The organism is Mycobacterium kiyosense, from assembly GCA_021654635.1.
Classification (GTDB): Bacteria; Actinomycetota; Actinomycetes; order Mycobacteriales; family Mycobacteriaceae; genus Mycobacterium; species Mycobacterium kiyosense.
Genome location: AP025179.1, coordinates 5,237,100 through 5,294,770 on the forward strand (window position 1 = coordinate 5,237,100; position 57,671 = coordinate 5,294,770).

The 57,671-nt window shown below is 68.0% G+C and carries 47 protein-coding genes and 7 pseudogenes (2 of these 54 cut by a window edge); 33 read left to right on the plus strand and 21 right to left on the minus strand.

Annotated elements, in window-relative coordinates:
• Positions 1-771: pseudogene (locus L6444_RS24555) on the minus strand (LuxR C-terminal-related transcriptional regulator) (it extends 2,527 nt beyond the left edge of the window).
• A gap of 116 nt (positions 772-887) precedes the next feature.
• Here L6444_RS24555 and L6444_RS24560 point away from each other — a divergent pair.
• The 4 genes and pseudogenes from L6444_RS24560 (at position 888) to pth (ending at position 4,412) form a co-directional block, all read left to right on the plus strand.
• Positions 888-2,124: pseudogene (locus tag L6444_RS24560) on the plus strand (cytochrome P450).
• Positions 2,105-2,971 carry an oxidoreductase gene (locus L6444_RS24565; protein WP_236977761.1) on the plus strand — a complete coding sequence of 289 codons (867 nt, stop codon included), beginning with the start codon at positions 2,105-2,107 and terminating at the stop codon, positions 2,969-2,971. Before L6444_RS24560 ends, L6444_RS24565 begins: the two are co-directional and overlap by 20 nt.
• A 191-nt stretch (positions 2,972-3,162) precedes the next feature.
• Positions 3,163-3,828 carry a 50S ribosomal protein L25/general stress protein Ctc gene (locus L6444_RS24570; protein ID WP_236977763.1) on the plus strand — a complete coding sequence of 222 codons (666 nt, stop codon included), beginning with the start codon at positions 3,163-3,165 and terminating at the stop codon, positions 3,826-3,828.
• A 6-nt stretch (positions 3,829-3,834) separates the two neighbouring features.
• Positions 3,835-4,412: pseudogene (gene pth, locus L6444_RS24575) on the plus strand (aminoacyl-tRNA hydrolase).
• Positions 4,413-4,530: 118 nt separating this feature from the next.
• Here the strand turns inward: pth and L6444_RS24580 are convergent.
• The 5 genes from L6444_RS24580 to L6444_RS24600 all read right to left on the minus strand — a co-directional run bounded on the left by L6444_RS24580 (position 4,531) and on the right by L6444_RS24600 (position 10,520).
• Positions 4,531-6,165, minus strand: a complete 1,635-nt coding sequence (locus tag L6444_RS24580) for a fatty acyl-AMP ligase (RefSeq protein WP_236977765.1) — start codon at positions 6,163-6,165, stop codon at positions 4,531-4,533.
• A gap of 229 nt (positions 6,166-6,394) precedes the next feature.
• Entirely contained in the window at positions 6,395-7,354 is a 960-nt protein-coding gene (locus tag L6444_RS24585) for a 4-(cytidine 5'-diphospho)-2-C-methyl-D-erythritol kinase (protein ID WP_236977766.1), read from the minus strand.
• Between the two features lie 81 nt (positions 7,355-7,435).
• Positions 7,436-8,392, minus strand: a complete 957-nt coding sequence (gene rsmA, locus L6444_RS24590) for a 16S rRNA (adenine(1518)-N(6)/adenine(1519)-N(6))-dimethyltransferase RsmA (RefSeq protein WP_370653200.1) — start codon at positions 8,390-8,392, stop codon at positions 7,436-7,438.
• Complete coding sequence (locus L6444_RS24595) at positions 8,356-9,483, minus strand: transglycosylase family protein (RefSeq protein WP_236977768.1); 1,128 nt, start codon at positions 9,481-9,483, stop codon at positions 8,356-8,358. The genes rsmA and L6444_RS24595 overlap by 37 nt, the downstream gene beginning before the upstream one ends.
• 197 nt (positions 9,484-9,680) lie before the next feature.
• Positions 9,681-10,520 (minus strand): TatD family hydrolase, encoded by an 840-nt coding sequence (locus tag L6444_RS24600; RefSeq protein WP_236984409.1) that lies wholly within the window; start codon positions 10,518-10,520, stop codon positions 9,681-9,683.
• 40 nt (positions 10,521-10,560) lie between these two features.
• On the opposite strand from L6444_RS24600, the gene metG reads away from it, so the two are divergent.
• The 3 genes from metG (at position 10,561) to L6444_RS24615 (ending at position 13,212) form a co-directional block, all read left to right on the plus strand.
• Complete coding sequence (gene metG, locus L6444_RS24605; protein WP_236977769.1) at positions 10,561-12,108, plus strand: methionine--tRNA ligase; 1,548 nt, start codon at positions 10,561-10,563, stop codon at positions 12,106-12,108.
• A 107-nt stretch (positions 12,109-12,215) separates the two neighbouring features.
• Positions 12,216-12,581 carry a PAS domain S-box protein gene (locus L6444_RS24610; RefSeq protein WP_236984410.1) on the plus strand — a complete coding sequence of 122 codons (366 nt, stop codon included), beginning with the start codon at positions 12,216-12,218 and terminating at the stop codon, positions 12,579-12,581.
• Between the two features lie 76 nt (positions 12,582-12,657).
• Entirely contained in the window at positions 12,658-13,212 is a 555-nt protein-coding gene (locus tag L6444_RS24615; protein WP_236977770.1) for an LbetaH domain-containing protein, read from the plus strand.
• Here the strand turns inward: L6444_RS24615 and L6444_RS24620 are convergent.
• The gene (locus L6444_RS24620) at positions 13,209-13,925 is read right to left on the minus strand and encodes a TetR/AcrR family transcriptional regulator (RefSeq protein WP_236977771.1); all 717 of its coding nucleotides are present in this window, start codon (positions 13,923-13,925) and stop codon (positions 13,209-13,211) included. The two genes, L6444_RS24615 and L6444_RS24620, sit on opposite strands and share 4 nt — an antisense overlap.
• Positions 13,926-14,060: 135 nt before the next feature.
• Positions 14,061-14,738 carry a TetR/AcrR family transcriptional regulator gene (locus L6444_RS24625; protein WP_236977772.1) on the minus strand — a complete coding sequence of 226 codons (678 nt, stop codon included), beginning with the start codon at positions 14,736-14,738 and terminating at the stop codon, positions 14,061-14,063.
• 381 nt (positions 14,739-15,119) lie between these two features.
• On the opposite strand from L6444_RS24625, the pseudogene L6444_RS24630 reads away from it, so the two are divergent.
• From L6444_RS24630 to L6444_RS24685, 12 genes and pseudogenes are all read left to right on the plus strand, one after another.
• Positions 15,120-15,420 (plus strand): annotated as a pseudogene (locus L6444_RS24630) (PE family protein).
• Positions 15,421-15,440: 20 nt separating this feature from the next.
• Positions 15,441-16,614: pseudogene (locus L6444_RS24635) on the plus strand (PPE family protein).
• A 260-nt stretch (positions 16,615-16,874) separates the two neighbouring features.
• Positions 16,875-17,666 carry a glycosyltransferase family protein gene (locus L6444_RS24640; protein WP_236977776.1) on the plus strand — a complete coding sequence of 264 codons (792 nt, stop codon included), beginning with the start codon at positions 16,875-16,877 and terminating at the stop codon, positions 17,664-17,666.
• Positions 17,663-18,328, plus strand: a complete 666-nt coding sequence (locus tag L6444_RS24645) for a PIG-L deacetylase family protein (protein WP_236977778.1) — start codon at positions 17,663-17,665, stop codon at positions 18,326-18,328. Before L6444_RS24640 ends, L6444_RS24645 begins: the two co-directional genes overlap by 4 nt.
• Positions 18,329-18,367: 39 nt before the next feature.
• Complete coding sequence (locus L6444_RS24650) at positions 18,368-18,928, plus strand: dTDP-4-dehydrorhamnose 3,5-epimerase family protein (RefSeq protein WP_236977780.1); 561 nt, start codon at positions 18,368-18,370, stop codon at positions 18,926-18,928.
• A gap of 36 nt (positions 18,929-18,964) precedes the next feature.
• Positions 18,965-19,816 carry a WecB/TagA/CpsF family glycosyltransferase gene (locus L6444_RS24655; RefSeq protein WP_236977781.1) on the plus strand — a complete coding sequence of 284 codons (852 nt, stop codon included), beginning with the start codon at positions 18,965-18,967 and terminating at the stop codon, positions 19,814-19,816.
• Positions 19,817-19,833: 17 nt separating this feature from the next.
• Positions 19,834-21,339 (plus strand): sugar transferase, encoded by a 1,506-nt coding sequence (locus L6444_RS24660; RefSeq protein WP_264915956.1) that lies wholly within the window; start codon positions 19,834-19,836, stop codon positions 21,337-21,339.
• 93 nt (positions 21,340-21,432) lie between these two features.
• Positions 21,433-22,843, plus strand: a pseudogene (locus tag L6444_RS24665) (oligosaccharide flippase family protein).
• Positions 22,840-24,864, plus strand: a complete 2,025-nt coding sequence (locus tag L6444_RS24670; protein WP_236977783.1) for a glycosyltransferase — start codon at positions 22,840-22,842, stop codon at positions 24,862-24,864. Before L6444_RS24665 ends, L6444_RS24670 begins: the two are co-directional and overlap by 4 nt.
• Positions 24,865-24,915: 51 nt before the next feature.
• A complete protein-coding gene (locus tag L6444_RS24675) occupies positions 24,916-26,169 on the plus strand; it encodes a class I SAM-dependent methyltransferase (protein WP_236977784.1) in 1,254 nt (417 codons plus the stop codon).
• A complete protein-coding gene (locus L6444_RS24680; RefSeq protein ID WP_236977785.1) occupies positions 26,166-27,263 on the plus strand; it encodes a class I SAM-dependent methyltransferase in 1,098 nt (365 codons plus the stop codon). The genes L6444_RS24675 and L6444_RS24680 overlap by 4 nt, the downstream gene beginning before the upstream one ends.
• An 11-nt stretch (positions 27,264-27,274) precedes the next feature.
• Entirely contained in the window at positions 27,275-28,333 is a 1,059-nt protein-coding gene (locus tag L6444_RS24685) for a glycosyltransferase (RefSeq protein WP_236984411.1), read from the plus strand.
• A 34-nt stretch (positions 28,334-28,367) separates the two neighbouring features.
• Here the strand turns inward: L6444_RS24685 and L6444_RS24690 are convergent.
• The 6 genes and pseudogenes from L6444_RS24690 to L6444_RS24715 form a co-directional block, all read right to left on the minus strand.
• A pseudogene (locus L6444_RS24690) lies at positions 28,368-29,730 on the minus strand (HNH endonuclease signature motif containing protein).
• 221 nt (positions 29,731-29,951) lie between these two features.
• Positions 29,952-31,904 carry an FkbM family methyltransferase gene (locus L6444_RS24695; RefSeq protein WP_236977786.1) on the minus strand — a complete coding sequence of 651 codons (1,953 nt, stop codon included), beginning with the start codon at positions 31,902-31,904 and terminating at the stop codon, positions 29,952-29,954.
• Positions 31,901-33,382, minus strand: coding sequence for an O-antigen ligase family protein (locus L6444_RS24700; RefSeq protein WP_370653016.1), 1,482 nt, complete (start codon positions 33,380-33,382; stop codon positions 31,901-31,903). Before L6444_RS24700 ends, L6444_RS24695 begins: the two co-directional genes overlap by 4 nt.
• On the minus strand, positions 33,379-34,929 hold the full coding sequence (locus L6444_RS24705) for a tyrosine-protein kinase domain-containing protein (protein ID WP_236977790.1): 1,551 nt from the start codon (positions 34,927-34,929) through the stop codon (positions 33,379-33,381). Before L6444_RS24705 ends, L6444_RS24700 begins: the two co-directional genes overlap by 4 nt.
• A gap of 194 nt (positions 34,930-35,123) precedes the next feature.
• Positions 35,124-36,842 carry a hypothetical protein gene (locus L6444_RS24710; RefSeq protein ID WP_370653018.1) on the minus strand — a complete coding sequence of 573 codons (1,719 nt, stop codon included), beginning with the start codon at positions 36,840-36,842 and terminating at the stop codon, positions 35,124-35,126.
• Between the two features lie 12 nt (positions 36,843-36,854).
• On the minus strand, positions 36,855-38,720 hold the full coding sequence (locus L6444_RS24715; RefSeq protein ID WP_236977791.1) for a putative bifunctional diguanylate cyclase/phosphodiesterase: 1,866 nt from the start codon (positions 38,718-38,720) through the stop codon (positions 36,855-36,857).
• 284 nt (positions 38,721-39,004) lie between these two features.
• Between L6444_RS24715 and L6444_RS24720 the strand changes: the two genes are divergently transcribed.
• From L6444_RS24720 to L6444_RS24740, 5 genes are all read left to right on the plus strand, one after another.
• The gene (locus tag L6444_RS24720; protein WP_236977792.1) at positions 39,005-39,796 is read left to right on the plus strand and encodes an FkbM family methyltransferase; all 792 of its coding nucleotides are present in this window, start codon (positions 39,005-39,007) and stop codon (positions 39,794-39,796) included.
• An 87-nt stretch (positions 39,797-39,883) separates the two neighbouring features.
• Positions 39,884-41,098, plus strand: a complete 1,215-nt coding sequence (locus tag L6444_RS24725) for an NAD(P)/FAD-dependent oxidoreductase (protein ID WP_236977793.1) — start codon at positions 39,884-39,886, stop codon at positions 41,096-41,098.
• A 14-nt stretch (positions 41,099-41,112) separates the two neighbouring features.
• The gene (locus L6444_RS24730; RefSeq protein WP_236977794.1) at positions 41,113-42,027 is read left to right on the plus strand and encodes an RNA polymerase sigma-70 factor; all 915 of its coding nucleotides are present in this window, start codon (positions 41,113-41,115) and stop codon (positions 42,025-42,027) included.
• Positions 42,028-42,049: 22 nt separating this feature from the next.
• Positions 42,050-43,321, plus strand: a complete 1,272-nt coding sequence (locus L6444_RS24735; RefSeq protein ID WP_236977795.1) for an aminodeoxychorismate synthase component I — start codon at positions 42,050-42,052, stop codon at positions 43,319-43,321.
• Between the two features lie 140 nt (positions 43,322-43,461).
• Entirely contained in the window at positions 43,462-44,955 is a 1,494-nt protein-coding gene (locus L6444_RS24740) for a hypothetical protein (RefSeq protein WP_236977796.1), read from the plus strand.
• A gap of 24 nt (positions 44,956-44,979) precedes the next feature.
• Here the strand turns inward: L6444_RS24740 and rsmI are convergent, their stop codons facing one another.
• Positions 44,980-45,837 (minus strand): 16S rRNA (cytidine(1402)-2'-O)-methyltransferase, encoded by an 858-nt coding sequence (gene rsmI / locus L6444_RS24745; RefSeq protein ID WP_236977798.1) that lies wholly within the window; start codon positions 45,835-45,837, stop codon positions 44,980-44,982.
• 25 nt (positions 45,838-45,862) lie between these two features.
• Here rsmI and L6444_RS24750 point away from each other — a divergent pair, with 25 nt between their 5' ends.
• Positions 45,863-47,455 (plus strand): dolichyl-phosphate-mannose--protein mannosyltransferase, encoded by a 1,593-nt coding sequence (locus L6444_RS24750; protein ID WP_236977799.1) that lies wholly within the window; start codon positions 45,863-45,865, stop codon positions 47,453-47,455.
• A gap of 102 nt (positions 47,456-47,557) precedes the next feature.
• Here L6444_RS24750 and arcA read toward each other — a convergent pair whose 3' ends face one another.
• Positions 47,558-48,766 carry an arginine deiminase gene (gene arcA, locus L6444_RS24755; protein WP_236977800.1) on the minus strand — a complete coding sequence of 403 codons (1,209 nt, stop codon included), beginning with the start codon at positions 48,764-48,766 and terminating at the stop codon, positions 47,558-47,560.
• Between the two features lie 80 nt (positions 48,767-48,846).
• Between arcA and L6444_RS24760 the strand changes: the two genes are divergently transcribed.
• A complete protein-coding gene (locus L6444_RS24760) occupies positions 48,847-49,443 on the plus strand; it encodes an alpha-ketoglutarate-dependent dioxygenase AlkB (protein WP_236977801.1) in 597 nt (198 codons plus the stop codon).
• Positions 49,444-49,456: 13 nt separating this feature from the next.
• Here L6444_RS24760 and L6444_RS24765 read toward each other — a convergent pair whose 3' ends face one another.
• The 3 genes from L6444_RS24765 to L6444_RS24775 are packed head-to-tail and all read right to left on the minus strand — an operon-like array spanning position 49,457 to position 51,854.
• On the minus strand, positions 49,457-50,119 hold the full coding sequence (locus tag L6444_RS24765) for a DUF5642 family protein (RefSeq protein WP_236977802.1): 663 nt from the start codon (positions 50,117-50,119) through the stop codon (positions 49,457-49,459).
• Between the two features lie 28 nt (positions 50,120-50,147).
• Positions 50,148-50,828 (minus strand): DUF5642 family protein, encoded by a 681-nt coding sequence (locus tag L6444_RS24770; RefSeq protein WP_236977803.1) that lies wholly within the window; start codon positions 50,826-50,828, stop codon positions 50,148-50,150.
• 39 nt (positions 50,829-50,867) lie between these two features.
• Entirely contained in the window at positions 50,868-51,854 is a 987-nt protein-coding gene (locus L6444_RS24775) for a GNAT family N-acetyltransferase (RefSeq protein ID WP_236977804.1), read from the minus strand.
• Positions 51,855-51,947: 93 nt separating this feature from the next.
• Here L6444_RS24775 and L6444_RS24780 point away from each other — a divergent pair, with 93 nt between their 5' ends.
• On the plus strand, positions 51,948-52,694 hold the full coding sequence (locus tag L6444_RS24780) for a class I SAM-dependent methyltransferase (RefSeq protein WP_236977805.1): 747 nt from the start codon (positions 51,948-51,950) through the stop codon (positions 52,692-52,694).
• Between the two features lie 19 nt (positions 52,695-52,713).
• Here L6444_RS24780 and L6444_RS24785 read toward each other — a convergent pair whose 3' ends face one another.
• Positions 52,714-52,968 carry a hypothetical protein gene (locus L6444_RS24785; protein ID WP_236977807.1) on the minus strand — a complete coding sequence of 85 codons (255 nt, stop codon included), beginning with the start codon at positions 52,966-52,968 and terminating at the stop codon, positions 52,714-52,716.
• Between the two features lie 177 nt (positions 52,969-53,145).
• Between L6444_RS24785 and L6444_RS24790 the strand changes: the two genes are divergently transcribed.
• A complete protein-coding gene (locus L6444_RS24790) occupies positions 53,146-53,661 on the plus strand; it encodes a hypothetical protein (protein WP_236977809.1) in 516 nt (171 codons plus the stop codon).
• Here L6444_RS24790 and L6444_RS24795 read toward each other — a convergent pair.
• Positions 53,650-54,624, minus strand: a complete 975-nt coding sequence (locus tag L6444_RS24795; protein ID WP_236977810.1) for a helix-turn-helix transcriptional regulator — start codon at positions 54,622-54,624, stop codon at positions 53,650-53,652. The genes L6444_RS24790 and L6444_RS24795 overlap by 12 nt on opposite strands.
• Before the next feature lie 181 nt (positions 54,625-54,805).
• Here L6444_RS24795 and L6444_RS24800 point away from each other — a divergent pair, with 181 nt between their 5' ends.
• The 5 genes from L6444_RS24800 to L6444_RS24820 form a co-directional block, all read left to right on the plus strand.
• Entirely contained in the window at positions 54,806-55,390 is a 585-nt protein-coding gene (locus L6444_RS24800) for a TetR/AcrR family transcriptional regulator (RefSeq protein ID WP_236977811.1), read from the plus strand.
• Positions 55,387-56,211 (plus strand): hypothetical protein, encoded by an 825-nt coding sequence (locus L6444_RS24805; protein ID WP_236977812.1) that lies wholly within the window; start codon positions 55,387-55,389, stop codon positions 56,209-56,211. The genes L6444_RS24800 and L6444_RS24805 overlap by 4 nt, the downstream gene beginning before the upstream one ends.
• Before the next feature lie 360 nt (positions 56,212-56,571).
• Positions 56,572-57,075, plus strand: coding sequence for a hypothetical protein (locus L6444_RS24810; RefSeq protein WP_236977813.1), 504 nt, complete (start codon positions 56,572-56,574; stop codon positions 57,073-57,075).
• Positions 57,072-57,518: a hypothetical protein gene (locus L6444_RS24815; protein ID WP_236977814.1), complete on the plus strand. Its 447-nt coding sequence runs from the start codon at positions 57,072-57,074 to the stop codon at positions 57,516-57,518. Before L6444_RS24810 ends, L6444_RS24815 begins: the two co-directional genes overlap by 4 nt.
• On the plus strand, positions 57,505-57,671 hold the 5' end (the start) of the coding sequence (locus L6444_RS24820) for a hypothetical protein (RefSeq protein ID WP_236984413.1). 478 nt of this gene lie beyond the right edge of the window; the window shows 167 of its 645 coding nt (coding positions 1-167); the start codon lies at positions 57,505-57,507; its stop codon lies off the right edge, out of view. The genes L6444_RS24815 and L6444_RS24820 overlap by 14 nt, the downstream gene beginning before the upstream one ends.

Below are 57,671 nucleotides of genomic sequence, written 5' to 3' on the forward strand. Positions count from 1 at the left end.
GCGGTCAGTTGGGCACTGACCTCGACCGCCAACCGCGTCTTGCCCACTCCGCCGGCACCGGTCAACGTCACCAACCGATTGCCGGTGATGATCGAGCCCAGCTCGGCGATCTGTGCCTGGCGACCAACGAAACTCGTAAGTTGCGCCGGAAGGTTGTGTGACGCTGTAGCGCTACGCACCCGCAGCAGCGGGAACTCGTTACGCAAAGCCGGATGACACAACTGCACCACCCGCTCCGGACGCGGCACACCTTTCAGCGGATAGCTACCCAGATCGGTCAGCCACACCCCGTCGGGCAGACGGTCGGCCACCAACTCCGCGGTAACCCCCGACAACACCGTCTGCCCACCATGCGCCAGATCCCTTACCCGCGCCGCCCGGTTGATCGTCGGCCCAGCGTAGTTGCCCTCGTCACGCAACTGAATCTCACCGGCGTGCAACCCAATCCGGATCCGGATCGGCGCCAGCGGGGCACGCTGCAACGCCAGCGCGCAGGCTACGGCGTCAGATGCGCAGGCAAAAGCAGCCACGAAACTGTCGCCCTCGCCCTGCTCCACCGGTCGCACCCCCGCCATGCCCGGCGACGGCCTCGTCGACGGCGCGATTCAGCAAGCCCAACGCGGCCGTCATCTGCTCGGGCTGGGTCTCCCACAGCCGCGTCGAGCCCTCGACGTCGGCCAGCAGCAACGTCACCGTCCCGGTCGGCAGCAACTCACTCAAGCTCCAGCTCAGCGTTGGTATCTCCGTGTGTTGGCTCATGGTAGCCAGCATCACGCCCGCAACGCGGGCAATACATCCGCCTAAGCGCGCATATACGCGCACCGGCGCCGGCAAACTACGCGCTGCGGCGGATATTTTCGGCTCTCAAACGCCGGATAGTCGCTGCCATGACTACCACCACCGCACTCGACTGCCCCACCATCGCCTACCACCACCTCACCGATCCAGCGGACGCACACCGGGTCATCGCCGCGGCCCGCGCCCAGTCCCCGATCGCCATCGGGCCGTACGGGCCCGAGGTGCTGACCTATGAACTGGTCCGCACCGTATTGCGGGACGACCGGTTCGTCACCGCCGACGGCCTGGGATTGGGCACCTTCGGCATCACCTCCGGCCCGTTGTGGGAGCGGGCGGTGCGCAACATCCTGGGCATGGACGGGGTGGAGCACCACCGGTTGCGCCGCTTGGTGTCCAAAGCGTTCTCTCCCCGCGCCGCCGAGCGGCTGCGCTCCCTTGTCCGTCGAGATCGTCACCGGGCTAATCGACGACATCGAGGACGGGCATTGCGACGTCGTCGCCGATATCGCCCGGCCCTACCCCACCCCGATCATCAGCGCGCTACTGGGCGCCCCGCCCGAAGACTGGCAGCCGTTCTCCGCCTGGACCGAAGACATCAAGAAGGTGTTCGAGCCCACCGTCGCCGAGGACGCGCCGCGGATCCTCGCCGCGTGGAACGCGTTGGACGCCTACCTCAAGGACCTGATCGCAACGCGGCGCAATTCGCTGACCGACGACCTGGTCTCCGATCTGATCCGCGCCGAAGACGACGGCGACCGCCTCACCCGCGACGAACTGCTGATGCTGTGCGGCACACTGCTCGGTGCGGGCACCGACACCACCCGCAACCAGCTCGCCGCGGCGGTACAAACGCTGGCCGCCCATCCGGATCAGTGGGCGATGGTGGCCCGCCAACCCGAATCCGCTGCCGACGCCGTCCATGAGCTGATTCGTTACAGCCCAATCATTTTCGGGGTCATCCGGCAAGCCGCCGAGGACATCGAGCTGGGCGGCTTGCCGATTCCGGCCGGCACGCTGGTGGTGGCCAACACCGCCTCCGCCAACCGCGACCCCGCAGCCCACCACGATCCCGACGAACTCGACATCACTCGCCGCAACCCGGCGGCCATCCTCAGTTTCGGCGGTGGCGTGCACTACTGCCTGGGCGCGCACCTGGCCCGACTGGAGCTGACCGAGGCGCTGCGAGTGATCACCGCACGCATGCCCAACCCGCGCCTGGCCGGTTCGGGCCGGTGGCCGGGGATGGCCGGGATCACCGGACCCCTGAGCCTGCCGCTCGAGTTCGACCGCTGCATACAGTGGGGACATGACTTGGACCGCAGCTGATCTTCCCTCCTTCGCCGGACGCACCGTCATCATCACCGGAGCCAACAGTGGCCTGGGCGCGATCACGGCCCGCGAGCTGGCCCGGGTCGGCGCAACGATCGTGATGGCCGTCCGCAACACCGAGAAGGGCGAGAAGGCGGCAGCAGGAATCGCCGGCGACGTGCAAGTGCGTGCGCTGGACCTGCAGGACCTGTCGTCGGTGCGGGCGTTCGCCGAGGGCGTCGACGCCGCCGACATCCTGATCAACAACGCCGGCATCATGGCCGCGCCGTTCACGCTGACCAAGGACGGTTTCGAAAGCCAGATCGGCACCAACCACCTGGGCCATTTCGCGCTGACCAACCTGCTGTTGCCCAAGCTGACCGACCGGGTCGTCACGGTGTCGTCGATGGCGCACTACCCCGGCCGGATCAACCTCGACGACCTCAACTGGCAGCACCGCCGGTATTCGCCGTGGCTGGCCTACAGCCAGTCCAAGCTGGCCAACCTGCTGTTCACCAGCGAACTGCAGCGCCGGCTCGACGCGGCCGGCTCCAAACTGCGCGCGCTGGCGGCCCATCCCGGTTACTCGCACACCAACCTGCAGGGCGCCTCCGGACGCAAGCTCGGGGACGCCGTCGTCTCGGCGGCGACGAGACTGATCGCCACCGAAGCGGACTTCGGCGCCCGGCAGACCCTGTATGCGGCCTCCCAGGACTTGCCCGGCGACACCTTCATCGGTCCCCGATTCGGCCAGTGGGGCCGCACCCAAGCGGTCGGCCGCAGCCGGGCGGCGAAAGATGGCCAGACCGCCACCGCGCTGTGGGAGCTGTCCGAGCAACTCACCGACACGAAATTCCCGCTCTGAGCCCGTGCCGAGCAAACCCAAAGGTGCCTCGAATCGCCTGCTCGAAGGGGCTTTTGCGTCTGCTCGCGCTGCTGGGGTAACCTGACCGGGCGTCACGGCGAGGGTGCACCGGCTAGACCAGCACCGTTATCGACGGAGACCGACAGATTCGTCGCGATCCTGGCCGTGCCCTACACACAGGAGCGACTTTTATGGCTAAAGCCACCGTCAACCAGCTTCCCGCCACGGTGCGTACCGAGACCGGCAAGGGCGCCTCGCGCCGCGCCCGTCGCGAAGGCAAGATTCCCGCCGTGCTGTACGGCCACGGCGCCGACCCCCAGCACCTCGAGCTGCCTGGCCACGACTTCGCGGCCGTGCTGCGGCACTCCGGCACCAACGCCGTGCTGACCCTGAGCATCGACGGCAAGGAGCAGCTGGCGCTGACCAAGGCCCTCGACATCCACCCGATCAAGCGCAGCATCCAGCACGCCGACCTGCTGGTGGTGCGGCGCGGCGAGAAGGTCAACGTCGAGGTGAACGTCATCGTCGAAGGTGAGGCCGGGCCGGACACCCTGGTCACCCAGGACGCCAACGCCATCGAGATCGAGGCCGAGGCGCTGTCGATTCCCGAGCAGTTGACCATCTCGGTCGAGGGTGCCGCGGCCGGCACCCAGTTCACCGCCGGCCAGATCCAGCTGCCCGACGGCGTCTCGCTGGTCTCCGACCCCGAGCTGCTGGTGGTCAACGTGGTGCAGGCGCCGACGGCCGAGGATCTGGCCGAAGAGGGCGCCGGCGAGGAAGGCGCGGCGGCCGGGGCAGCGGCCGGCGAAGAGGCCGAAGGCGAGCCTGCTGCCGAGGCCGAAGCCGAGTCCGAGTAGCGCGACGTGGCCGAACCGCTGCTGGTGGTCGGCCTGGGCAACCGGGCGAGAACTACGCCCGAACCCGGCACAACGTCGGGTTCATGGTCGCCGATGTGCTCGCGGCCCGGCTGGGCGCAAAGTTCAAGGCGCACAAGCGCTCTGGTGCCGAGGTGAGCACCGGCCGGCTGGGCGGACGCGCGGTGGTGCTGGCCAAGCCACGCTGCTACATGAACGAATCCGGGCGACAGGTGGGGCCGCTGGCGAAGTTCTATTCGGTGCCGCCCGCCGACGTCGTCGTCATTCATGACGACCTCGACCTGGATTTCGGCCGCATCCGGCTGAAGCTGGGCGGCGGTGAAGGCGGCCACAATGGGCTGCGTTCGCTGGCTGCCGCGTTGGGCAGCAAGAACTTTCAGCGGGTGCGTATCGGAATCGGCCGTCCGCCCGGACGCAAGGATCCGGCGGCGTTCGTGCTGGAGCCGTTCAACGCCACCGAGCGCCCGGAGATCCCGACCATCTGCGAGCAGGCTGCCGATGCCACCGAGCTGCTGATCGAACTGGGCCTCGAACCCGCGCAGAACCGCGTGCACGCCTGGGGTTGAATCGACGCCACAACAGCCGGCTACGCGTTCAGACGCGTGAATCCTGGGCGAAACCAGGCGTCAGAACCGCCCTGTGTTCACGCGACGCGAGCGCCCAGCCGCCGGGGCCCGCTGCAGCCTAGGTGACCAGCGTGACCGAGTTCGCCCGGCGCAGCTTGCCCGACGGCGTCTTCGGGATGGTCCCGGGCCCGAGCACCACGACGTTGCGGGGCCGCACGTCGACCTCCTTGACGACCTCGTGGGCCACATCGTGCTCGATGCGCCGCACCTCGGCCGGGTCCTCGAACGCATTCGATTCGACCGCGACGGCGAACGACTCCCGCGAATGCCCGGCGTCCAGACGTACCGCCACCGCACAACCCGGACGGACACCGTCAACGCGGCCGGCGGCCCGCTCGATGTCGGTCGGATAGATGTTGCGGCCGGCCATGATGATGACGTCCTTCACCCGGCCGCACACCACCACATGCCCTTCGTCGGTGAGGTAGCCCAGGTCGCCGGTGTCGTACCAGCCGTGTTCGTCCTGGGCCGGCATGAAGCCGCCCATCGTGATGTAGCCGGGGGTGACGCACTCGCCGCGCAACTCGATGACACCGACGCCCCGCGCCGGCACCACGTTGCCGTCCTCGTCGACGATCCGTGCTTCCAGATCCTGCAGCAGCGGCCCCAGCGTGGCCAGCCGGCGGGTGTTGCCCTTGGTGGCGGGCACGGCCCGGCGCAGCGCGACCAGCAGGTCGTTGTCGACCTCGTCGACCACCAGCCCGGAATTGCACTTCGAGAACGACACCGCCAGCGTCGTCTCGGCCATGCCGTAGGCCGGCAGAATCGCCGAGGGCCGCAGACCGAACGGCTTGCCCGCGTCCAGCAGGTCTTCGACGTCGGCCGGCTCGACAGGCTCGGCGCCGGACAGCGCGAACCGCAGCGTGGACAGGTCGAACTGGCCCGGCTTGGCCTGCCGGCGCAGCCGCTTGGCCAGCAGTGCGTAGGCGAAGTTGGGCGCCGCGGTCATGGTGCCCTTGTACTTGTCGATCAGCTTGGCCCACAGCAGGGTGTCCCGCAGGAAGTCCATCGGGGTGACCTTGACCAGCTCGGCGCCGAAGAACATCGGGATAGTCAGGAACCCGACCATGCCCATGTCGTGGAAGCAGGGCAGCCAGCTGACCATCACGTCTTTGTCGACGTCGTACTCGGCCCCGATGAACATCGCCTCGGCGTTGGAGTAGATGTTGCGGTGGGTGATCTGGACCGCTTTGGGAGAACCGGTGGAACCGGACGTCAGCTGCATCAGCGCCAGGTCGTCCTCGCCGACCTCGATCGGGTCGATCGGCTGCCACGCCAGCAGGTCGGCGACGGTGAGGACCTTGATGCCCTTCTGCTCGAGCACCGGGATCGCGACGGTGAAAGGCTCCGAGACCACCACGGCTTTGGCCTCGATCATGCCGATGACGGTCATCGTGTCTTCGGCCCACACGGCCAGGTCGGTCCGCGGCGTGGGCTGGTGCAGCATGGTCAGGCTGGCCCCGCGCATCCACAGGCCCTGCGCGGTCGGGGCGATTTCGACCGGGAAGCCGGCGAGCACGCCGACGGCGTCGCCGAGGCCGATACCGGCGGCGGCCAGCCCACCGGCGATGCGGCGTGCGCGCTCGTGCACCTCGCCCCAGGTGTGCCGGACGGGTTCGTGGGGTTCACCGGTCACCATGCCCGTCGTCGCCGTGCGGGCATTGTGGAACATCTTCTCGGTAAACCTGCTCACGCAAACCTCCTCGGTCCAACGCTTCCCCAAGGTCCGGGTTTTCATGTTCCACCTGCCACATCTCGCTTCGAGGCAGGCACGCATACATATTGGGAAGCGTTTAGGTCTCGATTTGGTGATGAGCTCTCAGTCGTGGCTACTCGTCACCGCGGCTCATCTTAAGCAACTCTTAAGTAACTGCCAAACGTAGACACGATTTGAGTGACATGTCACAGCTAGGTAAACGGCGTCACACGTCGTTGGCGGGTGCCGGCACCACCCGGGCACCCGGCGCCGGACCGGTGGCAACCCGAACGGTGCGGCAGACGCCCGCACCCGACAGCTGAGTGCCGACGTCGACGGCGGCGTCGGCGGAATCGCAGAGGAAGGCACAGGTGGGCCCGGAGCCGGACACGATCCCGGCCAGCGCGCCCGCCTCGACCCCGGCGCGCAGGGCGCGTCGCAGCGCCGGATCCAGGCTCACCGCGGCGGCCTGCATCTCGTTGCCCAACAGCGGGGCCAGCTGCCGCGGGTCGCCGGCGGCCAGGGCGGCCAGCACCGGGCCGGGCTCGTCCAGCCGCGGCGGGTCCCCGACTTCGCGGAGCCGGTCCAGCTCGTTATACACCTGTGGCGTCAGCAGCCCGCTGTCGGCGAACGCCAGCACCCAGTGGAACGTGTTGCGCGACAACACCGTCGCCAGCTCTTCGCCGCGCCCGGTCCCCAGCGCGGTGCCGCCATGCAGCGCGAACGGCACGTCGCTGCCCAACTGGGAGGCCATCAGGCGCAGGTCGCGGCGGGGCAGATTGAGTTCCCACAGGGCGTTCATGGCCACCAGCACCGCGGCCGCGTCGGCGCTGCCGCCCGCCATGCCCCCGGCCACCGGGATCGACTTGTCGATGAAGATCGACACGTCCGGGGCGCGGCCCACGTGGTCGGCCAGCAGTTCGGCGGCCCGCCACGCCAGGTTGCCGTCGTCGGTGGGCAGCGTGTCGGCGCCCTCGCCGACCACCTCGAGTGAGAGCACGTCGGCGTTGCGGACCGTCACCTCGTCGAACAACGAGATGGCGTGGAACACCGTCGTCAGCTCGTGGTATCCGTCGTCGCGCCGGTCACCGACCGCCAAATAGAGGTTGACTTTCCCCGGTACCCGAACGGTGACGGATCCAGTCGGCACCCATAACTCGGCGGTGTTCCCCTCAGTCCCAGCCACCGCAGCAGACTATCCCCGCACCGCGTGCACCACACGCGGTGGCACCGTCCAGGCGGCCCGACGACGCCCGTCCGGGCCGGGTCAGCCTGCCGAAATCTGCGCCGGATCCTGGTCCGGCCCCGCGTCGGCGCCCGGTGAGTCGTCGAGGTCACCCGAGCGCTGCAGCAGCCGCACGAAATCCTCGATCGACAACGTCTCGCCCCGGCGGGCGGGGTCGATGCTGGCCGCCAGCAGCCGGCTCGCCGACTCGTTCCCCGACCCGGCCCACTGCACGAATGCGTTGCGAGATGTCTTGCGGCGCTGCGCAAAAGCGATATCGACCAGCTCGAAGACCCGCTTGCGGAACGCCTCGTCGGTCGGCCACGGCGAAACTTCGTAGCGGTCGATGCGCACCAGCCCCGAGTAGACGCGCGGAATGGGCCAGAACACCGTGGGAGACACCGTGCCGCAGCGCCGGACTCGCCCGTAGAAGTTCACCTTGACACCGGGCACGCCGTATTCCTTGCCGCCGGGCTCGGCCGCGAGCCGCTCGGCGACTTCGGCCTGCACCATCACCGTTACCGTGCGGATGGACGGGAACTCGGCGAGCAGATGCAACAGCGCCGGAACGGCGACGTTGTAGGGCAGGTTGGCCACCACCGCGGTCGGCGCCTCCGGGAGGTCGTCGCGGTGTAAGCCCAGTACGTCCCGGTTGACCACGCTGAATCGCTGGACTTCGCTGTTGGAGTGCTCGGCGATGGTCTGCGGCAGCCGGGCCGCCAGCACCGGGTCGATCTCCACGGCGATCACTGTCGCGCCCCGGTCGAGCAGCGCCAGCGTCAGCGACCCCAGGCCGGGGCCGACCTCTAGGACGACGTCGGATTTGCCGACACCGGAGGACGCGACCACCCGTCGCACCGTGTTGGCGTCGTGGACGAAGTTCTGCCCGAGCGACTTCCGTGGCCGGAAATCAAGCTCTTTGGCCAACCGCCGGATCTCGGTGCGCCCGAGCAACCGGATCGTCAGCGCGCACCCACTCGTCCACTGCACACGGGCCAGGCGCCCCAGCCCTGACGCTGCCGGGTCACTTCGGCGATGGCGATCTGTTCTTCGCGGGTGGCCAGGTCGGCGCGCGGCGCGTAGCGCAGCCCCCCGTTGGCCACCCAGGTGCCCTGGTCGAACTGGACGCCACCGTAGAAGCCGTTGCCGGTGTTGATCGCCCAGTTCCCGCCGGCCTCGCAGCCGGCCAGGGAGTCCCAGATGCCGCCGTCGCTGACGGGGGGAACCTCGGTGCCCGGCTTGGTGCCGACCCGGACCACCGCTTCGCGGGCCGGTGTGACGACCGAGTTGGAGATCGGCAACCGTCCGGTCTCGACGCCGTTGACCTCGGCGACCGCGAAGGTCACGTCCTGGGTGCCCGGGGCGCCCGGGTCTTCGACGACCTCGCGGCTCATGTTGAGTTCCGGGTCTTCGATGCGGCGCGCCGGGGGCGGCAGCGGGACCCGCTCGGTGACCCGCTCGATGCGGTTACGGGTGACCTGGATCTGCATGCCGTCGGTGATCGGAGTATTGGCCGCCGGCACCACCTGGTCGCTGTCCTGCAGCGGGGCGCCGGCCGCGGCCAGCAGCCCGGCGACATTGGGCGCCGGCAGGTGCACCGTGCGGACCACCGGGCCGTCGGCGATCTCGACGGTCTTGGCGCTCACCACCGGCAGCGTCATTCCCGCCAGCGGGACGCGGCTGGCGCGCGACGCGGCGGCGGGGGCGGTGTCGGTCATGGCCAGCTGCGCCAGCGCCTCGTCGACCGTGGACGCGGTGGTCCACACCTGCCGCGAGTTCTGGCCGTCCAGCGTGATCTGCAGCGGCCGGCTGCGACGCAGCACGATGGTGGCGGCGTTCGGCACGGTGACGTCGCCGGCCGGGTAGAGGTCGTCCCGGTCGCCGACGGAGAACCCGTTCTCCTGCACGATGTCGATCACTCGGGACTTCATCGTGCTCACTCGCGTGGAGGTTCCGTCGACCGTCAAGGTCACGGTCTTGGAGGAGGAGACGGCAAAGCCGCCGGCGAATATCAGTGCCACGAGCAGCGCGCCAACCAACAGGCGCAACATCGGTGATTCAGTTTGATGAAGTTTAGTAAGCAAACTCAATGTCTATATCCCAGTCTGTCCCGACCCACTGCAAACGTCAGCGTCAACTCTTCGATGAGCTCTCGACCATATTCAGCTGAAATGACGAAATGGGCCCGCAGGCCCACCCGTTCGATCACAAGACGGTAACGAACCGTCCAATGCGGGGCAACTCGACCCCCTTCGTGTCGGGGTCGCGGCAGGCGATCGGCGACCGCTCATCCACCCTCGGCGCCCAGCTCATAGGCGCGGCGGGCATTGCTGGTGGTGATTTCGGCCACTTCCTCGGGTGCGCGCTGGAGCAGCTCAGCCAGCGCCCGAACGGTGTAGGGCAAGCAGTACGGTTCGTTCGCTGCGCCGCGGTAGGGGTGCGGAGTCAGAAACGGCGCGTCGGTTTCCACCAGAAGCTGCTCCATCGGTATCAGCGGAACGGCTTCCCGCAACTGGCGGGCATTTCGGAAGCTCACTGTCCCGGACAGGCTCAGTAACCATCCGGCGGCCACGCATTCGCGCGCCATTGCACTGTCCGAGGAGAAGCAATGGAAGATGACGGTGTCCGGCGCACCCTCGGCGCGCAGCACGTCGAGCACCTGCCGGTCGGCGTCGCGGTTGTGGATCATCAGCGGCTTACCTAGCCGCTTGGCCAGGTCGATGTGCCAGGCGAACGCGTCGCGCTGCACCTCCGGCTGCGCACAGCCGTCGAGCTTGCCCGGCCAATACAGGTCCAGGCCCGTCTCTCCGACGGCGACAATCCGCGGCTGGGCGGCCAGCTGTTCGATCTCGGCGCGGGTGGCCTCAGTAAGCGCGTCGGCGCGGGTTGGGTGCAGCGCCACCGCGCCGTACACCCGCGCATCCCACTGTGCGGCCGCTGCGACCCAGCGCGCCGATTCCATGTCGTCGGCGATGGTGACCACCGCGCCCACCCCGACCGCGGCCGCGCGATCGACGATGGCGCGCACTCCGTCGCGGTCGGCGGCGCCACATGCGTCCAGATGGGTGTGTGCGTCGATCAGCGGCGCCAACGGCTCCGGCGCCGGCGGCGCCCTCTCGCTTACCAGATCGGTTGGAACCCACGCGCACACAATAGGGTGAGTCTCGATGAAGCCCTACTACGTCACCACCGCGATCGCCTACCCGAACGGCGCGCCGCACATGGGACACGCCTACGAGTACATCGCCACCGACGCGATCGCCCGGTTCAAGCGGCTCGACGGCTTCGACGTCCGATTCCTCACCGGAACCGACGAGCACGGCCTCAAGGTGGCGCAGGCCGCCGCGGCCGCCGGCATCCCGACCTTGCAGCTGGCCCGGAGCAACTCCGACGTCTTCCAGCGCATGCAGGAGAAGCTCAACATCTCCTTCGACCGGTTCATCCGCACCACCGACGCCGATCATCATGCGGCGTCCGAGGAGATCTGGCGGCGGATGGAGGCAAACGGCGACATCTACCTCGACAACTACGCCGGGTGGTATTCGGTGCGCGACGAACGGTTCTTCGTCGAGTCCGAGACCCAGCTGCTCGAGGACGGCAGCCGGATCGCGGTGGAGACGGGGACCCCGGTGACCTGGACCGAGGAGCAGACCTATTTCTTCCGGCTGTCGGCGTACGCCGACAGGCTGCTGGCTCACTATCGGGCGAACCCCGGCTTCATCGCGCCGGAGACGCGGCGTAACGAGGTGGTCAGCTTCGTCTCGGGCGGCCTGGACGACCTCTCGATATCCCGGACCTCCTTCGACTGGGGTGTGCAGGTTCCCGGGCACCCGGACCACATCATGTACGTGTGGGTCGACGCGCTGACCAACTATTTGACCGGAGCCGGCTTCCCCGACACCAATTCAGCGCTCTACCAACGCTTTTGGCCGGCCGATCTGCACATGATCGGTAAGGACATCATCCGGTTCCACGCGGTGTACTGGCCGGCGTTTCTGATGTCGGCCGGAATCGATTTGCCGCGACGGGTTTTCGCGCACGGATTCCTGCACAACCGGGGCGAGAAGATGAGCAAGTCGGTGGGCAACATCGTCGACCCGGTTGCTCTGGTCGACACGTTCGGAGTCGATCAGGTCCGCTATTTCTTGTTGCGGGAGATTCCGTTCGGCCAGGACGGCAGCTACAGCGACGAGTCGATCGTCACCCGGATCAACACCGACCTGGCCAACGAGTTGGGCAATCTGGCGCAGCGGTCGTTGTCGATGGTGGCCAAGAACCTGGACGGGGTGGTCCCTGAACCCGGGGCGTTCACCGACGCCGACTCCGAACTGCTGGCGACGGCCGACGGCCTGCTGGATCGGGTGCGCGGACACTTCGACGCCCAGGCGATGCATCAGGCGCTGGAGGCGATCTGGCTGATGCTGGGCGATGCGAACAAGTACTTTTCGGCACAACAGCCTTGGGTGTTGCGCAAGAGCGTGTCCGAGGCCGACCAGGACCGGTTTCGGACCACCCTCTACGTCACCTGCGAGGTGGTCCGCATCGCGGCGCTGCTGGTCATCCCGGTGATGCCGGACTCGGCCGCCAAGCTGCTCGAGTTACTCGGCCAGCCTGCAGACCTGCGGACGTTCACCGCGATCGGCCGGCGGCTGACACCCGGGACCGCATTGCCGCCGCCGAGTGGCGTGTTCCCCCGCTATCAACCGCCCGAGTGAACCGTGGCGGCAAAGTATTTCGGTGAAGTCGCGTGAACTTAACTTCTGCCATAGGCCATAATCGCCGTGTGGAGCGAAGACGGAATCGGCCAGTCAGCCAATCGCCGATAACCACGCTGAAGGAGTTGCCGGCGCTGGTGGTGCTCGAACGCATCCCGGTTCCGGTGCTCGCCATCGCCGAAGACGGCAGCATCCTGTTCACCAACACCGCGTTCGCCCAGATGGTCGGCTGCGAGCCCGAAGAGGTGCTCAAGCTGAGGTTTCACGAGATCTTCTACCAGGCGCCGGACACCGAGTCCTCGTTGCTGTCGTTTGTACACGCGCTGGCGAACATGGTGGTCGAACTGGCGCACAAGGACGGTTCGGTGGTGCGGGCGCTGATGAGCAGGTCGGCGGTGATGCGCGCCGACGACAAGTTCGCGCTCGCGGCGTTCCAGGATCTGACCGAGCAGCTGTGGGAAGAAGAGCGCTGACGACGCCCGCTAGACCCTAGACATACCATCAGTCTCCGTCTAGGCGTTTGTTGATACTTGTAGTATTTTATTGCGGATGATCCAGACTCGCACCGACTTGGAGTCCTATCTGGCCGCGGATCTGCGTGCCCAAGGCCTGGAGCGGTGGCGGCACCGGTACCGGATCATTCATCGCGCCCCCTACTTTCAGCGCATGCTGCGCAAGACCGAGTACTGGACGAACACCGCCCGCACCCCCGGCGGTCGCCTGGTGGCCGCTTACCTGCGCCTGCGGCTGAAGTTCCTCGGCGAAAGGCTCGGGTTCGGCATCCCGCTGAATGCGTTCGGGCCCGGCCTGTCGGTCGCCCACGTCGGCTGGGTGCACGTGCACCATCGCGCCAGGATCGGCGCCAACTGCCGGATCCACCAAGGAGTCACGCTGGGCGAGGGGCGGCCGGGCGAATACCCCAGGATCGGCGATGACGTGTTCATCTCGCCCGGCGCCATGGTGCTCGGCGCCACGGTCGGCAGCCGAGTCGGGATCTACGCCGGAGCGGTGGTGAACCAGGCGGTGCCCGACGATGTCGACGTCGCCGGTGTCCCGGCCCGGATCGTCCGTGACCGTCGGCCGGTGTCGAGCACCCGGCGTTAGCCGCCGTCCGGTACCGCCACCGGACCGCTGACCGGAGCGGTTTCCACAGCACGGTGCTGGCGCATCACTTCGCGAGCCAGGTACTGACGGAAATACGGCAAGGACGCCTCGGCCGCGACGCCGGGCAGCAACAGCATCCAGATCTGGCTGAGTTGGGCGTTCAGTTCCTTGGCCAGGCCCTCGCCGGCGCGACCGCAGGTCATCGCGATCGCCAACATCCGGGTTCCGAACATCGCCCCGACGACCGCCTCGCTGAGCGCCTGCGCATCGACGTCCTCGCGCAGATCGCCCTCGGCTATCGCCCGTTTCGCCTGCGTCGTCATCGCCGCGACCCAGGACGTGCAGCACCGTCCCGCCGCCTCGTTGAACCCGCTCAAGGCGCCGACCAACTGCTCGGCCGCCCGCGCCGTCTTGTCCGAGCCGAGTACGTGGGTGATCGCGAAGGTGCCGTGGATCATGTTCTCCAGCGCGGGCGACGCCGATCCACAGACGTTCTCGAAGGCGGCGAGTAGCACCGCACTACCCTCGTCGATGATGTCGGACGCGAGCGCTTCCTTCGAGTCGAAGTGGTGGTAGAGAGCGCCCTTGGTCATGCCGGTGCGGTCGATGATGGTGCCCCACCCGGCGGCTGCGTAACCTACCTCGCTGAACACGTCGATCGCGGCGTCGAGAATCCTTCGCCGGGTTAACTCGGACCGAACCTGGCGCGCCATTGCCGTGCCCTTTCCAATGTCGGTCCCGTTATCACCCGGACCTTTTGCATGCCATTTATCCTGGTCAGCCGGTCAAGCGTAGCAGCCGTCAACGCCGTATTCTCGGGCGCACGTCCCAGAACCGCCGGTGTCGCATCACTCGGGGCGCGTCGCCGCGGTGGCTGACGAAATGGCCAGCGCGGTACGGCGCCTGATGAACTGCTTGAAGTAGTCGAATCGGTCGGGTTCCAGGATCCCCGCCAGGACGAGCAGGCAGTTTCTTTCCAGATCAAGCAGATAGCGCTGCGGATCGTCGAGGTCGCTGGCCTGACGCAGCCCCATGTACATCGACACGATCAGGCGCGCGACGTCGCGGGGCTCCCATTCCCCGGAGACGTCGCCCTCGGCGATCGCCCGCTCGACGACGCCGGCCAGCATGGTGATCCACCCGCCGAGCAACTGTGCCTGCAGGCCTTCAGTACGGCCGACCGATTCGATCAGATGCGATGCGGCCCTGGCTACGTCCTTGGACATGTCCTGGACCGCCGCCAAGTAGCAGAAGTCGATCAGCGTTTCGAGGCCGGACAGCTGCCGGGCCAGCAGTTCGTCTACCGCGACCCGACCGTCGGCCGTGTGCTGATCGATGATCGCCACCGCCAGAGCGTGCTTGGAGCGGAAGTGAAAGTACATGGCGCCCTTGGTCAACTCGGCTTCGGCGAGGATGTCGTCGAGGCCGACGTCGTGGTACGGGCGGCGGGCGAACTGGTGAGCTGCGGCCCGCAGAATCTGTTGCCGAGTGGTGTCTGCTCGTCCGTCAGCCGGTTCAGTCGACATTGGACCCGTGCGACTTGCCCGGCGATCCCGGATAGCCGGGCGCGTTACGTGCGCGGACCGGGGTAGCGCGGTCAGCGCCGTTGCTCGTCCCCGTCACCATTCCTGTGCCTTCCTCAAGCAGAGCGACCGGCCCCCCTGCTGGAGCACCGGCACATGTTCTCCGGCGGTGCCCCCGGGCACCACTTGCGAGGTTATCAGCCGGGCACCGTCCCGACGTGTTCTACGCCACAAATGACTGCAAAGATGCTGTGTAGGTACTTTAAGTTGGTTTTAGGCGCCCAAAGTGTTCCAAAAGTATGTATATTGGGCAATCTACGGGGTGGAGGTCTAGTTGAGACGGCCCTCGCCCGCGGCTCATGCCCGATTGGTTAGGAGAGACACATGTCGTTCGTGACCACGCAGCCCGAAGCCCTGGCGGCTTCGGCCGGCACCCCTGCAGGACATCGGCTGCGCCTTCAGTTCGGGAAGCGCCGCTGCAGCCGGTCCGACGACCGCCCTCGCGCCGGCGGCCGCCGACGAGGTGTCGGCGCTGACCGCGATGCAGTTCGCCGCGCACGGCCAGCTGTACCAGGCGGTGAGCGCGCAGGCGGCCGCGATCCACCAGTTGTTCGTGCAGGCCATGCAGGTCAGCGCCGGTTCTTACGCCGCCACCGAGGCCGCCAACGCGGCCGCCACGGGTTGATCCGCGGGGGACTGACAGCAATGGACTATGGCGCACTGCCCCCCGGAGTTCAACTCCGCCCGGATGTACGCCGGCGCGGGCGCGGGGCCGCTACTGACGGCAGCCGTCGGCTGGGACAACCTGGCGACCGAACTACAGGCGGCGGCTTCGTCGTACTCGGCAGTCATCGCGGGGCTGACCAGCGGACCCTGGCTCGGTCCGGCGGCGATATCGGCCGCGGCGGCCGCCACCCCGTACGCCGTCTGGATGGGCGCCACCGCGGCTCAGGCCGAGGAAGCCGCCGGCCAGGCCAGAGCGGCCGTCGGCGCCTACGAAGCCGCCTACGCGATGACGGTCCCGCCCACGGTGGTCGCGGCCAACCGGACCTTGTTGGCCGCGCTGATCGCGACCAACTTCTTCGGCCAGAATTCGCCGGCCATCGCGGCCACCGAAGCCCACTACAGCGAAATGTGGGCTCAGGACGCGGCGGCGATGTACGGCTACGCGGCCAGCTCCGCGGCGGCGTCGACGCTGACCCCATTCGACGCTCCGCCGCAGGTCACCGATGCCGCGGGAGTGGCTTCGCAGGCCACGGCCGTCGCGCAGGCCACCGGCGAGGCGGGCGCGACGCAGACCACGCTGGCATCGCTGGTGAATTCGCTGCCCACCGCGCTGCAGGGGCTGGCGACGCCCACGTCGTTGGCGTCGGTCGAATCGGCCGCCGCGTCGGTCCTGCCCACCACCGGCTCTACCTCCAGCGGCGACCTGGCCAACATGCTGAACATCGCCGTCATGCCGCTGTTCGCATTGAGCAGCCTGTTGAGCATCGCGCAGACCATGCAGGGCATGGCGCAGGCCGCGGCCACCCAGGTCGCGGAGGTTGCCGCGGACGCGGCCGGCGCAGTGGCGGGTGCGGCGGACGCCGTGGGCGCGGGAGGCGCCGGCGCTTTCGGCGCTATGGGGCAGGCCGCCGCGCTGGGGTCGCTGTCGGTGCCGCCGGCCTGGACCAGCGTCATCCCCACCGCACACCTGACCGGCATCAGCTCGGCGTTGCCCGCCGCGGGTGGTGGGGGGCCGGTAGGCGCGGTGCCGCCGAGCCTGCTGGGTGGGATGCCGCGCAACGCCGCCCAAGGACCGGTTGCCGGACCTCGCTACGGCCTGGTTCCGACGGTCATGGCGCAACCGCCGTCCGCGGGGTACGGCGCGTTCGCCTGAGCCGGCCGGGTGGCAGCCCAGCCACCCGAAAAGCGCAGACATTGCGCATCCGGCGCGTCTCCTCGCTCGAGCCTCCAAATAAGGTAGTAACTGTACTAGCAGTTTAGTTTTAGGCTTTAAACCGTTCTAATAGTATGTATACTAGGCACTACTTAGTTATCGGGTATGGACTGCCCGGCCGCCGACGCAGAGCTGCGATCAGCGGCTCGCATCGGGCAACCGAGAGCCGTCGCCCGTTCGAGCCCGAAGGGGGCAGGTAGATGAAGGTCGTACTCTTCTGCGGCGGATACGGGATGCGGATGCGCAGCGCCGACGGTGACCTGGTCCCCAAGCCGCTGCAGATGGTCGGGCCCCGACCCCTGCTCTGGCACGTGATGCGCTACTACGCGCACTACGGCCACACCGAATTCATCCTGTGCCTCGGCTACGGCCAGGCCATGGTCAAGGAATTCTTCGTCAACTACCGCGAGACCGAGTCCAACGACTTCGTCATGCGTGGCGGCCAGGTGGAACTGCTCGACACCGACATGTCGGACTGGACCATCACCTTCGTCGACACCGGGCTGGAGTCCCCGATCGGCGAGCGGCTGCGCCGGGTCCGCAAATACCTCGGCGAGGACGAGTACTTCCTGGCCAACTACGCCGACGTGCTCACCGACGCCCCGCTGGACACGATGATCGACCGGTTCCACGACAGTGGCGCGGCCGCCTCGATGCTCGTCGTGCCGCCGCAGTCGTCGTTCCACTGCGTCGACGTCACCACCGACGGCGACATCAAGGAGATCGCCCCGATCACCAAGTTCCCCATCTATGTCAACGGCGGCTACTTCGTGCTGCGCCAGGACGTCATCGACCTGATTCCGGAGAACGGCGACCTGGTCGGCGACGCCTGCACCGAACTGGCCGGCACCGGACGGCTGCTGGGGTACCAGCACGACGGGTTCTGGAAGCCGGCCGACACGTTCAAGGAGCGCGCCGAACTCGACGCCGACTACAACCGCGGCGTGCGTCCCTGGGCGGTCTGGGAGACACCGACGGACCTGTCGGCATGATTCCGTTGACGTTTGGTGCCCCCATCGGCTCGGTCGCCGTCGTCGGCGCGCACTGCGACGACATCGCCATCGGCGCCGGTGCGACACTGATGCGGATCGCGCGCGACAACCCCGCTCTGGTGATCCACGCGCTGGTGCTCAGCGGCGCGGGAACCGAAAGGGAAATCGAGGAGAAGAACGCGTTCGCGGCCTTCTTCCCGCGCGCCGACGTGCGGTTGACCGTCGCCGATCTGCCCGACGGGCGCCTGCCCGAACACTGGGGCACCGTCAAACAACGACTCGCGGACTTCCGCCGCAGCTGCGAGCCGGACCTGGTGCTGGGACCGCAGCGCGACGACTACCACCAGGATCACCGGCTGCTCGCCAAGCTGCTGCCCACCGAGTTCCGGGCGCAACTGGTGCTGGGCTACGAGATTCTCAAGTGGGAGTCCGACCTACCCAATCCCACTGTCTACGTACCGATTCCGGACGACGTCGCGCAACAGAAGGCTCGACTGCTGGCTCAGTCGTATCCGTCCCAGACCGGCCGGGACTGGTTCGACGACGAGACGTTCCTCGGGTTGATGCGGATCCGCGGCGTGCAATGCCGCTCCCGGTACGCCGAAGCCTTCGTGGCCGAAAAAGCCGTGCTGACCCCGATCACCGGCTCTCCCGGCGCCTGACGACGCGGCTCGAATCATCAGAGGGGACAACAGATCCGGATGAAGTACACACCCACCAGCGTCGCCGGCGTGACGATCGTCGACATCGAACCGCACCGCGACCACCGCGGCTTCTTCTCGCGCGTCTTCTGCGCCGAGGAGTTCGCCGAGCACGGATTGATACCCGAGGTCTCCCAGACCAGCATCTGCTTCAACCAGACCCGCGGCACGGTGCGCGGTCTGCACCGCCAGCTCCCACCGCACGCCGAAGCCAAGCTGGTCCGCTGCGTCCGCGGCGCCATCGCCGACGTCGCGGTCGACGTGCGCCCGGAGTCGCCGACCTTCGGCAAGCACGTGATGGTGGAGTTGAGCGCGGCCAACCATCGCGCCCTGTTCCTGCCGCCCTATGTCGCGCACGGCTTCCAGACGCTGACCGACGACACCGAGCTCATCTACCAGATCAGCGGCCCTTACGTGCCGGGCAGCGAAGAGAACTTCCGTTACAGCGAACCGGAATTCGGCATCCAATGGCCGCTTCCGGTGACGGTCATCTCCGAAAAGGACGCCAGCTGGCCCCTGCTGAACTCCGGCCTGGCCCCGACCGGAGCCGCACCCGCATGATCCGCCCACACGAAAAGCATTGGGGGTAGCGCGATCATGGCCAACAACGCGCCGGCCCAGGCATCGGTACGGATGGTCGTCAGCGGCAGCATCGTCGAGCGCTGCGAGACGCACCAGGTGCTCTCGATCATCGACTCCCGACTGCGCTGTACCTCGGGGCGCGGCTTGGCGGTGGGTTCGGTGAACCTGGACCACCTGCACCACTTCCGCAAGTTGGGCGCCGCCCCCAGCGGGCTGCTGGAGTGGCTGCTGCTGGCCGACGGCATGCCGATCGCCTGGCGGGGTCAACTGCTCACCGCCCGACCGTGGCCGCGGGTCACCGGAGCCGACCTGCTGCCGGCAACACTGGCACTGGCCGAAGCCGACGGGCACCGGGTCGGGTTCTTCGGCGGCAGCGCGGCGACCCATCAGCGCCTGGCCGGGTACCTGCGCGAGAAGCATCCCGCACTGGTGGTATCCGGGATGTGGTCGCCGGACCCCTACGACATCGAAACAGATTCTGCTGCACTGTGTTCAGCGATCCGGGCCGCCCGAACCGACCTGCTGATCGTCAGCCTCGGCAAACCGAGGCAGGAGCACTGGGTCGACCAGCACGGGCACGCCACGGGAGCCAAGGTGTTCCTGCCGTCGGGCGGTGCCATCGACTTCTTGGCCGGCACCACCAGCCGCGCGCCCGAATGGATGCAACGGTCCGGGCTGGAATGGCTCTATCGGTTGACTCGCGAGCCGCGCCGCCTGGCTCGCCGCTACCTGCTGCAGGGGCCGGTCGCGCTGCTGCGCGCGCTACGTGCCCAGCTGATCTGCTATCCCGGCATCCACTACGTCGCGTTACCGACGCACGAACACGTCGAAAACTCAAGCGCCACAACCCAAGCAGTGTCCGCATGACAGAGGGAGCTGCCGGCATGACTGCCACCCTGCGGACACAGGCCAGCCTGCCCACCGTCGTCACACTGCCCACCACCAAGGACAAGGTGGGAGGCGTGCCGCGCTGGCAGCAGCAGTATTCGGCGCGGCTGCGGTTCACCGACTCGCTGATCGTCTGCGCGGCAATTGCCCTCGCGCAGTTGGTCCGGTTCGGCGACACACCCAACATGTCGGGCTATCCGGGCCCGGTGATGACAATGTTCTCCTGCTTGTTCGCGCTGCTGTGGCTCACGTCCATCTCGGTGTTCCAGGCCCGTTCGGCCCGCGTCATCGGCGCCGGCATCGACGAATACCGTCGCATCGCCAGCGCGTCGTTCTCGGTGTTCGGCATCATCGCGATGGTCACGCTGCTCGCCAAGATCGACCTGGCCCGTGGGTATCTGGCCGTCGCGCTGCCGGTCGGCACGCTCGGCCTGCTGCTCAGCCGCAACCTGTGGCGCAAATACGTGTGGCGCAAGCGGGCGCAGGGCCACTACCAGACGATGGTGCTGGCAATCGGCGACCGGTCCGGCGTCACGCACTTGGCGCACGAATTGGTCCGCAATCCCAAAGATGGCTATGTCGTTGTCGGCGTGTGCATCCCGGGCTACGGCCCGCATCGCGGCGAGACCATCAAGGTGGGCGGCCAGGAGATCCCGATCCTGGGCGACGAGACCGGCGCCGTCGCCGCCGTCGGCGCCTGCGGAGCCGACACCGTCGCCGTGACCCGTACCGAACATTTCGGTGTGCACGGCATCCGCGACCTGATGTGGCAGCTCGAGACGATGGACGTCGACATGGTGGTTTCCCCGGGTGTGATGGACGTCGCGGGGGCGCGGCTGACGATGCAGCCCATCGCCGGGTTCCCGCTGCTGCACGTCGACAAGCCGCAATACGAAGGGACGCAACGCCTGCAGAAGCGGGCGTTCGACTTCTGCTTCGCCCTGGCAGCGCTGCTGGCAACCGCTCCCATCCTGGTGCTGGCCGCCCTGGCCATCAAGTCGACCAGCAAGGGTCCGGTCTTCTACCGCGCCGAACGCATCGGACTGGACGGTCAACCCTTCACCATGCTGAAGTTCCGCACCATGGTCGACGGCGCGGACAAACAGGTCGAACACCTGCTGCCGTTGAACCAGGGAGCCGGCGGCATGCTGTTCAAGATCCACCAGGACCCACGCGTCACCCCCGTCGGAAAGACGTTGCGCCGCTACAGCATCGATGAACTGCCACAATTCATCAACGTGCTCAAGCAGGACATGAGCGTCGTCGGCCCGCGCCCGCCGCTGCGGCGCGAAGTGGAGAACTACGACGGCCAGGTCAAGCGCCGGCTGCTGGTGAAGCCCGGGGTCACCGGACTGTGGCAGGTCAGTGGACGCTCGGATCTGTCCTGGGAGGACTCGGTCCGACTCGACCTGTCCTACGTCGACAACTGGTCGATGGCCGGCGATCTCGTCATCATCGCCCGGACCCTGCGCGCCGTCCTGGCCAGCGACGGAGCCTACTGATGAAGGGCGGCACCGTGTTCGAGCCGACGAGTCCGGGGGGCTCCTCTTGCGGAGCCTGCGCCGCCGGGCACGCCCGACGTGCCACAGGCACGGATCGCCCACGCTTTCTCGATCCAGCTGATCTGCCGGGCACTGGGGATGGTCGCCTCGGTGGTCTCGGTGTCGATCACCGCGCGCTACCTGGGCCCGGGCCGCTACGGGGCAGCTGATGGTCGCGGTCGCCTTCATCGGAATGTGGACCGCCATGACCGATCTCGGCATCACCACCGTGATCGTGCGGCGCGTCACGTCCGGCCGCGGCGAGCTGGAGCGACTGGTACGCGTCAACAGCGGCCTCTCCCTGGTGTACTGCATTCCGCTGGCCGTGATCGCGGCCGTCACCGGGTGGCTGATCTACCGCGACGCTGACGTACGGGTGATGCTGGTGGTGTTGTCCGGTCAGCTGCTGATGCTGACGATGCGGACCCGATTCGAACCGGTATTCCTTTCCACAGTACGGTTTTCCGCGGTCGCCATCTCCGACGTGGCCGGCCGGCTGGGCACGCTGGCGATGGTGGCCTGGCTGGTGACCACGCACGCCGACGTGGTGTGGTTCGCGGTCGCCCAGCTCATCCCGCCGGCTCTGGCCCTGGCGATCCAGGGCGCGGCGGCGGCCCGGCACATCTCGCTGCGCCCGGTGTTCTCGGCGGCCGAATCCGTCGACCTGCTCCGGGAAAGCCTGCCGCTGATGGGCGTTGCGGTGATCGGGATCCTGTACTGGCGTGCCGACGGGGTGATCCTGTCGCTGCTCAACACCCACGCCGAGGTAGGCGTTTACGGGCTGGCCTATATCGTCGCGTTCAACACCGAGGCGCTGTCGGTCTTCTTCCAGAAGTCGACGCTGTCGACCGCCACCGGGCTCTACGCCCGTGACGTGGGTGCCTACGTCGCGTTCCTGCGCCGCAGCGTGGAGCTGATGAGCTTCCTCGCCTTTCCGGTGGCCGTGGTGGGCGCGTTGCTGGCCGGGCCGCTGATCGAGCTGTTCGGCGACCATGATTTCGTCGACCGGGGCGCGCCCACGCTGGCGCTGCTGCTGGTCGCCGCCGCGTTGCGGTTCGTCACCGGAACCCTGGGGCAGGGCCTGTTCGCCTGCCACGAACAACGGTTCTTCTTCGGGCTTTTCATTGCAACACTTGTCGTCAACGTGGCGCTGAATCTCGCTCTGGACGGCCGATTCGGGGCGGTGGGGGCCGGCATCTCGCTGGTGTGTACCGAGCTCTTCGGGTTGGGGCTGGCCACCTGGCGGCTGGGTCGGCACTGCGGTTACCGCACGCCGGTGGCGTTCCTGGCCCGGTTGCTGATCCCGACGGCGGCCAGTGTGGTTGTGGTGCTGCTGCTTTCGGCTCAGCACGTGGTGTTCGTCCTCGTCGCGGCCGCAGTCGCATATCTGGGCGTCAACATGACCGCCGGGCCGGTCAACTGGTCGGCGCTGACCGCACTATTCCGCAAAGAGGTGACCACATGACAATCGAACTCGATCGCGCGTATCTCAAACGGCCGTCGCCGGGTTCCGGGCCGACCGAGCTGCCGTCGGACCGGCCGTTGTCGGCGCTGATCGTCACCTACAAAAGCCACGACCTGGTGGAGCAGTGCCTGGCCGGGCTGGCCGAGCACGCCCCGGAATTACCGGTCTACGTCTACGAGAACAGCGGCGAGGGCTATCCGGGTCGCCGGGAGCTGGCCGCCCGGCACCCGAACGTGCACTGGGTGTTGGGCCCGGTGAATCTCGGCTTCGGCGGCGCCTTCAACGCATTGGTGGAGCACACGCCGCCCGACACCGATCTGCTGCTGCTCAACGCCGACACCCGGCTGACCGGGCCGCTCACCCGCACCCGTGCGCTGCTTCGCCAGCCCGGTGTCGCGGCCGTCTCACCGCTGATCCAGGATGCCGGCGCTCCCGGACCGCAGCGGTGGGACATCGCGACCCGCCGCCGCACGCTGACCAGGGCGCTGGTGGCAGCCGCGGGTTACTCGGACCGATTCCGCGGTACCCCGATCTCGCACCTGTACCCGGAGCAGCCCGGCGAATCCCACAGCATCGAAGGCTATCTGGCCGGCATCTGCCTGGCCATCAACCGCGTGGCCTGGAACCAGATCGGCGGGTTCGACGAGGAATTCTTTCTCTACGGCGAGGAAACCGACTGGCAGGAGCGAGCCGCCGCGGCGGGCTGGCGCATCCTGCTGGCCGACGAACTCGACGTCGACCACGGCAACCCGGCCGCCAGCGAGGCCGTCTCCGCACACGGTGCGCAGGTCTCCACCGTCGAACGGTTCCGCAACCGTGACCTGTTGCGCGCCAACATCGCCCTGCTGCTCGAGCGCCAGGACAGCGTGCATCACGCCGATGCCTACCTGGCCGCCACCTCGGTGCTGGACCGGGTGCAGCGCTCCAAACGTGAAGTCCGCAGGGCCGTGCTGAGGGCGACCACCGCCAACCGCACCGGCAAGCCCGTCATCGTCATCACCACCAACCGGCTGGTGTACGGCGGCGCCGAACGCCAAAAAGCTTTGCTGGCGGCAGAACTGGACCGCCGCGGATACCCGGTCACCATCGTCTGCATGCAACGGTTCGGGCCGTTGATCAAGGAGATCCCACACAGTGTGCGGGTGGTGCGCCAACCCTGGTGGGCGCCGATGGTCGACCTGCCTGCCGGCCCGTCGGTGTTGATCAGTGGCGACACCAACACCGAGACGGGTTTTGCGACACTGTGGCGCGCGAGGTCCCGGGACCGGCGCTGGTTGGTGGCCCCGCACGTTCCACCGGAGACCGAAGGGCCGATCTACTCGCGGCCGCTCACCGCCGCGATATGCCGCTCAGACGGATTCATCGTTCTGGCGCAACGGCATTGGGACATGCTGACCCCCCACCATAGGATCAAGGGCCGTCCGTTCGTCGCCCCCAACGGGGTTGAACCCGCCGTTGCCGCCGGGCCGCCGCGCCGGACCGGGCCGGCGGGCGCACCGCCACACCTGGTGATGCTGTCCCGCATCGTCGAACACAAGAACCCCCAACTGCTGATCGAGGCGCTCGACGAGTTGGCGGAAATGCCCTGGCGACTCTCGATTTTCGGAGACGGACCCGACCGCGAACGATTGGAAGCCGGCACACCCGAGGCGCTTCGGAACCGCGTGCAGTGGCGCGGCTGGTCGCGCGGGCCGGGCCCGGCGCTGGCCGATGCCGACCTGCTTTGTGTCCCAAGCCGTTCCGAAGCATTCCCGCTGGTGATCCTGGAAGCCATGTCCCGCGGCGTGCCGGTGGCCGCGTCGGGCATCTGCGCGGTCCCGGAGATGCTGGACTTCGGCAAGGCCGGCTTTGTCGTCGAACCGGTTTCGGTGTCGGCGTGGCGCGACCAACTGGCCGAGATACTGGCCGACCCGGACCGACTGCCGGAAGTGGGCCGGCGTGGTTTAGAGCGGCTGCGCACCCACTACACCGTGGCGGCGATGACCGATGCCTACCTCGACGCGATCGGCGCGGTGATGTGAACGCCCTGAACTCCCAACCAGAACAACGGACTCAGAGAATCGAGGCCTGACATGAAGTGCCGCCTGTGCGACTCGGACCGGATGCTCAGCGTCCTGGACCTAGGTGCGACCCCGCCGTGCGAAAAGATTCTTTCCGCAGCCGAACTCGACCTGCCGGAGCCCACCTACCCGCTGCACCTGCGGCTGTGCGAGGACTGCCTGCTGTTGCAGATCCCGGCACTGATCACCCCGGAAGAGACCTTCACCGAATACGCCTACTACTCGTCGTATTCCGACAGCTGGGTGCAGCACGCCGGGACCTTCGTCGCGCAAGCCGTCGAGCGGCTCGGACTGGGGCCCGACTCCTTCGTGGTGGAGGCCGCCAGCAATGACGGCTATCTGCTGCAGCACGCGGTCGCCAGAGGCATCCCGTGCCTGGGCATCGAGCCGTCGTTGAACGTCGGCGCGGCTGCCGTCGAGCGCGGGGTACCCACGGTGTCGGAGTTCCTGGACCAGGATCTGGCCCGACGAGTGCGTGCCGAACACGGCCCGGCGAATCTGGTGGTGGCCAACAACGTCTACGCCCACATCCCCGACCTGCGCGGGTTCACCCAATCACTGCGTGGGCTGCTCGCCGACGACGGTTGGCTCAGCATAGAAGTGCACCACGCGCTGAACCTGGTGTGCCTGGGCCAGTTCGACACCATCTATCACGAGCACTTTCAGTACTACACGGTGTTCTCGGCACAGAATGCACTCGCCAGCGCCGGCCTGGCCGTCGTCGACGTCGAGATGCTGCCCACCCACGGCGGGTCGATCCGGGTGTGGGCCCGCCCGATCGAAGTCGCCGGGCCGCCCACCGACCGGGTCGCCAAGATTTTACGGATCGAAGAGGCTGCCGGGCTGCACCGTCCCGAGGGCTATCGGCAACTGCGGCAGCATACCGAGCAGATCCGCCACGACCTGTTGCGCTTCCTGCTGGAATGCAAGGCGGAGGGCAAACGGGTGGTCGGCTACGGCGCCCCCGGCAAGGGCAACACGTTGTTGAACTACTGCGGGATCCGCACCGATCTGCTGGAGTACACCGTCGACCGCAATCCGTACAAGCACGGCCATTTCACGCCGGGCACCCGGATCCCGATCCACGCCCCGGACCTGATCGCCCAGGACCGCCCGGACGTGGTGTTGGTGCTGCCGTGGAACCTGGAGACCGAGATCACCGAACAACTCAGCTACGTCACCGAGTGGGGCGGCCAGATCGTCTACCCGCTCCCGAGCCTGCACTGGGCCAGCAATGTGAAACCGCGCAGTGCCGCACTCGCGTGAGAAGCTGTCGAGCATGCGGCGACGCTGACCTGACCCGGGTCCTCGATCTGGGGAATGTGCCTGCGGCCGACCACTTTCCACCGGCCGACCAGCCGGTCGACCCCCAGGAGACGGCGCACGCGCTGGCGATGGACCTGTGCGGTCGCTGCGGACTGGCTCAGCTGGCCGACGACGACACCGTCACCGAAGAGCCCCGAGGTGTCGAGCCGCAGGCCTTGCGCGACCAGGCCGCCGATGCCGTGCAACGGGTCGCCGATCGGGGCTGGTTGCGCGGTCGCACCGTCCGCGAATTCGGCAGCCCGCACGGCGGCACCTGGTTGTCGCTGCTCGCCGAGCGTGGCCTGGCCGAAGCCGAAGTCGCCGATCTGGTGCTGGACTCGTTCGGCGTCATGCACGAGGCCGACCAGCGGGCCGGTTTCGAGCTGCGGGCCAAGGTGACCGCTCCCGACGGGGTGCTGCTGGTGCAGTTCCCGTCGTTGATGGCGATGATCGAGCAAGGCCAGTGGAACTCGTTGCGGCACGGCCACTTCGGCTACTACTCGCTGACCGCCATCGGCAATCTGCTCCGTGCGGCGGGGATGAGCATCGCGACCGCCTGGGAGTTCGACCTCTACGGAGGAACGTTCCTGGTGGCCGCCGTGCACGGCCACCTCGAACCGGACCGGCATGTCGAGGACATCTTGGCGCGCGAGCGCGAGTTCGGTGTGACGCGACCCGAGGTGCTGCGACGCATGCAGCAGGCGGTCGACGCGCATGCTGTGCAACTACGTGAATGGCTTGTCGCACAAGCAGATCAGGGCCACAGGGTGTATGGGTATGCGGCCGGTTCGCGGGTGCCGGCGCTGTTCAGCATCGCGAAGGTGGACCGGCGGCTGGTGCAGGGTGTCGCCGACGGGTCTCCGGCCAAGCAGGGCCGCCGGCTGCCCGGCACCGACATCGCCATCATCTCCCCCGAGCAACTCATCGCCGCCGATCCCGACCGGGTGCTGTTGACGCTCCCCGATCTCTACGGTGAGCTGCAGCGGCAGTACCCGCAGTTCGCCGGACGCTGGTGGGTGGACAACGGGCCGCTGCAGAGTCCGACGTCGTCGTGAATCCACCTCGGGTGCTTTGGCTTTCACCGTGGATGCGGCCGTTGGCCCGCGTTCAGGCCGAGGCGTTGCGGCGCCGCGGTGCTGACGTGCTGCTGGTCACCTCCGATCAGCATCCGGAGTCCGATGCCGCCCGCGCCTACGAGCTGGTGCTCGACCCGCGGTTCCGCTCCGCCGCGACGTGGCCGGCCAGCTTCGCCGCCTGGCGCCGCATCCGCGACTTTCAGCCCGACGTGGTGCTCACCGAGCTGGTGCGCGATCCTCGCTGGATCGCGCTGGCCGGTGGCGTGCCGCGGGTGCAGTTGGTGCACGACGACTGCCCGCATGACGACTCCGAACGGCGGCCCGTCTACGAGGCGGCTGTCTTCGACCGGTGGGGTGCGCGGTCGACGGCGACGGTTGCCTACAGCCGGTATGTGGCGGCCGGGGTGGCCGACCGCCGCGACGTGGCGGGCATGCCGGTGCGGGTGGTGCCGCTGACCAGTGACCTGGACCCGCGGCTGGTCCCCGAGCCGGTGGGCGCCGAGCGGCGTCGCGACTTCGTGATGATCGGCCGGCTCAACCCGTACAAGAACATCGACGTGGTGCTGTCGGCGTGGCAGCGACATGTGGACGGAAGTGGCTGGCGGGGAGACAATCTGGTCTTGATCGGCGACGGGTCGATCGATGCGCGACGGTTGCCGCGCCACACCGAGTGGCGCTCGGGCAGCTACCGCTATGCCGATGTGCTGCCCACGCTGTCCGCGGCCAAGGGCTCGCTGGCCCACTACCGGCGCGCCTCGCAGAGCGGGGTGCAGGTGCTCTCCATGCAATTGGGGGTGATGCCTATCGTCTCCGATCTCGGCGCGCTGCCGGAATACCAGCCTGCCGACTGCCCACCGGTCGACGTCGACGACATAGCTGCTCTGGCAGCCACTTTCGATACGCTCGCCGACCCTGCCACCGCCGCTCGGCACGGCCATGCCGCGGCCCGCCACTACGCGCAGAACTATGCCGTCGACCACGCCGCCGAGCGATTGCTCGAGGTGATCGACCAGGCTCGCCGACCGTGGTGGGCCACCGCCGCTCTCTAGAGAGCGCGCAATGCGCGCCAAGTGTGGCAGCCGGCTACGGCACGTCGTCGTCTTCGTTTGGTGGGTAGCGGCGTTCGGGGTGGTGGAAGGTGTTGATGCGGGGTTGGCCGTGGTCGAGGTGGGTGGGGGTAGCCATTGGGTGTGGCCGCGGCTGGTGGTGTGGGTGGTCCAGCCTTTGTCGGCGAGGCGGTTGTGGATGCCGCAGGCTAGGGCGAGGTTGGTGATGTGGGTGCTGTGGCAGGTTTGCCAGGCGGTGAGGTGATGGACCTGGCAGTGGTAGGCCGGGGTGGTGCAGCCGGGGCGGGTGCAGCCGCGATCCCGCGCATACAGCATCAGGCGTTGGGCGCGGTTGGCCAGCCGCTTGGTGTGGTAGAGGGCCAGCGGTGTGGCGCCGTCGAACAGGGCGAGGTAGGGGTGCGCGGCGCCCGACCAGCGGATCACATCGGACATCGGCACTAAACTGCCGCCGGCGGTGCGGGCTTTGCCGGTGCCGGCTTCCAATTCGGTCAGGGTGGTGGTGACGATCAGGGTGACCGGCAACCCGTTATGGTGGCCGAGTTTGCCGGAGGCCAGCAGCGCCAGCAGCCCGGCCTGCAGCCCATCGTGCTGACGCTGAGCCGTGGTGCGGGTGTCGCGGCGGACCGCCTCGGCATCGGGCTCGCCCTCGTCGATGTGGGGCAGGTGGTCGTCGGGGTTGGCGATGCCGGGGGCGGCCAGTTTGGCCCAGGCGGCTTGCAGGGCGGCGCGCAGCGCGGGGTGATCCAGCCGGTGAGTTTGGACATGCCGTCGGGGTCTTGTTTGCCCAGACTCAGGCCGCGCTTTTTCGCGCGTTCGTCGTCGGAGAATTACCCGTCGGGGTGCAGGTAGGTCAGTAGTGCGGTGGCGTAGTCGGCGACCTCGTCGGGCCGGGTGGCGGTGGCTTGGTCGGCCAGGTCGGCTTCGGCGTGTTCGCGGGTGCCGGCGTCGATGTCGGCGGGCAGGTGTGTGAAGAAGTCGCGGATTTCCGCCACGTGCTCACTGCCGATGCGGCCGCGGCGTTGGGCGGCGGCGGTGGCTTCCAGCTTCGGGGGCAGCGGCTCCCCCGTCAGCGACATCCGGGGACCGAGGTCGGCGGCGTCGGCGATGCGCCGGCTGGCCTGGGCGCGGGTGATGCGCAGCCGGTCGGCCAGCGTATTGCGCAGGGTGTCGCCCAGCTCCTCTTTGGTGGCGGTGCCCAACTGGTTGAGCAGCTGATGCTGCGGCACCGGCAACCGCCGCGCCACCGTCTCGAGCCGCTCCAGGATCGCCATCCGCTCCGGAGTGGTGAGCACATCAAAGCTCAACTCGCACAACCGCTCGACGGCCGCATCACACGCGTCGAGGACCTCGACTATCTCCGCACGCGTGTTCGCAAGCATGTTCGAATACTATCCCCGCCCGGCGACACCAGCCCGGCCGTCACCCACCCGAAAGCCAGCCTGTAGACCAAAGCCCAACTGTGGACAACCCACGCCGGCGACCCCCCACGGACCGCGTAGAAGAACAAGCGGCACAGCAGATTTCAATCCACCCAAGGTGATATCACCGGCGATATCGCCCCTGGACATCGGGACAACATCGGGACACGACCTCCGAGTCACTAACGGAACCCGGCCACCATTTCCGGTGAGCGCACCGCGCAGAAGTCGTGCACATATCCCTTGGGCATCGCGAAGGGATGGAACTCACCGGAATTCACCATGTCCATCTGGTCCCGCTGCACGTCGAATTCGGCGATCGGCCGCAACCCGGACTCCGCGACGTAGAACAGGTGATACCCGAATTCTTCGATCAGCCCGAAGACCTCGGCGATCGGGAACGACAGATGCCGCTGCTCGATTTCGATCAAAATCGTTGGGCGGCAACGCTGGAACATCTCCGATCCACCGCGCAGCACCGACATCTCGTGCCCCTCGACATCGATCTTGACGAAGTCGACCTGTAAGTCCGGCGCCAACACTTCGTCCAGTCGCAGCAACGGCACGTCGATCGTGCACACCTCTACGCCCTGCCCGTCGAATCCGTGGGACAGACTGCCCTGCGCGGTCACCTGCCGGTTGTGCTGCGCGGGCACCAACAGTTGCGCGGTACCGACCGTATCGGACACCGCGGCCTGACTGAAATGCACATGAGGCAAGGCCTCGTCGAGCTTACGCAGCATCGGCGCATTGTCGGGATGCGGCTCAAAGCTGAACAGCTGCCCGCTTTTTCCGACCCGGCGGGCCAGGTGATAGCTGAACAGACCCCAACTCGCGCCCACATCAAGCACCGTTGACCCACGGGTGGCGAAGTGGTCAGCCACCGACATGGCTGGGTCCTGGCGCAGCCGGCGACGCCACAACGCCTCCGTGGCCGTGGCCATTGCGGTGCGGCCGAACACCCGGCCGACGTTGCGCACCGTTACATATTTCGCGGCCCAGTTCGCAACATCGCTGTGCGACAGGCGTTCTTTCGCTGACAAGTTGCCGCCCTCGGCGGTCGGCACGCACTGGACGTCCGTCCACACCTGATCCAACCGCTCATACCATCGCTGCAGCCCGAAGTCGGCGGCTCGGGCGCGGGCCGCCTGGGCCAGTTCCGCCCGCAAGGTGTCGTCTTTGAGTAATTCCGTTAGCGCAGCGGCGATTTGGGCGGGGTCGCCGGGCTCTATCAGCAGCCCGTTCACCCGGTCGGTGATCGCTTCGCCGATGCTGCCGACCAGTGTCGTCACCGGGGCCAGCCCATAGGCCATCGCCTCCAGCAGTGCCATCGGCAGGCCTTCGTCGTAGCTGGGCAGCACGAAAACATGTGCGCTGCATAGCAATGAGTCTCTGGCCGCCGGATCAAGCCATCCCGCCACGTGAATTGTTTCGGACAATCCCGCCGCCCGCACCGCCGCGCGCACTTCGTCGACCTCGCCGTCGCCGGCCAACGTCAGCTGCAACCGACCGCGTAACGAAGAATCAAGCCTGCCGACCGCGTCGATCAAGTCGTAACTGCCTTTGCGCACGCCTAACCTACCAAGTGAAACCGCATGCACGCGTTCGACATCCGACTGGGCTACCGAGTGTGACGGCATCGCCACCGCATTGTTGAGCACCCAAATCCGATCCGTGGACACCCCCAGCCGAACGGCGTACTCCTCGACGTGACGCGTACCCAGCACCAGCCACCGATCTGCGACCAGCGCCCGTCGCACCAGGCGTTGCACCAGCGCGGGCAGCCGGTCGAACCAGCCGCTGAAGTCATAACTGTGCGCGTGCACCACGGTGGGCACTTTCACCATCCGCGCCGCCGCCAGCGGCAGCGCCTTGCGCACAACGCTGCCGCCGTGCGCCAGGTGGACGTGCAGGATGTCGGCGCGGCCGCGCAGCACCAGCCAAGTGGCGCGCACCATTCCGGACACTCCGACCCAACGCCGGTACCAGAACGAGCCCTCGATGTACGTCGGCACCGGGGTGATGCAAATCCGCGGGTCCGGGTGCGCGGCCATCAGGGTCATCACCGTGGCCATGCCGCCGCGACTGGCCGCCTGTGCGGGCGCCGGGCCGACCACCAGTATCCGTACCGTCATCGGACCGCCTCGGCACCAGCCTCAGCCGGAATCGCTTCGAAATCCTCGTATTCCGGCCGCGGCGCGCGCTGCCGCAAGGTGGCGAAGGCCATCGCGGCACCCAATGCGACACCGAGTGTCATCGAATTGGCCGGGTCTTCGGGCAGCGGATCGATGACGCACATCACCAACAGCCCAACACTTGTGGCCGCGCTGACCTTGGCCGGCACCGACGCGCTGCGTAGCGCCCGCACCAGCGGTGCTAAAGCGAACACCGCAAACCCCAGCATGCCGACCGTACCGGACTTCGCGAGCCACCACAGGTAGAAGTTGTGCGCATAGGTCGTGCCCAGCGTCTGGGTGAACTCGGTTGGGTCATCGCCTCCGAAGGGCAGCTGATAGGCATAACCCAAGCCGTGGCCGAAGACCGGGGCGGCGGCAATCGCCTCGTTGAGATGGCGGTCCTCGGCAAACCTGGCCAGCGTCGAGGGATCCTCGGTGAGCGCGGTACCGGTCGACCTGCCGAGCACCCGATGGCTGAAGCCGGTGATCTGATTGGCCAGCCACACCCCCGCTGTGGAGTCCCCCAGCAGGAACAGCGCCAGCGGGATCGTCACCGCCAGGATGCCGGCGCCGATGAGGGTCAGCCGGGCGGCCCGGCGGACTGCCGACCAGCCCATGCTGGCGAAGAAGGCGACGACGGCGGCGACACCCACCGACAGAATGGTGTTGCGCGAGAAGGCCAATACCGCGATCACCAGTGCCGGCAAGCCCAGCGCGAGATACGCCGACGGCCGCACCCGGCCGGCTATCTGAGCGGCCACCAGCGCGGTCAGCACCGCGATCGCCGGGATGAGGCTGGAGGTGATCACCCGGTTGGCGGCGTCCCCGGTGTCGGCCTGCAGGCTCTCGGTGCGACCGGCCAACCGAATGCCGCCGGAGGAGCCCAGGATGGCCATGCCCGCGGAAAACCACAGGGTGAAGGCCATCGCGTGAATCGACAACATAATGTAGTCGCCGTAGACGATCACCAGCGCGAGGACGAATCCGGCGATCATCTCGAACAGGAAGGTGGACTCTCGCACCACGATCGCAGTGTTGTGGCCGGTCGAAAAACCAACGGCGGCAAAGTAAATGACCATCAGCCCGAACATGCCGGGCAGCAGGTAGTCGGACATGCGCAGCCGCACCACGGGCAGCACGAAGCAGATCGCCAGGATCAGTACCACGTGCGAGGCGTAAATCGACACGGGGCCAATCACTTTGCCTACATGCAAACCTTGTGGCAGCGCCGCGCAGCCCAAAAATAATGCCAGCCCGATCATCAACTCCGGCTTGGCCCAGTACACGATCAGAAAGAACGTCAGCCCGATCAGCAGGATGCCCTGGGTGGTGTTACGCACCGAAAGTGCGCCGTAGAGAAAGCACCCGAATACGAACAGCACCAACACGGCCGCAGCCATCGCCAGGCGATGACGACTCCGCAGATAGACGATCACGCCGGTCCACTGATCTTGGTGCGGTAAGTCCGGGTGGCAGCCCTGGTGTGGCGGGCGATGCGGGCGTCGGTCAACACCGTGCCCACCACGTCGGCGCCGGCCGCACGCAGCGCGGTCAGCGCGTCGGAGAGTTCGTCCTCGGTGGTGCGACCGGCCCGGGCCACCAGCACGGTGGCATCCACCGCGCCGCCGAGTAAGCCGGAGTCGGCCGACGCCAGTACCGGCGGACCGTCGACCACCGTGCGCTCGAACGTTTTCGCCACGTCGGTGAGCACCTTGTCCAGCACCTCGGGCAGGAAGGCGCTGGTGGGCAACGTCTCTCGGCGCACCGCACGGGCCGCAAGTACGAATAACCTCGGAATGGACGTCGGTTTGGTTGCCTCGGTGGCGATGTCGGGGTTGGACAGCACGTTGGACAGACCCTCCCCCGACTCGACCTTCAACAACCCGGCGATCGTCGGCCGCCGCGGGTCGCCCTCGATCAGCAGCACGTCCTCGCCCAGCTCCGCGAAGGCCCGGGACAGGTTGATCGCGGTGGTGGTGGTCCCCTCACCGCCGAACGGCGCCGTCAGCAACACCCGGTTGGCGCCGGGTCCAATCGCCCGCAGCAGCCGTGCGCGCAGGCCCCGCACCGCGTCGTCGAACGAGATGTCGGTGCCGAATCGCGGGGCGTTGCCGCGGTGCCCGGGCAGCTCGGCCAAGGTCGGCAGACCGGTGAGGTTTTCCAGCTTCGCTCGGTCGCGCACCGTGCGGTCGGCGGCCTCGCGGGTCAGCGCCACCCCGGTGCCCAGCAGCAAGCCGGCCACCAAGCCCATCGCCATGTTGCGCACCGGCACGGGCTTGACCGGCTTGTCGGGCACCCCGGGCTGTTCGACGACGGTGGCCCGGGCCATCGGCAGCTGCGACGGCGTCGGTGAGGCCTGCTGCGTCGGCTCCTGCTGTGCGTCCGGTGCCGCCGTCGGTGCTGCCGTGGTGGCCGAAACCGGCGCCGGCACCGACGCCGACGCCGACAGCGAAGGAGTGGTGTCACCGGCCTGGGGCTGGTCGGTGGACGGCGCAGCCGAGGGCGACGGCGTGGGCTGCGGGGTCAGCGGTGCGCCGGGGGCTTTGGGAGCACCCAGCGTGCCGACCATCATGGTGAACTCGTCGGCGACCGCTTTGGCCAGTGCCGCGGCGCGGTTGGGGTCGGTGTCGGTGACGGTGACGGTGAACAGTGTCGACTTCGGCGTGAACGCCACCTTGGTTTCGTTCGCCAGGACGTCGGCGCTGACCGGCAGGTGGAAGTGCTCGACCGCGCGTTCGGCCACGGCATGCCCACCCGCTATCGCCGCGTAGGAGGACAGGCGTTCCTCTGCGGCCTGCGTGCCCTGGTACACCTGCATCAGGTCGGTTTCGCCGGAGAAGGAGAGCAGGACGGTGGCCGAGGACTCGTAGCTCTTGGTCTGGAACGCGGTGATCGCTGCCGCGCCGGCCAGACAGGCCAGGACCGCCCCCACCACGAGCTTCCAATGCAACAGAAGCGTCCGGACGAACGTGCGGAAATCCATCCACTAACCTCTCTGGACGCCCCCGGGGCGGGGCGGCCGGGACCGTGGACGATTTGCATTTCGCAGGTCGCGACGATCCCGGCGTCAAGTGCCGTGGTCAAACCCGGCGGTTTCTAGATACCCATGTTGCCATACTTTTAGTACGCCAACCAAACCTAGAACAGTCTCCAGGTATGCCGAAGCCCGCAGCGGGTCTACACCTGGCCAGGAGTGCTGAGGACGCTGCGGGGCACATCCAGCGTGGCGATCGGATAGAAGCCCGCATCGTCGCGCCCGTCGCGGGCCAACCGCATGGGCGGATAGTTCACCGCGTGCGAGCCGTTCGGCTTGTGCTGCTGCCACTCCACCGCGGCCCGCAGCGTGTAATGGCCCGGCGGTAGTCCTTTGAGTTCGACCCGCACCGTCTCGGCCGCCGACACCGGCGGCGGCGTGTCGCTGCTGCCGCTGCCCGAAGAATCCGGAACCAGGCCCCGCAGGTTCACCGACCCGGGTATCACCCGCACCGTCTGCCCGGTGAAATCCACCACCCGGTACGCCGCCGCCCACTTCTCGGTGGCCGCGGCGGCGCCGTAGTTGGTCCAGTTGACCGAGATCGACGCCGTGTTGTCCTGCAACGACTGCGAACCCGGCCGCGCTTCGACCGAATAGCGGTAGCCGGCGACCGCGTTCGCCTGCGCCCACAGCACATACAGCTTGGGATCCATCGGCGAGGTCGCGTCCTGATCCGGAAAGTTGATACTCGAGGTCATCGACACGTGGTAGCCGATGACGTCGTGCAGTCCTTTCTCGTAGTACTGCTGCGGCGTCATCCCATTCTGCAACTGGCACCACTCGGTGATCACCGGTGCTTTTCCGAGCCGCTCCTTGAGCTTGTCGACCAGTGCGCCCTCGGTCTGCGGATAGTGGCCCGACTCGGCCCAGACGGGCAGCGGTGAGTAGACCCCCAGACAGTCCGAGCGAATACCCACCGGCGCAACCAGCTTCTTGGTCACGTCGTCGGAGAGCAGCTGCCGGGTGATCTCGGGGTTGTTCGGGGTGACCACCAGCTGCGTGTGCGGGAAGGCGGCGACATTGGCCGCGACCAGCTGGGTGATGGACGCCTTGGTGATGTTCTGGTCGCGGTACTGGCTGTAGTAGCCCAGCACGCGTTCGCTGTTGTCGGGATCCGGGCCCGGCACGCCGAGCGTGTCGCGCAGATAGGCGACGTGGTTCTCGCTGAAATCGCCGTAGCCGGAGAACTCGAAAACGCTGAGCCGTTCGTCGTTGTCGTAGCGGCGGCCGAGCGCGGCCAGCAGCTGCCCGAAATCGTTCAGATAGGTGGGGTCGTTGAAATTCGGCACCACCTGCGTGACGCCGGGCGCGGGCGCCTTCGCACCGCCGGAGTAACTGGTGCTGGTGCCGGGCTTGGCGCGTTCCCAGTCCGGGATCTCGATGTTGGTGTTGTCCGGGTAGCTGGGGTTGCAGCAGGAGTTGTAGGCCTGCACCCGCAGCGTCAGCCGCATGTGCCGCTCGGCGAGCTTGGTCAAAGCATCGTCGATGACGCTGAAGTCGAATCTGAGGTCGTCCGGCGCATCCGGCGGCAGGGTGGCGGGATCGGTGGGCTGCAACTGACGCCAGGTGACCCGAAGGCTGGCGTCGTGCGACGCGGGCCAGGCCGGGTAGCGCTGCTGGGCGAGATCGCGCTGCGGAAACAGCGGCTCGAGCAGGTCCTCGTACTGCCCGCGCAGCGGATTGGGTATCTCCTGCGCCGCCGGCGGGATGGCCGGGCTCACCATGGCGTTCAGCGGTCCGGGATCGGTGTGGTGGCGGCTGCACCCGCCGATCATCAGGGCAGTACCCGCGACCAGGACGGTGGCCAGCGCCGTCGCGCAGGCGACAGCGATCAACGTGGGATTTCTGATTGTTCGAACCATTCTCTGCGTTGGCTAGATCACGCCGAGCGTCAGCGCTTCGCGATCGGCGAGGAAGGGCATCGGCATCCAGCGTGCGGCCAGCAACTCCTCCATGGCGTTGCCGGGGACGGGGCGTGACAGCAAAAACCCCTGCGCGCGATGGCAACCGTGCTGCATCAAGGTGAGCGCGGCGGCCGGGGTCTCGACGCCCTCGGCAACCAGCTGCAGGCCGAATGCCTCGGCCAGGCCGATGATCGCCCGCACGATTGCCAGGTCACCGGCGTTGGTCCCGAGGTCACGGACGAACCCGGTGTCGATCTTGAGCATGTCGACCGGCAGCGACTTCAGGTGCGACAACACCGCATAGCCGGTACCGAAGTCGTCGATGGCGATCTGCACGCCCACGTCTTTGAGCTCGTGCAGCGTCTTGCGGGTGGCCTCGATGTCGTGGACCACCGCGCGCTCGGTGATCTCCAAGCAGACCGACCCGCCGTCGATGCCGAACTCCTCGATCGTGTCCGCGACGGTGCGGACGAAACCACGGGTGATCAGCTGCACGGGCGAGACGTTGATGCGCAGGATGGCGGTCTGCCCGACACCGTGGGACCGCCACCGGCTGAACTCCGCGCATGCGCTGCGCATCACCCAGCGCCCCAGCTCACCGGCCAGGTTGGTCGATTCGGCGACCCCGATGAACGAATCCGGCAGCAGCAATCCCCAGATCGGGTGCCGCCAGCGCACCAACGCCTCGGCCGCAACGATGGCCCCGGTCCACAGGTCGACCTCGGGCAGGTAATGCAGCAGCAGGGCCTCGCTGTCGATGTCTCCCTGCAGGTGCAGCTCGATGTCGTTGCGGAACGCGCTCTTGAGCGACATGTCGTCGGTGGACACGGCTACCTGGTTGCCGCCGGCGCGCTTGGCGGTGAGCACCGCCTCGTCGGCACGACGCAGCAGGTCGGTGCTGTTGTCGCGGCCCGGCATGCCCACCGCCAGCCCGATGCTGACGGTCCGGGTGATCTGATGGCCACCGATCGCCAGCCGCTCGCGCAGCATGGTGCCGAGGCGGCGGGCGAACGATTCGGCTGCGCCGCTGGACATCGTCTGGTCGGGGATGACGACGAACTCGTCGCCGCCCAGTCGGGCGATCATGCTCTGCGAGCCCGCGCAGACCCGCAGCCGCTGGGCGAAGACCCGGATGAACCAGTCACCGGCGGTGTGCCCGAGGTAGTCGTTGATCGACTTCAGCCGGTCGAGGTCCATGTAGAGCACGGCGACCGGGCCGGGGTTGCCGGCCGCGAGCCGGTCGGAAAGGTGCGCGACCAGCGCCCGCCGGTTGTACAGGCCGGTCAGGTCGTCGTGTTCGGCCAGGTAGCGCAGCTTCTCCTCGGCCGCGATCCGGGCCTGCAGCTGCGCGAACAGCGCCGCCACCGCCTCGAGGGTGTTGATCTCCTCCTGCTTCCACTTGCGGGCGCCGAACTTGACGAAGCCCAGCACCCCGGTGGTCATCTCGCCGGAGACCAGCGGGGCGGCAGCCACCGACGGCGATGCGGCCTGCTTCCCGGCCCCGATCCAGCGGGGCAGCGTCCGATTGTTCTGGTCGGGCCGGATCACCACCGGCTTTCTGCCGTGCTCGCACTGCGCGAGCACCGGGTCGGCGCTGGTGAAATGCACGACGCCCTGCGGATCGGGATCCGGCACATTGGCCCGCGGCGGCCATTCGGCGACCAGCACCGAGGCACGGATGTCGTGATCGTGGTGACGCAGAAAACTGGCGTCCACGTCGAACTGCTCGACGAGCTGAGCCAGGACCCGTTCGCTGACCTGCGTAGCGGTGGACGCGGTCGCCTCCATGAGCTGGGTAGCCACGGAGGTGACGACGAGGTCCAAGCTGCGCGGCACCGGTCCTCCGATTTGTGCACGAGTCGAGTGGCTGCACCGGTTGGGCAACTGACCCGGCCACCGTCAGTTTTGACGAACCGCCGCATCCGAACACCCACCGATGCGCTTCGAAGCGGCCCCTTGCCTAGCCTGGTTCCCTGAGAAGTACCCGGACCGGCGCAGGTCACGGACGAATTATCTGTCGGTGAGATTATCACGCGGGCCGGTCTGGACCCTTCGAAATCTTTGTGACCTGCACGATCCCGACGCCTCACCCCGGACCCCCGTCCGATACTGTCGTCACGATGTCGCTCGCCCGCACCGCCAAACATCGGCTCGCGCCCGCGGCGAAGTTGATCGCGCCGGGCCTGTTCTGGCGGCGCAAATACCGCATCCTGCAACGTCTCGGCGAGTCCCGGCCGGACGTGGCGCTGGTGCGATCGCTGTGCGATCCCCATCGGGTGTCGCTGGACATCGGCGCCGACATCGGTGAATTCGCCATCGCCATGGCGTCTTCGTCGCGCTCGGTGATCGCCTTCGAGCCCCGCCCGGCCCAGGCCCGCGAGCTGACGACGATGTTCGCCGCGGTCGGCGCGCCGGTGCGCGTCGAGGCGCTGGCCCTTTCCGACCAGCCCGGCGTAGTGGCCATGCGGGTCGTCGAGTCCGACCCGGGCCGCAGCACCATCGACGCGGACAACGTGCTGGACACCGCGGTCGGCGGACCGGTCGCCACCATCGAAGTCCCCGTCCAGCGCCTAGACGACCTCAGCCTGGACGGCGTCGGCCTGATCAAGATCGACGTCGAGGGTCACGAACTGGCCGTGCTGCGCGGCGCCGTGGAGACGCTGGACCGCAACCGGCCGACGATCGTCGTCGAGGCCGAGGACCGCCACCACGCCGACGCGGTCGCCGAGATCACCCGGCTGCTGACCGGCCTGGGTTACCGGGGCCACTTCACCCTGGACGGCGAGCGCCGGCCCATCGAGGAGTTCGACGCCGCCGAACATCAGAATCCGGCCAACATCGGCGGCGCCGAAGACGGCTGGGCGCCGCGGGGTGTCTACGTCAACAACTTCGTCTTCGTTCCGGCGGAGTGAAACAGCTCACAATCCGCGCCTGTTCTGTCACGTCTGGCCGCCCCACGGTGTCTTGAGGGCGTAACCCGATCAGAACAGGAGACAACGATGTCCAAGCTGTCCAAGGAGTCCAGGCCTGCCGAACCGGCCGCCCCCAAGACCCGGGTGGTCGTCGTCGGCGGCGGATACGCCGGCACCATGGCCGCCAATCATTTACGGCTGCGCGCCGCCGTCGATATCACCCTGGTCAACCCGCGGCCGCAGTTCGTGGAGCGAATCCGCCTGCACCAGTTGGCCGCCGGCACCGCCACCGGCACCGCGGACTACGGCACGCTGCTGGGCAGGGGCATCCGGCTGGTCGTCGACACCGCCACCCACATCGATGCGACGGCGCGGCGGGTGGAACTGAGCTCGGGCGGCGCGCTGGAGTACGACTACCTGATCTACGCCGTCGGCAGCACCGGAGCCACACCGGCCGCGGTGCCCGGCGCCGCCGAATACGCCTTTGCCCTGGCCGAGCTGGAAGGCGCGCAGCGGCTGCGCTACGCGCTCACCGATCTGGCCCCCGCCGCGCCCATCACCGTGGTCGGCGGCGGCCTGACCGGCATCGAGGCGGCCGGCGAGCTGGGTGAGCAGGGCCACCCGGTGACCCTGGTCTGCGGCGGCGTCCTGGGTCCGTCGCTGAGCGAGCCCGGCCGGCGCTCGGTGGCCAAACAGCTGGCCAAGCTCGGCGTGCGGGTGCTCGAGTCCGCGACGGTGACCGAGGTCCGGTGGGAGTCGGTGGTGCTCGGGGACGGCGCCGTGCTGCCCAGCGCTGTCACCGTCTGGACGGCCGGCTTCGGGGTGCCGGACCTGGCCAGCCGCAGCGGATTGCGCACCGACGCGCTGGGCCGCCTGCTCACCGACGAGACGCTGACCAGCGTCACCGACGACCGGATCGTCGCGGCCGGTGATGCCGCCGCGCCCTCCAACCAGCCGTTGCGGATGAGCTGCCAGGCCGCCATTCCGCTGGCCGCCCAGGCGGCCAACACGGTCCTGGCCCGGATCGCCGGCACCACCCCGGACCCGTTGAACCAGGCGTTCACCGGGCAGTGCGTGAGCGTGGGCCGCAGCTACGGCACCATCCAGCTCGCCCGCGCCGACGACACCCCGCTGAACCTCTACATCGGCGGCCGCTTGGCGGCGTCCGTCAAGGAGCTGGTCTGCAAGGGCACGTTGTGGGGCCTGCGCAAGGAGGCCGCCAAGCCCGGCTGGTACCGCTGGCTCAAAGGCGGCAACCGGCCGGCGCGGCTCGGCACCGACGAGCAGGTCGCCGTCCGGTGAATTCTCCCAGCCCGGTGAGTTCGCCGGGGAACGGCGGCGGGCACGCGGAACGGTTCACCCTGCTGCGCCCGCTGCTGTTCACCATCGCCTACGAGATCCTCGGCTCGGCGACCGAGGCCGACGACGTACTGCAGGACAGCTACCTGCGCTGGGCGCAGGTCGACCTGGACGGCGTGCGGGACACCAAGTCATACCTGGCCCGCTTGGTCACCCGGCAGGCGCTCAACGCATTGCGGGCTCAGGTCCGCCGCCGGGAGGAGTATGTGGGGCCCTGGCTGCCCGAGCCGCTGCTGCTCGACGACCAGGACGCCAGCGCCGACGTCGTGCTGGCCGAATCGGTGTCCATCGCCATGCTGGTGCTGCTGGAGACCCTCAGCCCGGACGAGCGGGCGGTGTTCGTGCTGCGCGAGGTGTTCGGGTTCGGCTACGACGAGATCTCCGACGCGGTGGGCAAGCCGGTGCCGACCGTGCGGCAGGTCGCGCACCGGGCGCGTGAGCACGTCCAGGCCCGGCGCACGCGGTTCGACGGCGCCGGCCCGGTGGATCCCGATCGGCACGCGCGGATCACCCGGCAGTTCCTGGCCTCGGCGGCCAACGGTGACGTCGAGGCGCTGCTGGAGATGCTGGCCCCGGACGCGGTTTGGCTGGCCGACGGCGGCGGCAAGGTCACCGCCTCCCGCAAGCCCATCGTCGGCGCACGGAAGGTGGCCGGCGCCATCGTCGGATTGCTGCGCAAAGCGCGCGGCGAACTGCACGTCGAGGCCGTGACCTGCAACAGCGCTCCGGCCGTGGTGCTTTACCTGGACGGCCGGCTGCAGGGGGTGATCACGGTGGAGATCGTCGACGACAAGATCACCAACTTCTACGCGATGCGGAATCCCGAGAAGCTGCTGGCGCTGGGTAATCCACGCAAGATCAGCCGCGGGTGAGGGCTTCTGTCAAGCTAGGCCGGTGCGAATCGAGCGGCTCGGCGATCTGGGTGGCGCACCGCAGGTGCTGCGGTCACTCGGTCGCGCCACTGCTCGGCTCGGGCTGGCCCCCCCGGCGGCCCTGACCGGCGAGTGGTTCGGCGCGCTGGCGGTGATCGCGCCGAGCGTGCAGGTGCGCCCTACCCCTGCCCGGGAAGCGTTCGCCCTGCCGACTGCGCTCCCGGCGGGGACCGCCCCGCCCGGACCGGTGGATGCGGTCGGAGGCGGCTGGATCGGTTACCTGTCCTACCCCGACCCCGGCGCCGACGGGTTGGGGCACCGGATTCCCGAAGCGGCCGGCGGCTGGACCGATTGCGTGCTGCGCCGCGACCGCGACGGGCAGTGGTGGTTCGAGAGCCTTTCCGGTGCCCGGATGCCGGATTGGTTGACGGACTCGCTGGCGGCGCCGGCGCCCAGAACTGGACCGCTGTGCCATATCGAATGGCAGCCGGCGAACCGGTCAGCACACACAGAAGGTGTGCTGGCATGCCTGGAGGCGATCGCGGCGGGCGAGGTGTACCAGGCCTGCGTCTGCACCCAGTTCAGTGGCGCCCTGACCGGGTCCGCGCTGGACTTCTTCGTCGACGGCGTGGCCCGCACCGCGCCGGCCCGCGCGGCGTACGTCGCCGGGCGATGGGGGGCGGTGGCATCGCTGTCTCCCGAACTTTTCCTGCGCCGCCACGGTGGCCTGGTGATGTCCAGTCCCATCAAGGGAACGCTGCCACTGGACGCTTGGCCGACGGCACTGCGGGCATCGCCCAAAGAGGTGGCCGAGAACATCATGATCGTCGATCTTGTTCGTAATGACCTTGGGCGCGTTGCGATTACCGGAACAGTCACCGTCCCGGAACTGTTGGTGGTCCGGCGCGCGCCGGGCGTCTGGCATCTGGTGTCGACGGTCTCGGCCCAGATCCCGCCCGAGTTGCCCATGGCGGCGCTGCTGGACGCGGCCTTCCCGCCCGCATCGGTGACCGGAACACCGAAAATTCGTGCCCGCCAACTTATTTCGCAATGGGAACGCAGACGGCGGGGAATCTACTGCGGCACCATGGGATTAGTTTCGCCGATAGCGGGATGTGAACTCAACGTCGCGATCCGCACAGTGGAGTTCGATGCCGGTGACAACGCCGTCCTGGGTGTGGGCGGCGGGATAACCGCCGATTCGGACCCCGCGGCGGAATGGGCGGAGTGCCTGCACAAGGCCGCCCCCGTCGTCGGGCCGCCGACCGCCGCCACGGCGAGTCGCGTGAGTTAGCCCAGCAAATTTTACCTCGATCGAGCTGGTTGGGCTGATTTCGCAGAAAGCCCGCGGCGGTCGTCGGGTGCGCCTAAGCTTCAGCCAGCAGTGTGTCGATTTGCACACTTGAAGGCGCGAGCGGGTGCGAAAGGTCTGTCATGAGAGTTGCCATCGTCGGCGCCGCGGCCGCCGCCGTGTTGGGCGGCGCGCTGGCGGTTGCGCCGTTGACCCTGTCCAACCAGAGCAAGGTGCTGTCCGGCGGCACCTGCACCGCCGGTAAACAGTGCGACAAGCTGGCTTCGGTCCTGATGCCGCCGGCGGGTAAGCCGGGCGCCGACACGGTGCCCCAGGCTCCCGCAGCACCCGCGGCGGTCGAGGCGCCGCAAACACCCACGCCCGCACCTGCTGCGGCGAAACAACCGGGCTCACCCGAATCGGCCGCCTACACCTCTCCCGGCGGGTCCAGCGGCAGCACCAGCGCGTTGCCCGACGCGTCCAACGCCGCCGCACCCCCTGCAGGTCCGCCACCCGATGCGGCCGCCCAACCCCCCGGCTCCGGCGACCCGGTCGACATCTACTCGATTCCCGGTGTGTCGGACCTCTACGGCGCTGCGGCCGGAGGCACCGCCCTGGCCAACGTCCCCAACGGCGTGAACGCGGCGACCGCCGTCGTCAACGGAGTGCTGGGCGTGGGCAACACCATCTCGGGCACGGTCTCGACCACCGCGCTGGCCGTCACCTACGTGGTGCTCGCCTACAACACGCTGAATTCCTCGGGTCTGCTCCCCGCCGTCAACAACCAGGTACAGGGCGCCGTCAACTCGGTCAGCAATCTGCTGTTGCCGATCACCAGCAAACTGCCCACCGCCGCGCTGCCGAGTCTGAGCCTGCCCGGCGTGCCGAACCTGAATCTGGCCGGGCTGCCCGGCGTTTCGCCGGCCGGCATGATCGGTTTGGCCGCCGCGGGCGGCCTGCCGGGCATCAGCCTGCCCGCCCTGCCGGGCGTATCTCCGGCAAGCCTGATGTCCCTGGCCGCCACCGGACTGCCGGGGCTGCCGGGCGTTTCGCCTACCGACCTGCTCGCGCTGGCCTCAGCCGGCGGCATTCCCGGCCTGCCGGCCCTGTCCGGGGTCAACCCGGCGATACTGACGGCCGCCCTGCCGGCGTTGACGGCTGGAATCCCGGGACTGCCGCCGATCCCCGGCGTGGACCCGGCGATGCTGGCGGCCGCGCTGCCTGCGCTGGCCAGCGCCCTTCCGGCGGTCAACCCGGCGATGCTGGCCCAGGCCCTGCCCGCCCTGGCCGGCGGCGCGCTGCCCGGCGTGGACCCGGCGCTGCTGGCCGCCGCACTGCCGGCGCTGGTCGCGGGCGCACCACAACTACAGGGTGTGGACCCGGCCGCGCTGGCCGCAGCACTCCCGGCGATGCTGGCCGCTGCCGGGGTTCCCACCAGCCTGCCGGCGCTGCCCGGGGCCTGCCGGCGCTGCCCGCGGGCTTACCGGCACTGCCCGGGGCTTGCCGGCGCTGCCCCCGCTACCCGCCCTGCCCGCTCCGCCGCCGCTACCGGCCCTACCGCCGCTGCCTGCGCTGCCCGGTCCGCCGCCGCACCCCCGATCTGTCCCGTACCGCTGCCGGGCGTGCCCTGCCTCTAACCCCGGCGCGCTGACGGGCCGGGCCTACTCCTCGGTTTCGCGGCGCGACTTCAACACCGCCTCGTAGAGCTGGCGCGACCGCACCTCCGGATAGCCGGCCGCCACGTGACTGCACGCGTCTTTGACGCGGATGCCGCCTTCGACGAGGTTCTCCACCTCGGCAACCAGGTCGGCCACCAGCGTGGACAGGTCGGCCCGCGGGGTGGCTCCGGACAGCACGACGGTGATCTCGCCGAGGACGCCGCCGGCCGCCCAGTCCGCCAGCTCGTCCAGCGATCCCCGCACCACTTCCTCGTGCACCTTGGTCAGTTCCCGGCAGATCGCGGCCTGCCGGGCCCCGCCGAGCTGGTCGACCGCGTCGCGAAGGCAGGCGGCAAGCCGGCGCGGAGACTCGAAGAACACGCAGGTACGCCGCTCGTCGGCCAGCGAGGCTAGCCAGGATCGGCGGGCCGCGCCCTTACGCGGCGCGAAACCCTCGAAGCAGAACTTCTCGGCCGGCAGCCCGGAAACCACCAACGCCGTCGTCACCGCCGACGGCCCCGGCAGGCAGTGCACCGGCAGGCCGGCCTCGATACACGCCGTGGTCAGCCGGTAGCCCGGGTCGCTGATGATCGGCATCCCGGCGTCGCTGACCACCAGCACCGTCGCCCCCGAGCCGATCGCGTCGACCAGCGTGCCGACCCTGGTGGCCTCCACGCGGTCGAATAGGCTGAGCACCCGCCCGCCGATCGTCACGTTCAGCGCCTTGGCCAGGTTGCGCAGTCGCCGGGTGTCCTCGGCGGCCACCACGTCGGCTTCCGCGAGTGCCTCGATCAGGCGCGGCGACGCGTCCGAGGGCTGGCCCAACGGGGTCGCGGCGAGCAATAGGCGGCCGGTAGTCACGACCGACAGCCTACGATCGACACCGATGACTGCCCCGCCCCGAGAAACCTCCGTCTGCGACGAGGACCCCGCCGAGGACGGGGTCTTCGAGCGCGAGTCGATCCGCCCGGCAGCCACCGTCAGCCCCGCGCCGCTGCTTCCCGCTGCCGACTTCGGCCCGCGCGACCGGCTGCGGGGCTGGGTCACCACCGCGGTGATCACCCTGCTTGCCGCGCTGACCCGGTTTCTGAACCTAGGCTCCCCGACCGACGCCGGCACCCCCATCTTCGACGAGAAGCACTACGCGCCCCAGGCCTGGCAGATGCTGAACAACCATGGGGTAGAAGACAATCCGGGCTTCGGCCTGGTGGTGCACCCGCCGGTGGGCAAGCAGATGATCGCGCTCGGCGAGGCGCTGTTCGGCTACAGCGGCTTCGGCTGGCGGTTCACCGGAGCGTTGCTGGGCGTGCTGCTGGTCGCGCTGGTGACCCGCATCGTGCGGCGGATCAGCCGCTCGACGCTGGTCGGTGCGATCGCCGGGATCCTGGTGATCTGCGACGGGGTCAGCTTCGTCACCGCACGGACCGCGCTGCTCGACGGATTCCTGACGTTCTTCGTGGTCGCGGCGTTCGGTGCACTGATCGTCGACCGGGACCAGGTTCGGCAACGCATGCATGTCGCGTTCAGCGAAGGTCGCTGCGCCGCGACGGTGTGGGGCCCGCGGCTGGGGGTGCGCTGGTGGCGGTTCGGCGCCGGCGTGCTGCTGGGGCTGGCGTTCGGGACGAAGTGGTCGGGACTGTATTTCATGGCCTTCTTCGGCCTGATGTCGCTGGGCTTCGACGTGTCCGCCCGCCGCCAGTATCAGGTGCCCCGGCCCTGGCTGGGCACGCTGCGCCGCGACGTCGTGCCCACCGCGTATGCGCTGCTAGTCATCCCGTTCGCCGTCTATCTGGCCAGCTACGCGGCGTGGTTCGCCTCCGAGACGGCGATCGACCGCCACCAGGTCGGCCAGACCATCGGCCCGGACAGCGTGGTCCCGCTGCCCGACGCGATCCGCTCGCTGTGGTGGTATACCACCAAGGCGTTCCACTTCCACGCCACGCTGACCAATTCCGCGGGCAACTACCACCCTTGGGAATCCAAGCCGTGGAGCTGGCCGATGTCGCTGCGGCCGGTGCTGTACGCCATCGACCAGAACAACGTCGCCGGCTGCGGTGCCCAGTCGTGCGTCAAGGCGGTGATGCTGGTGGGCACCCCGGCCATGTGGTGGCTCGCGGTGCCGGTGCTGCTGTACACATCGTGGCGGATGTTCGTGCGCCGCGACTGGCGCTACGCGGTGGTGTGGGTGGGCTATTGCGCGGGCTGGCTGCCCTGGTTCGCCGAGATCGATCGGCAGATGTACTTCTTCTACGCGGCGACCATGGGCCCGTTCCTGGCGATGGCGATCGCGCTGATCCTCGGCGACATCCTGCACCAGCCCGGCCAGAACAAGGAACGACGTACGCTCGGCTTGATCCTGGTCAGCTGCTACGTCGCGCTGGTGGTGACGAACTTCGCCTGGCTGTTCCCGGTGCTGACCGGGTTGCCGATCTCCCAGCAGACCTGGGACATGGAGATCTGGCTGCCCAGCTGGCGTTAGCACGACTGCTGCGCGCCGAACGTCACGCTAGCGTGACGTTGCGCGCCGAACGTCACGCTAGCGTGACCCCGTCGGCCGACCGCGAGGGTGATGCGAGCCACCCTAAAGCGGGTCGCGGGCGGCCGGGCAGGTCATGCAGCGGGGGCCGCCGCGGCCTGTGCCCAACTCCGAGCCCGCGATGGTGAGCACCTCGATGCCGGCGTCCTGCAGCCGGGCGTTGGTTTGCGCGTTGCGCTCGTAGGCCACCACCACGCCGGGTGACAGCGCCAGGGTGTTGTTGCCGTCGTCCCACTGCTCGCGTTCGGCGACCACGGGATCGCGGCCGGTGTCGATCACGCGCAGCTTGTCGAGCCCCATCGCCGCGGCGGCGGCCGCCACGAACGGCGCCGCGTCGCTGATCGTCACACCGTCGGGGGTGCGCGCGATGGTGAACGCCGACAGCGTGTCGACGACGTTGGCGTACATCACCATCGCGTCGACGTCGACCATGGTGCACACCGTGTCCAGGTGCATCTGCGCGCGCTGCTGGGCGATCGGCACGGCCAGTACCGTATGAGCCAGATCGTCGTCGAAAAGGCTGCGCGCCAACGCTTCTGCACCGGCCGGGGTGGTCCGCTCCCCCACCCCCACGGCGATCACGCCCGGGGCGAGCAACAGCACATCGCCGCCCTCCACGGGCGCGGTGCGCGATTCGTAGGCCCGCCGCACCCCGGTGAACCGCGGGTGGTGTGCGTAGACGATGTCGGTCAGCGAGGCCTCGCGCACCCGCGCGCGCAGCGCCAGCGACGGGATCACCACCCGCGGACCGATCCAGATCGACGAGTCGCGGGTGAACACCAGGTTGGGCAGCGGGTCGATCACGAAGTCCGACTCGTGGTGCATCCGCAATACCAACGACACCGCGGTGCGGGCCGCCGCGGGCAGTTCCTCGAAGGTCATCCCGGCGGTCAGCACCCGCGCCAGCGCGGCCGGCTCGAGGCCCCGCAGGTGGGCCGAAACCGATTGCGCCAGCGGCGTTCCCAGTCGCCGCGCGTCCACGGCCGCCGCGACCCCCTGCATCCGGGCGGCCCCGCTGTGCTGCAGCGCCTCGGTCAGTAGCTGCGAGAGCAGCAGCACCTCGACCCCGCGCGAGCGCAGCAGCGCCGCGAACTCGTCGTGCTCGTCCTGGGCGCGCGACACCCATGGCAGCGCGTCGAACAGCAACTGGTCGTTGTTGCGCGGGTTGAGCCGGCGCAGTTCGTCGCCGGGGCGATGCAGGATGGCCACCCGCAACTCGCCCACCTCGGAATTGGTCCCCAGCGCGACACCCACGCCTCAAACCGTAGCGGCGGCGGCGGCCGCGGGCGCGTCACACACCGAGCGATCGAACTGGTGTGCGATAGACTCGCGGGGTGGCGATCGCGGTTCAGGGCTCGCTATTCGAGCACAACGAGCGCAGGTATCTGGGCGACGGCGCATTCCTCGACGTCCGCGCGAACTGGCTGCGGGACTGCGACGATCTGCTCGGGGAACTGCTGCGGACCGTGCCCTGGCGCGCCGAGCGCCGCCAGATGTACGACCGGGTGGTCAACGTGCCACGGCTGGTGAGTTTCCACGACCTGACCGTCGAGGATCCGCCGCACCCGCAGCTGGCGCGAATTCGGCGGCGACTCAACGACATCTACGGCGGTGAGTTGGGCGAGCCGTTCACCACCGTCGGATTGTGCTGCTATCGGGACGGATCCGACAGCGTGGCGTGGCACGGCGACACCATCGGGCGCAGCAGCTCGCAGGACACCATGGTCGCGATCGTCAGCCTGGGCGCCACCCGCACCTTCGCGATGCGCCGGCGCGGCGGCGGGCCGTCGTTGCGGTTGCCGCTGGCCCACGGCGACCTGCTGGTGATGGGCGGATCCTGCCAACGCACCTGGGAGCATTCGGTTCCCAAGACGTCGGCGGCCGCCGGTCCACGGGTCAGCATTCAGTTCCGGCCGCGCGACGTGCGGTAACCCGCAGCTGAAGCTACTGGCCGCGGACTGCGGCCACCGCCTTGACCAGCAGGTCGCGGGCGCGCTGGGTGTCGACCTTGGCGACCGGCTGGCCGGGTATCACCAGCGGGTTGGCGATCACGATCACCTGGTAGTCGCCGAACTGGGCAGAAAAGTCGTAGAGCTCGCCGGTGTGTGCCGAGCCGTCCACCAGCGCCTGCAGCACGCGATGGATGCCCTGGGTGTGCACGCCGTCGATGTGCGGCGCCTCGACCACCTCGATGCCGCCGCGCACCTGCGCACCTGCGAAGCCCACCTTGGCGCAGTCTTTGCCCGGATCGTTGACGGGCAGCGCCTGGGACGTCTCGACCGCGATCGCCACGAATCGGTTGCCGTTGCCCTCGGCGGAGATGGCGGCCATGTTGCCCTCCAGGCCGGGTGGCATCTCCGGGCCCACCGCCGTCTTGGCACAGGCGGCCGGGTCGAAATTGAGGCCCGCGGGCAGTTTGCGCGCAGCGAAGAACTGTGGGTCGATGGCGCGCGGGGTGACGTCGGTTACCTTGAATTCCGGCCCGAAACTGGACTTCACCTCGCTGATCTTGGCGATGTCGACCTTGGCGGGCTGCGAACTGTGGGTGCCGCCGGAACAGCCGACGAGCACACACACCGATCCGACCGCGAGCGACACCCTGAACATCGTGGCCAATCTACCGAACCGGGGAGGCTCAGCCGCGTAACGTCGACACCGTTTTGACCAGTAGATCCGCGGCGTATTGCGGTGGCAGCGGCGGCAGCATGGACCCCGGGTCGGTGGTCAGCGCGGTCAACACGTAGTAGGCGCCCAGGTATGCGACGAATGTGTATGCCCGCGAATCGATTTCGCTCCCCGATTCGACCGCGGCGCGGATGTCGGCGACCATTCCGAGCGTGTCGGCGCCGTCGATGTGCGGGGCTTCGATCAGGCCGACGTTCACCAGGGTGCGCCCGGCGGTCAGATCCCAGTGCGCGCACGCCGTTTGCGCGTTGCGGTCCAGCGTCGCCAGACCCCCGGACATCGTCACGACCACCGAGTCGACGATGCCGCCCGGGCCGGACCCCGACACGCCCTGCGCGGCCGGCTGATGCGCGTCACCCGGATCGGCCAGCACCATACACAGCGGCGGATTCGCCACGGTGTCTGCGCCCAATCCCCAGATCGCCTTCGGCGATGCGGCGCGGGCGACGTTGCTCACCTCGTAACCTGCGGGCAGTTCACGGCCGATCCGCCTGATGTTGCCCGGGTTGACGGCAGCGCCGGGGGCACGGCTCGACGTCGGTACCGACAGTGAGGCAGGCGCCGCGGTGGGCCGCTGCTCGGCGCAGCCGGCCAGCATCGCCACCGCGAGCCCAATCCATATGCGCCGCATGATCGTTGATACCACGACGGACGGGCTTCGTCGGGGAGCTCAGCTGACCACGTCGATAACCTGACGAGCGACCTGCTTGATCTGATCGGCCATCGCGGCGTCGATCTTCAGTTCGCGGGGCACGTCGATGACGGTGGCGATCACCCCGACGTCCTCGCGCTGCCATACCGCGCCGGCGCGGTCCATGATGGTACGCATCGGCAGGTTGTCGGAAAGCATTCGCGCAGAAAATCTTTCGACGCCGTCCGCCCGGGCGGCCACCGACAGCGCGTCGATCAGAAACGTCCCGATGCCACGTCCCTGATAGGCGTCGGCGACGGTGAAGGCGATCTCGGCGACCGTCGGGTCTTCCTGATCGCGCACGAAGCGCGCGTCGGCGACCGGGTCGCTGCCGTCGACCATGACCCAGACGAAGTGGTCGACGTAGTCGACCTCGGCCAGGTAGTGCATCATCGCCAGGCTGGGCGCCCGCGCCGACATGAACCTCCGGTAGATGGTTTCACTGGAGAAGTGCACGTGGCCGTGCACGGTTCGTTCGCTGTCGCCGGGCAGCACCGGACGCAGCATCAGCTCGGATCCGTCGCGCAGCCGCACCGGAATCGGGGTGATGAAGGCGGCCAGACGCTGGCGTACCGTGCGCACCAGCCGGTCCATGATCCCGGGGATGTGCACCATCTCATTCAGGGCGTCCCGGTCGCCGATCCAGCCGGTGAGCGGTTCGACGGTGGCGATCGTCGCCGTGCGCGGGATGTCGCGCAGCAAAGCGATCTCGCCGACGAGCATGCCCGGCACGGCCTGCTCGACGATTACTGCGTGGTCGCTGCCGACGTGCATGACCTCGGCGCTGCCCGATGCGATGAGCAGGAACGACAGCGCCTGCTCGCCTTGGCGCATCAGCACCTGGCCGGCCGGAGCGGACAGCGGAGACAGGCGCGCTGCCAGCGGCAGCAGATCCTGCACCGGACAGCCCCGGAAAATGTCCATTCCCGCGAGTGCTTCGACCCCCACGCCGGTCAATTCGGCCATCCCTCCGCGGTCTACTGCGCCCCAGGCTAAGACGTGCGGCGCCGCTCCGGCAAGGACGGGCACTAACCTGAGGGCAGGGAGGAACCGGCGACGATGATCGATAACCAGGATCGGCTCGAGCTCACGCGCAGTCTGCTCACCAAGCCCGCAGTGCTGCGGCACGGCTACCTCGACGTGCTCGGAGAGTCGACGGCCGCACCCGTGCCGACGTTGGCTCAGCTCGCGATGAACAACTCGTTCGTAGCGACGGTCTACGAGCAGCTCTGGCGCCCGATGTCGTTCTACCTGGCCAGCGGTGTCACCACCGGAGCCGAGCAGCGTCGCGCGGCGACGGCCCTGGGTTTGCGCGGCGCCACCACGTTGCTCGATGTCGCTTGCGGGCCAGGCAATTTCACTGCTCCGCTGGCCGAGCAGCTGTCCACCGGCAGCCTCGCGGTCGGGTTCGACATCTCCGAGCCGATGCTGACCCGCGCCGTGCAGGACAACAGCGGACCGCGGACCTGCTACGTGCGCGGCGATGCCCGTGAATTGCCCTTCCACGACGAAACCTTCGACGCGGTTTGCTGTTTCGGTGCGCTGTACCTGATTCCGGAACCGTTCCGGGTGGCCCAGGAGATGGTGCGGGTGCTGGCGCCGGGTGGTCGTATCGCGATCCTGACGAGTTATTACCCTGCGCCACAACCACTGGGCTTCGCGCTGAGCGCGGGCGCGCGCCTCATCGGGCTTACCATGTTCGACAGTGACGCATTCGTCGACCTGTTCACCTCGGCGGGGCTGGTCGACGTCGAACAGCAGACCCAGCGGGTGTTGCAGTTCGTGACCGCCGCCAAACCGCGCTGAGGTCGAGACTCGGGAGGCTTCAGGACGCTGCCCTCGCGCAGATGCCGAAGAGCCGCACAACCGGTGTGCCCGCTTCGTATTGCAGCGTGGCGGCGGTATCCGAAGTCAGGGTGACCGTCACCGGTTGGCCGCCGCGCCGCGACACCTCGATGCCTTCCACTTGGAACAGCCGGAACTTGGCGCCACCGGTGCGGACGGCATCGCGGATCGCGAGCGAGTAGCCCGGCTCGACGGCCTCCACGGGAATCTTCTGCAGGTAGTACTGGGTGTTCATTCCCTCGACATTAGAGACGTCCCCGGACACAATTCGACGCAGAAACGCTGTCTCAGCGAATGTTCAGCTGAATATTGGACGTTCATCAGGCTGCGGCGCGGCTCGCCGGTCCGTGGCTGTGCCGGAGGGCCGGCGGCCCAGTAGCGTTTGCGACATGGTCGACGATTGGGGTGTTCGATGAGTGTCGCCGGCTTCGTGCTGGGCTTGGTCGCCACCGTTCTTGCGGTGGCGTCCCTGGGCTGGCAGATCGGCACGTTCCTGCGGCAGCGACCGCGTCCCAGACTCACGGCGGTCATCGGCCGGCTGACGCCCGACGGATTGCTGACCAACGACGCCAGTGCCGATGTCCGGGAGTGCCTGAGCAATGCCGCCGAGCAATTCGACGATCTGGTGATCGGGGTGAAGGTGGTCAATGCCGGACGGGCGCCGTTCCACGTCGACGGGTGGGCGATACGTTCCGATCCGGACGGTACGTCGCTGGTCCCGATCGGCAAGCCGGTCGCGGGCGCCGATGTTCCGCACGAGATACCGCCCGCCGGCAGCGCGGTGTTCCTCACCGAGCTGGCGCATGCACACCACTTCAGCGACGTCGCCGCGGGTGTCGCGGATCAGCGTCTGGTACTGACAGTGTCTTCAGGTGCACGCACGTACGCAACCAAACCTATTGCGACCGAACTGTTTTCAGCCGGTTAACCGGGCCCGGTCGGTGCGCAGCGTAACCTGCGGACTTTGACCGTACTGTTCGCGGTAGTGCACGGCGAACCGGCCCGGGTGCGCGAATCCCCAACGCCGTGCTATGTCGGCCACGGTGGCCTCGGCGCGGTCGGCGATCAACAGGTCACGGTGGGCGTGGTGCATCCGTACCCGGCGCAGGTATTCCGTTGGGGTGCAATCGCGGTGCTTGCGGAACATGTACTGCAGCGCGCGGGGCGTGATGTGCACCGCTGCCGCGATGTCGGCCAGCGAAAGGTCGGTGTGGGCGTTGTCGTCGATGAATCTCATGGCACGCTTCAGCAATACCGGTGTGATGCCCCGCATTTCGGCCCTGGTCGGTTGTTGTGGTGCGGTGCTGGGGAAGATCGCCAACAGCACCGCCGCCAGGTATTGCTCCAAGTTGCTGCGGATCAACTGATTACGGTCCGCATATCCGGCGGCCGCGACGCCGTGCAGGTAATCGATGCAGTCGAAGAGATGCCGGTTGGCAGCCGGCGACAAGGGTGTGGAATCGGTCAGCCGGACGGGTTCGCTGTTGTGCGAAGGTGTTCCGGCTGCCCTGTTCAGGAGGGACCGGTCGACGACCACGTGGTAGTACTTGCCCCGCCGGACTCGCCCTCGGTATCCCAGCCCGTCGGCCGCGCCGAAGGCGTAAACCTCGCCGGGTCGGCAGAAAGTGGCTTCCCGCCGATCGGGCCCCGCTTCCAGTCCACCGGAGACCACGCCGCACACCACGATCGGTTCCGGCGGGTCCATTTCGTAGGTGAAGCCGCATCCGTAATCGGCGGCGTCGACGCCGATCGAGCCGAAGCAGCTCCGTTCGATACGCATCGCGGCGGGGGTGCCGTCCGGCGTCGCGTTGATGCGGATCTTCGAGTAGTTCGCGCTGAGGGCTGTCTCGGCCTCGGCGAGATCGCTGGTGTCGAGTAGGACAGTGGGCACTACGGTGACTTTCGGTGCAGGGAACGGCCACTACGGCATCGTTCTGAACCGACTTTCCATCTTAGCCACGCTCGTCAACCTGCGCACCGCGCCTGCAGGCGGACCGCCACGGCAGGCCGAACCTCATTTGATTGACGACTGTCATTGACGATCGTCAATCAGCTGGGTAGCGTCACCGGCCATGCCCATCCCACCAGCCAGCAGCCTGCGGGAGACGCGGCGACTCGAAACCAGGGCACGCCTATCCGCGGCGGCGCTGGACGAAATTTCCCGGCGCGGCCTGGCCGGGGCCGACGTCAGTTCGATCGCCGCCGCGGCCGGCGTGGTGCGCGGAACCTTCTATTTTCACTTCCCCACCAAGGAGCACGTGCTCATCGAAGTCGAACGCACCGAGGAAACCCGCATCGTCAGTGAACTCGGTGCGGCCGCGGGGCCCTTGGAATCGGTGCTGGCCCGCGTCGTCGAACTCGTCCTGGACGCCGAGCGCCGGCTGGGCGCAGCGGTGTTTCGCGACATGCTCGGACTGCACTTCTCCTCGACCCGGCCCGTCGAGGACGAGCTGGGCCGGCACCCCCTGGCGCAGTTCCTGGTGGGCGTGATCAGCCGGGCGCAGGACGGCGGGCAGGTTTCCCCGGACGCAGACTCCGCCGAGCTCTCAATGTTCTTCCTGACCGGGCTTTTCGCGCTGCTGGCCACCGGGGCGCACGACGCCGCGCTGCTCAACAGATACGTCACGACGATTGTCAAAGGAATGGAAAGATCATGACGCTCAATGGGATTGACGGTTACCGGGACTTTCTGGCCCGGCGCGACGGCGAGGCCGATCTGCTCAATCGGCGGTTGGCGAATCGTGAGGACTTCTTCGTCGAACTCGAGGCGAACCCGGTCCGCTCGGCCCGGCCGGCCGATCGGGTGACGTTCCTTCGCAACCTGCGGCGGCGGCGGCCCGAACCCGGCCTGGACCGCAGGATGTTGTTCCTGCTGGCGACGGCCAAGCTGAATCAGGCGGAGCGGTTCGGCGTCGGTCTGGGTGAGACGTACGGGCGCAACAGCGACGCGAACCTGCCGCCGGAGAACGTCTATCTCGAACTCGAGGAGCACTACCACACCCGGCTGCTGGCCTACGTGCTCGACGTGTTCGACCTGACCTTCCAGGTGGTCCCGCCGCCGTTCGTGCTACGCCAGTTCGTCAAGGCCGGGGTGTTCATGCCCCAACGGCTGGGCTTCCTGTTCGTCGGGGCCGCCGAAATGGCCGGCTGCATCATGTTCGACGAACTGCGACGCGTCGGTATCGAGCTGTTCGGCGACGAACCGGCCGTGGCGGCGCGAATCGAGTTGCTGTACAGCGAGATTCTGACCGATGAGATCGGACACGTCGGTTATTGCGCGTCCCGGTGCACTGCTGCCGAGCGCGCGGTCATGCGCCGGATCTACCCGATGATCGGCCGGTTGTTCGCCCGTCAGACCGCGGAGATCAGCCTGCTCGTCGATCCGAAGGCCCTGCACGCCCGCCTCGACCGACCGTTCGATGTCGAAGAACTCAGAGCCGGGCTGAGCAACGAGACGTATCTGCTCGCCCATCCGTGATGAGCACGAACTTTGTGGAGCTATGGGGAATCGAACCCCCGTGCTTTGGTGGGGAAATAGCCTTCGAACTGCAGTGATTGAAAGTCTGCATCGTTACGCACGTTGGCGTTGTTCTGGCAATATGTCTCCGCGTGTTACGCGACGTAACAGCGTGTGCGCCCATTGCGCCGCGCGGCAATACTGGGTCAGTTACGAAGGTCGCAGTGGTCGCAATCGCGATCGAGGCGCCGAGAAGGGCTCTCCGCAGTCTGTTCTCACTCGCTGCGGCACGAATTGCGACAGCCCGTCCTCATAGTCATGAGCTGCTGGCTCGGTCGCTCGAAACTCGATGGTCTCGAGCGCACAGTTCAACACCGGCCTATGTCCGCATGGTTGCGCACCGATCCGTGGGACTTCCCGGAGTTTTTTTCGGCACTGATCCTGCGGCGGATGCTCAGCGACCAACCCATCGCATATGTCGATCTGCGAAGTCCCGCCGGAATCGGCCTGGGAGCCTTCGTCTACAACTACGACGGAACCGTCTTCGCCTCCGACGAAGCCCGCATGCTCGCCGAAATGGGCGATCGGCGCTTCGAGCTGGGCAACGTCGGCGAGCACCACTACCGGGACCTGGTGCTATCGGACACCCTGGTGTCAGCGGTCGCGGACTCCCTCACCCAAACCGCACCCCAATGCTCAACCTGCGTCTTCGAGCCCAACTGCGGCGCCGATCCCGTGTATCACCATGCAACCCAGGGTGATCTGCTGGGGATCAAACCGCTCTCAGAGTTCTGCGAGCGACACAAGGGAGTCATCACCCATCTGTTCGAGCTGCTCGAACACTCCCCCGAGGACGCCGCCATACTCCGGAACTGGGCACAATGAAACCGCTCGTCCTGTCCGCTCGGACGCCGACGGCTGACATCATCGGACTGGGTGCACAGCGGCGATCCTGGCGACTGCGGCCCCCCAGCACCGTCCCGACCGACGCCCGCGACGCCGCACTCATCACCCACCACGGCGAATGGACACTGGCCCAAGCGCACGGCTATCACGTCGCCATCGGCCGCCGCGCGCGCCCGGACGACGTGATGCTGAACTATGTGAGGCTGCCCGCCGCGTTCGCCGAACTCGGCGACGGCGACGTGCTGAGCATCCACCCGCCATCCGGGCGAGTGCGGGTGCTCTACCGCCGCTCCTCGCGCCACAACTATTTCCTGGTCACCGAACGCTGCAACAACTACTGCCTCATGTGCTCGCAACCACCCAAGAAAAGCCGACGACGGTTGGCTGATCGACGAGATCGCCGACACTCTGCCGCTCGTTGACCCATCGACGCCGGCGCTGACCTTCACCGGAGGTGAACCGCTCACGGATTGGCGCCGGTTCATCGGTCTACTTGATCTGGCACGAAATGTGCTCCCGGACACCGCGGTACACGTGCTGACCAACGGCCGAGCCTTCGCCTCGCCCGAGATCGC

Excerpts from the sequence above, each read along its gene's own strand:
- L6444_RS24655 (WP_236977781.1), top strand. The coding sequence starts at position 18,965 with ATGGCCAACAACGCGCCGGCCCAGGCATCGGTACGGATGGTCGTCAGC.
- L6444_RS24620 (WP_236977771.1), bottom strand. The coding sequence starts at position 13,925 with ATGGCGCGCCAGGTTCGGTCCGAGTTAACCCGGCGAAGGATTCTCGAC.
- L6444_RS24725 (WP_236977793.1), top strand. The coding sequence starts at position 39,884 with ATGTCCAAGCTGTCCAAGGAGTCCAGGCCTGCCGAACCGGCCGCCCCC.
- L6444_RS24740 (WP_236977796.1), top strand. The coding sequence starts at position 43,462 with ATGAGAGTTGCCATCGTCGGCGCCGCGGCCGCCGCCGTGTTGGGCGGC.
- L6444_RS24625 (WP_236977772.1), bottom strand. The coding sequence starts at position 14,738 with ATGTCGACTGAACCGGCTGACGGACGAGCAGACACCACTCGGCAACAG.
- L6444_RS24750 (WP_236977799.1), top strand. The coding sequence starts at position 45,863 with ATGACTGCCCCGCCCCGAGAAACCTCCGTCTGCGACGAGGACCCCGCC.
- L6444_RS24570 (WP_236977763.1), top strand. The coding sequence starts at position 3,163 with ATGGCTAAAGCCACCGTCAACCAGCTTCCCGCCACGGTGCGTACCGAG.
- L6444_RS24565 (WP_236977761.1), top strand. The coding sequence starts at position 2,105 with ATGACTTGGACCGCAGCTGATCTTCCCTCCTTCGCCGGACGCACCGTC.
- L6444_RS24810 (WP_236977813.1), top strand. The coding sequence starts at position 56,572 with ATGTCCGCATGGTTGCGCACCGATCCGTGGGACTTCCCGGAGTTTTTT.
- L6444_RS24815 (WP_236977814.1), top strand. The coding sequence starts at position 57,072 with ATGAAACCGCTCGTCCTGTCCGCTCGGACGCCGACGGCTGACATCATC.
- L6444_RS24805 (WP_236977812.1), top strand. The coding sequence starts at position 55,387 with ATGACGCTCAATGGGATTGACGGTTACCGGGACTTTCTGGCCCGGCGC.
- L6444_RS24720 (WP_236977792.1), top strand. The coding sequence starts at position 39,005 with ATGTCGCTCGCCCGCACCGCCAAACATCGGCTCGCGCCCGCGGCGAAG.
- L6444_RS24615 (WP_236977770.1), top strand. The coding sequence starts at position 12,658 with ATGATCCAGACTCGCACCGACTTGGAGTCCTATCTGGCCGCGGATCTG.
- L6444_RS24710 (WP_370653018.1), bottom strand. The coding sequence starts at position 36,842 with ATGGTTCGAACAATCAGAAATCCCACGTTGATCGCTGTCGCCTGCGCG.
- L6444_RS24785 (WP_236977807.1), bottom strand. The coding sequence starts at position 52,968 with ATGAACACCCAGTACTACCTGCAGAAGATTCCCGTGGAGGCCGTCGAG.
- L6444_RS24765 (WP_236977802.1), bottom strand. The coding sequence starts at position 50,119 with ATGTTCAGGGTGTCGCTCGCGGTCGGATCGGTGTGTGTGCTCGTCGGC.
- L6444_RS24650 (WP_236977780.1), top strand. The coding sequence starts at position 18,368 with ATGAAGTACACACCCACCAGCGTCGCCGGCGTGACGATCGTCGACATC.
- L6444_RS24640 (WP_236977776.1), top strand. The coding sequence starts at position 16,875 with ATGAAGGTCGTACTCTTCTGCGGCGGATACGGGATGCGGATGCGCAGC.
- L6444_RS24775 (WP_236977804.1), bottom strand. The coding sequence starts at position 51,854 with ATGGCCGAATTGACCGGCGTGGGGGTCGAAGCACTCGCGGGAATGGAC.
- L6444_RS24645 (WP_236977778.1), top strand. The coding sequence starts at position 17,663 with ATGATTCCGTTGACGTTTGGTGCCCCCATCGGCTCGGTCGCCGTCGTC.
- L6444_RS24670 (WP_236977783.1), top strand. The coding sequence starts at position 22,840 with ATGACAATCGAACTCGATCGCGCGTATCTCAAACGGCCGTCGCCGGGT.
- L6444_RS24695 (WP_236977786.1), bottom strand. The coding sequence starts at position 31,904 with ATGACGGTACGGATACTGGTGGTCGGCCCGGCGCCCGCACAGGCGGCC.
- L6444_RS24660 (WP_264915956.1), top strand. The coding sequence starts at position 19,834 with ATGACTGCCACCCTGCGGACACAGGCCAGCCTGCCCACCGTCGTCACA.
- metG (WP_236977769.1), top strand. The coding sequence starts at position 10,561 with ATGAAGCCCTACTACGTCACCACCGCGATCGCCTACCCGAACGGCGCG.
- L6444_RS24790 (WP_236977809.1), top strand. The coding sequence starts at position 53,146 with ATGAGTGTCGCCGGCTTCGTGCTGGGCTTGGTCGCCACCGTTCTTGCG.
- L6444_RS24800 (WP_236977811.1), top strand. The coding sequence starts at position 54,806 with ATGCCCATCCCACCAGCCAGCAGCCTGCGGGAGACGCGGCGACTCGAA.
- L6444_RS24705 (WP_236977790.1), bottom strand. The coding sequence starts at position 34,929 with ATGGATTTCCGCACGTTCGTCCGGACGCTTCTGTTGCATTGGAAGCTC.
- L6444_RS24770 (WP_236977803.1), bottom strand. The coding sequence starts at position 50,828 with ATGCGGCGCATATGGATTGGGCTCGCGGTGGCGATGCTGGCCGGCTGC.
- L6444_RS24675 (WP_236977784.1), top strand. The coding sequence starts at position 24,916 with ATGAAGTGCCGCCTGTGCGACTCGGACCGGATGCTCAGCGTCCTGGAC.
- L6444_RS24780 (WP_236977805.1), top strand. The coding sequence starts at position 51,948 with ATGATCGATAACCAGGATCGGCTCGAGCTCACGCGCAGTCTGCTCACC.